This window comes from Pseudochelatococcus sp. B33 (assembly GCF_053570585.1).
In genome coordinates, this window is sequence record NZ_JBSEFH010000012.1 from 113420 (window position 1) to 169777 (window position 56358).

Below are 56358 nucleotides of genomic sequence, written 5' to 3' on the forward strand. Positions count from 1 at the left end.
GCGCCCATTCGTGATCGGCGACATGGGGGATCGTGTTCTGGCGGGCGCTCCGGGAGACAGTACGGTGCTGTTGTCCGCCGTGCTCGATCGTTACCCGGGATTGAGAGGCGCGCTGACGGTCACCGATCCGCTCGCGGCGGCTCAGGCCATCAGCGCGGGTGCAGGTGCGACTGTCACCCTTGCCGTCGGCGCCGACTTCACACCCGGTTTTGAGCCCCGGCTGATTTCGGGTCGCGTGGCGCATGCGAGCGACGGGAATTTCGTGCTGGATGGCCCTTTCCACGGTGGCGAGCAGAGCGCCATGGGTCAAACTGCCGTTCTTCACGTAGAAGATCGCCTGCACGTGTTGCTGACGAGCAAGCCGGCCTACAGTCACGATCCGGCAGTATTCACGAGCCAGGGCGTTTCTCTGGCTGACGTCGATTTCGTCATCGCAAAGTCTGGCTACCATTTCACCTTGAATTTTGCTGGTCGTGCCACGCCTGTTCTCGTGAACACACCCGGCGTCGGATATTACGGCAAGGGACAGTTCCGGTATGAGAAATCCCGTTTCTGGCCGGAGCACGATATCGGAACGCCTCACATCACCGCACGGATCCATCAAGTAGAGGCCGATGACTTCTCAGCAAGGCAGGGGACGATATGACACACTCTGAGCCATTGCTCTGCGACTTACTTATCCATAGCGCGGTCGTCCTGACGGTCGACGATAAGGACACGGTCCTGAGCGACGGTGCGATCGCCGTCAAAGACGGTCGCATCATCGCGGTGGGGGCAACAGCGGAGCTGCAAGCCACCCTGAGAGCCGGGGACATGCTCGATACCAAGGGCGGCGTGGTGCATCCGGGTTTCATCGATGCCCACATCCACGTGTCGCAATACACGGCCCGGAGCGTCCTGCCACGCATGTCCGGGACGACGCTGACCATGGGCGACTGGAAAGCCGCGCTCACGCCGGAAGACGAGCACGCCAGCGCGACGCTCGCGGCCATCGATTATCTGCGCAGCGGCTACACCGGCTTCGTCGATCCGGGCACCATCTTTGAGCCCGACGCCGTCGCCGCAGTCGCTGATGAGGTCGGCATCCGCATCTGGTTGACCGATCCTTACGTTGCCGATCAGGTGCAGGTTCTTGCCCGTGACGAGCCGGATCTCGTCAGCCCCGGCTTCACGCGGCGCTGGCCGAAGGATACCGATGAAGCATTGCGTCGCCTGGGGAGCCAGCTCGCGAGGAACCGCGTATCCGAGGGGCTGGTGAAGGCATTCGTAGGGCTCTATGGTGCCGGTACCGCCTCGCCTGAACTATACAATGCAGCGCTGCGAATGGCGCGTGATCATGGTGTCCAGTTCCAGGAGCACCGGGGTTATAATCCGCGCGCCTATCTGGAAGAAGAGGCCCGACATGGCGGCTCTACCGTGGCCCGCTTGTCGGATGCCGGCATTCTCGGACCGGGGACGACATTCACCCATATGAACGTCATCCATGCGGATGATGTTGACCGGCTCGCTGCATCCTCGACACGCATCATCTGGTGTCCTTTCGCTCAACTGCGTGCGCTCGGTTCAGGTCCGGCGGAACCGCGGATGCTCGAACTCCATCATCATGGCGTCAAGGTAGCGCTTGCTTCCGACATTCCGCGAACCGTGAACTTCGACGCCCTCGGGTCCATGGCGGCGGCTGGACTGGCTGCCACGGGGTGCACAGCCACCGGCCGGGATGTCTTGCGCATGCGCACGATCGGCGCCGCCGCTTCTGTCGGGGCCGAGCGGGAGGTGGGCAGTCTGGAGGTCGGCAAGCGGGCGGACATCGTGGTGCGGCCGCCCCATGCTGGCGAGATGCTCGGTGTCGATCCGATGTGGGAGGTTGCGGTGCTGGGGCTCGCAGTGCCTCCCGCACTGGTGCTGACGAACGGTGTTCCGGTGTTTCGAGACGGCTCGCCGATACGGCTCGATTCCGCGGACGTGCATCTTGATGCCCGGCGCTCCGTCACTGGTCTGCTGGCGCGCATCGGACTTCAATGACGATGGATCCAACAAGAGGGGGAACACGATGATCGATCGACGGCAGTTTCTGATGTATGGGACCTTGGCCGCTGCAGCGGGCTTCCTGCCGGGCAATCCGCAAGAGGCTCGTGCGGCAGCGGACGACTTGGCCCAGCGGGCCATCGCCGCGGGACAGACCGAGGTGGTTGTCGCTGGCGGCACGGGTGCATACGCCGAGCGGGTGAAAAAATTCTTCTATGAACCGTTCACGGAGACCACGGGCATCCGCGTCATCAGCACCGGCGGGACGTACGGAGAAAAGCTCGCGCGGATCAAGGCCATGACGCAGGTTGGGAGAATGGAGTGGGATGTCGTCACACTATCGGTCGATTCCCTGATCGCGGAAACCCGGGATCTTTTCAGAGATCTCGGCCAAAAGTGTGAGGAGACGCCGAACGTGGTCGGGGCTGGCGTGGACGGTGCCTGCGTCCGGTATGGCGTCATTTTCGATGTCGGGGGTGGTGTACTGACCTACGACAAGGGAGCATTTCCCGATGCCGCGCGAGAACCCTCGAACTGGGCAGACTTTTGGGATGTCGACAAATTCCCGGGACCGCGCGCCTTGCCGAATGTCGGAACCCCCTGGTGGCCGCTCTCGGCGGCGCTGCTGGCGGACGGCGTGCTGGCGGACAAGCTGTTCCCGCTCGATCTCGACCGCGCCTTCAATAAGCTCGACGAGATCCGGCCGTATGTGACGGTGTGGTGGCGCAGCGGCGATCAAAGCCTGCAAATCTTCCGCACACGGGAAGTCATCATGGCGATGATGTTCGCCAACCGCGCCCGCACTCTGCAGGTGGAGGGACTGCCTGTCGGCATCTCCTGGAATGGCGCGCCGCTTGATGCCTCGGCCTGGAGCGTTCTTGCCCAGGCTCCGCGCCCGCTGGCCGGACTCGCGTTGTTGAACTTCGTCTATTCGCGTCCGGAGGCGCATGCGGCTTACATGGTGGAGACGCGCGGAGCGACCGCCGTCAAGGCCGCAACCGCACTTCTTCCCCCTGCGGATGCGGAACAGATCCCGACCAATGCGACGATTTGGCCGCAGATCGTCCCGATGGATCGCGACTGGCTGAGCGAAAACCAGAACGCGGTGATCCAGCGTTGGACCAAGTGGATAGCCCAGTAACGTGGGTGGCCTGGTAACGGGGGAGAATGCCCCGTGAGACAACCACGGACCTCCTTGGCGTTACACGAATGGCATCTTGTGACTATAAGTAGAGCAGTGATTGGCCATCAACGAGCTGATCGCGGAAATCATTCCCGTCCACTCACCCTCTGAAGATGTGCTCGCGGTGGTATCGCAGGAGCTGGGAATGCGGCCTGTGCTCGGTTTGTATGGGGACAAGCAGGCGGCGTTCGGGTTGATGAGCCGCGAGAGCATGTCCGGAACGGAGTTTATGGCGACGAGCAAGCTGTAATCGCCATCGACGGAAATCAGCCCCCGGTCGAACATCCAGTGTATCTGCCCAACACCGGGGGACGGGCGATCACCGACGCGGACATGGACCTGCTCTGCGAGACCATCTCCCGCAGCTTTCCCTCCGCCACCGTGCAGCACGCTGACTCGATCTTCGACGGGCGTTTCGTCGGCATCGAGGCGAGCGGGCGCTACATCCGCGTCTACGCCGGCTGACCGCACGCGGTCTCCGCACCGGGCCGCGCCAACTATTGCATCAAACCAAGAAATGGGTACCGTTTTTGGGATAAATTTGATGCACAAACAAAGAGATAGAGTAAAATAGCGATTCAGTTTTATTGCATTTTTCTCTAAGGACGATGCGAAATCCCCACCGAAGACGACAAGAAGTCACTGCGGTCGTCCGGACAACGGACGATACGCCCGGCTGCGCCAGCGCGACCGACGCTATGGCGCGGCAGACGTCCTGTCGGCCTCGGGCACATCGAAGCTCCATCGGCCGAGCAGGTCGATCAGATGGGTGCAGAACCCTTCGCTCATCGGAGGCAGGGACCGGCCCTGCAACGTCACGACCGAGACCTCGCGGATGAGACGCGGTTCCACAACGGGCACACTGACGAGGTCCGGGAACGCCAGCACTTCCCGCGCCGAGGTCGGTAATAGTGCTATGCCCAGGCCGGCGCTGACCATGCCGGCGACCGTCATCATGTAGGTCGCCTCGCAGGCGATGACCGGTGCGCGTGGCGCATCCTCCAGCCATTCGTCGACCACCGACCGCACGCTGGTCGACGGTTGGAGCGCGACCAGCGGGTACTGTACCAGATCGGCACGGGTGACCGAGCCCCGGCCTGCCAATGGATGGTTGCGCGGGAAGACGACGTTGAACGCCTCCGCGGTCCTGAAGGCCAGGACGAGATCGGCGCCGGTAAGATCGCCGCCGGTTATCCCAAGGTCCACCGTTCCGTCGCGAACGAGTTCCACCACCCGGCTGGCCACGACGTCGCGCACGACGAACGACGCTCCCGGATGGTGGCTGCGGAACGTGTCGATCGCCTGCGGAAGGATCGCGGCCGCGACGGACGGCAGGGCGGCGATGCGGACGACCCCGCGTGTCATCGCCGTGACTTCTTTCGTTTCGTCGATCGCGGCATCGAGGTCGCCGACCATGCGCTCGAACACCGGAAGGAGATTCGCGCCGACGCGCGTCAGAGCCACGCTTCGCGTCGTGCGGTCGAACAGACGGACATCGAGGGCCTCCTCCAGCCGGCGGATTTGTACCGTCAGAGTAGGCTGGGTGAGATTCAGCACCGTAGCCGCGCGCGTGAAACTGCCAAGGCGGGATACGGAGACGAAGGCACGAATCTGACGCAAGGTAATATCCATAGCTTTTTTCTATTAATTCAATACAAAAATTTCAATTGTTTAAATTGTCTGGGACTGCAATCTCTCTTCCAGGAAAGAGATGGAGACTGCTGTGGGAGGAATCGGGTCAAGGCCCGTGCCAAGCCGTGGAGACCGGGAGGTTTCGGCAATCAGGCGGGTGCGGATCGGCGCCGGCGCCGGCTATTCCGGAGACCGTATCGAGCCCGCGGTCGAACTCGCCGAACGTGGCCAGCTCGATTACCTCGTGTTCGAGTGCCTGGCCGAACGCACGATCGCCAATGCCCAACTGCAGCGCTCGACAACGCCGGACGGCGGGTATGATCCGTTTCTCGATGCGCGAATCCGCGCGGTGCTTACCCCTTGCCGCCGGAACGGCACGCGGATCATCTCCAATATGGGGGCCGCCAATCCGCTTGCGGCGGCGCGGCGCGTCCGGGAGATCGCTGCCGAACTCGGCCATCCGGATATCAAGGTTGCCGCCGTCACCGGCGACGACGTCCTCACTGCGTGTCGCGCGCAGAACGTCGCGCTCGACAACGGGCTGACGGTCGGCGCACTCAGCGACCGGATGATTTCCGCAAACGCCTATCTCGGCGCGGGTCCGATCGCCAAAGGCCTGGCGGCGGGAGCGGACGTTATCATCACCGGCCGGGTCGGAGACCCTTCGCTGTTCCTTGGGCCCCTCGTCCACGAGTTCGGCTGGAGCCTCGAAGACTGGGACAGCCTCGGCAAGGGCACGCTCGTCGGCCATCTCCTGGAATGCGCCGGCCAGCTCTGCGGCGGCTATTTCGCGGACCCGGGATACAAGGATGTTCCGCGCATGGCGCATCTTGGCTTCCCCTTCGCCGAGGTGGCCTTCGATGGAACGGCCGAGATCGGCAAGCTCGACGGCACCGGCGGGCGGATCGACTCGGCGACTGTCAAGGAGCAGATCCTTTATGAGGTCCACGATCCGGCGCGGTATTTCCAGCCCGATGTCGTGGCCGATTTCAGCCGGGTATCCGTCGATGAAACCGGGCTCGACCGGGTCCGGGTCTCGGGCGCTGGAGGATCGCCGCGAAGCGGGACGCTGAAGGTCTCTGTCAGCTATCACGACGGCTATGTCGGCGAGGGGCAGATTTCCTATGCCGGGCCGGGTGCGGTGGCGCGCGGACGACTCGCGCTGGAGATCGTACGGGAGCGGCTTGCCGGCGTGACGGCCCTCAAAGACGCGCGATACGAACTGATCGGCGTCGATTCCCTCCATGGCGCGAAGTTCGGCCAGGACCGGGATCCATACGAGGTGCGCGCCCGCGTCGTGGCGCGCGCAGCAGCCCGCGCCGACGCCGAACGCATCGGCAACGAAGTGGAAGCACTCTACACCAACGGCCCGGCTGGCGGCGGCGGCGCGTTCAAGTCCGTGCGCCAGGCTGTCGCTCTGGCCTCGGCTCTCATCGACGAAAGCCTGGCGACGCCGACCGTCACCCTCCTGCAGCGGGAGTTCCCATGATCCTTCGCGAGATCGCGCATAGCCGCAGCGGCGACAAGGGCAACACCGCCAACATCTCGGTCATCGCCTACCGCGCGGAAGATTATCCGCTGCTTGTCCGGGCGGTTACCGCCGAGCGGGTCGCCGAGCATTTCCGCGGTATCGCGCTCGGGGCGGTCGTCCGCTACGAGATCCCGTCTCTCGCGGCGCTGAACTTCGTCCTCTCGGACGCGCTGGCGGGAGGGGTCGTCGGTTCGCTCGGTCTCGACGCACACGGAAAGTCCCTTGGCTCCGCCATCCTGTCGATGGAAGTGGACGAGCCCCAGGAAATACCAGGAGATCACTCATGAACACATCGGCGCACGACACTGCGTTAGCGGACCATGGCTGTCTGATCGACGGCTCGTGGCGGCCGGCGGAAGGCGGCGAATGGATCGAGATGAGCGATCCCGCCGACGGGTCCACGCTCGCGCGCATTGCGCGCGGCGGAGCGGCTGACATCGACGCCGCGGTGGCGGCGGCGCGCCGGGCACAGCCGGCCTTCGCCACGCGGCCGCCTGTCGAGCGGGTCCGTATCCTCAACGCCATTGCCCGGCGCATCACCGCCGATGCCGAACGGCTGGCCCAGATCGAGAGCCGCGACACGGGCAAGCCGATCACCCAGGCACGCAACGACGCTGTCGCGGCGGCCCGCTTCTTCGAATTCTATGCCGGCCTGGCGGACAAGGTGCTCGGCACGTCGATACCGATGGGCGGCGATTTCGTGGATTTCACGGTGCGCGAGCCGCTGGGCGTTACGGCCCAGATCGTGCCATGGAACTACCCCCTGCAGATCGCGTGTCGGGGCATAGCGCCGGCGCTCGCCACAGGCAACGCGATCGTGGTGAAGCCGGCCGAACTCGCCTGCCTCAGCGTTCTGGAGATCGCACGGATCTGCGAGGCTGAAGGTCTCCCCAAGGGCGTGCTCAACGTGGTTCCCGGCTACGGGGCCGAGGCCGGCGCCGCGCTTGCCGCGCATCCCGGTGTCGACCTCGTGGTCTTCACCGGCTCCGTCGCCACCGGCAGCCAGGTGATGCAGGCCGCCGCAAAGAATATCGTTCCGGTGCTCCTGGAGCTCGGCGGCAAGTCGCCGAACATCCTGCTGGCGGATACCGAACTCGATAAAGCGATCCCGGTCATCCTCAAGGCAGCCTTTCCGCATTCGGGCCAGACCTGCTCCGCCGGGACCAGGCTGCTCGTCGAGCGGCCGATCCTCGGGGAGGTGATGGACCGGCTCGCCGCGCGATTGCCGAAGCTGACGCTCGGCCGCGGGCTGGACGATCCCGATCTTGGCCCGCTGGTCAGCGCCGAACAGCGGCGCAAGGTGGAAGGCTACATTTCCCTCGGCGTACAGGAGGGTGCGGAGACGGTTTCCGGCGGCAGCTTCATCGGCGATTCCCATGAGGGCGCCGGTCACTTCGTCCGCCCAACCGTGCTCTCGCTTGCCGCCTCGGATGTCCGGGTCGCCCGCGAGGAGATTTTCGGCCCGGTGCTCACGGTACTGCCGTTCGACACGATCGACGAAGCCGAGACGATCGCCAATGCCACCGAATACGGCCTCGTCGCCGGTGTATGGGGTCGCGATATCGGCCGGCTGCATCGGCTCGCCCAGAGGGTCCGCTCGGGACAGGTCTTCATCAACTGCTACGGCGCCGGGGGCGGGGTAGAGATTCCCTTCGGCGGCACGCGCAAGTCTGGCTTCGGTCGCGAGAAGGGCGTCGAGGCGATTGCATCCTACACGCAGGTCAAGAATGTCTGCCTGCGCGTTGACCTGCCGGCGGAGGGCTGATCCCATGACTGGCATCCCTGATTCTGGCATCGCCGAGTTCGGCATCCCCACGCGTATCCATTTCGGCATCGGCGCCCGCAATCGCATTGCCGGCATCGTTGCCGCGCGCGGCTTCCGCCGGGTGCTGTTCATTTGTGATCCGGCGCTGCTCGACGGCGCGATGTACGAAGCCGTCATCGGGAACCTGGAGGGCGTCAAGACCGCCCTGTTCTCGGGCATAGACCCCGAGCCGAAGGACAAGAACGTCGTGGCCGGGTTCGATGTCTGCCGATCCCATGACGCTGACGCCATCGTCGTGCTTGGCGGCGGCAGCGCCATCGACGTCGCGAAGTCGGTCGCCATCCTCGCCACCAATGGCGGCGTCATCTCCGACTACGAAGGCGACCAGAGATTCTCGACGCCGCCGCTGCCGATCATCGCGATACCGTCGACGGCCGGGACCGGCTCGGAGGTGTCGGGCGCTGCCGTGATCTCCGACACCGTGCGCAACGTGAAGATGGCGGTCCGCCATCCCCTCTACGGGCCGACCGCCTATGCCGTGCTCGACCCGCTCGCGATCCGCACCACGCCGCGCAAGGTCGGCGTCTATTCGGGCATCGACGCGTTCGTCCACGCGCTCGAATCTTACGTGTCGAAACTCGCGAATCCGCTGACCGATGCGATCAACCTGCATGCGATGCGCCTGATCGCCGGCAACATCCGCGCCTATATCGCCGATCCGGCGAACGAGGGCGCGGCGCTGAACATGCTGTGCGGGTCGGCGATGGGCGCGATGTCCTTCGGCACCACCGGCACGGGCAATGTCCACTGCATGGCCATGTCGCTCGGCGGTTTTCACGCGGTGCCGCACGGGTTGGCGATCTCGCTGATCCTTCCGCACGTGGCCGCCTTTAACCTCGCCGCCGTTCCGGACCGGTTCGCCAATGTCGCGCGCGCCATGGGCGAGAATGTCGACGGCCTTGCCGACGAAGACGCCGGTGCGAAGGCGCTCGACGCGATCAACCGGATGTGTCGCGATCTCGGCATCCCGTCCGGCCTGCGCGAGGTCGGAGTGGTGCCGGAGACGCTGCCCCGCGCAGCCGATCGCTGCTTCGAGATCAACTACAACCGCTGGAATCCCCGCTTTACCACGCGTGACGAGTATTTTGACCTGTTCGAGCGCGCCATGTGAGGCGCACGCCATGTGAGACGCACGCAAGATTTCACAAAGGACAATAGGGAGGAAACGTCCATGAAGATCAGATACGCGCTTGCCACCGGGCTGGCCGCGGCACTGCTTGCCACAACTGCGCGGGCGGAAACGCTCGACGTCGCGTCGACCTATCCGAAGAATATGCCGTTCCTCGGCGAAAGCGCCGAGGTGCTGGCGAAGAATATCGAGACCGTCACCGGCGGGGCATTGAAGCTCACGATCCATGGCGCCGGCGATCTGGTGCCGCCGCTCGACGTGCTGCCGCAGGTGAGTTCCGGCGCCATTCCCGCGGGCTGGGATTGGATCGGCTACTGGGGCGGCACGCTCCCCGTGACCAGCCTCGCCGGCGCGATGCCGTTCGGCCTCGGCCCCGCCGACTTCGTCGGCTGGATGTGGGAAGGCGGCGGCATGGAAATCGTCCAGAAGGCGTACGATCCGCTGAACGTGAAGTTCTTGCCGTGCTCGGTCACCGCTCCCGAACCCGGCGGCTGGTTCAACAAGGAGATCAACAGCGTCGAGGACCTGCAGGGACTGCGCATGCGCATTTCCGGACTCGGCGGCCAGGCGCTCAACAAGCTCGGAGCGTCGACCCAGATGATCCCGGCCGGGGAGCTCTATGTGGCGCTGGAACGTGGGAGGATCGACGCCACCGAGTTCTCGCTGCCTTCGATCGACAAGTCCCTCGGCTTCGCCCAGATCGCGAAATACTACTACTTCCCCGGCTGGCACCAGCCGGCGAGCTGGAACAGCCTCATCATCAACATGGACGTGTGGAACGGCTTCGACGAAACGACCCGCAACGCGGTCACCGTCGCCTGTCAGGCCACCGTCGCATGGTCGCTGGCAGCGGGGCCACTGCCGCAGCCCGACGTCATCGAGGAGTTCAAGGCAAAAGGCGTGGAGGTGCGTCGCTTCCCCGACAGCGTGCTCTCGGCGCTGCGCGAAGCCTCGACCGCCGTCCTCGAGGAAGAAGCAGCCAAGGACGCCGTGTTCAAGGAAGCTTATGAATCGATGATGGCATATGCCGAGAAGTCCAGGACGTGGACCGATCTGCAAATCCTGCCGGTTTCCGAGTGAGCGCCATCCATTCCATCGGCCTTGGGCTCGTCCGCACCGGACAGGCCCTCGCCGCGGCCGGCGCCTGGCCCGGGCGATTTGTGGGCTGGCTGCTCGTTCCGCTGACGCTGCTCGTTATCGCCAGCGTCGTCGGATCGCTCCTGCGGCTCAGCGACATCGTTCGCTGGGGCGTCCACCTACCCGTGCTCGGGACGGGCCTCAACCTGAACGGCCTCAACGAACTGCAGTGGCACCTTCTGGCGGTCATCACGATGCTGGCGCTGCCCTATGCGCTAGTCCAGAACCGCCACATCCGCGTCGACATCGTCTATGACACGCTATCGCCGAGGTGGAGGGCGGCGATCGATCTGATCGGCGACCTCATACTGCTCCTGCCCTTCTGCATCGTGATCGGCTATCTCAGCATCAATTTCGCCGCCTTCGCCTACAAAACCGGCGAGCAATCCACCTATGGCGGCCTTGTCGACCGGTGGGTGGTCAAATCGTTCCTGCCGCTCGGGCTCGGACTTCTCGCCCTGACGACGGTCGGCCGGATCATCGCCGGGATCGGTTCCCTCTTGGCTTCTCGACCCGAGGCACCCCATGACTGAGATTCTTCTGCCGCTCGGCATGGTCTTCGCCCTGATCGCGGGTATCTTCAGCGGCTATCCGGTCGCCTTCATCCTCGCCGGCACCGGCATCCTGTTCGCCTTTCTGGGTGGAATCCCGCTAGCCTTCCTGAACACGGCCTCCGCGCGCATCTTCACTGGCACGCTGACAAACTGGATCATGCTCGCCGTTCCCCTCTTCGTCTTCATGGGGCTGATGCTCGAGAAATCGGAGATCGCGAAGAACCTGCTGCTCAGCCTTGAGCGGCTCTTTGCCGGGCGACCCGGAGGCCTGGCGCTGTCCGTCACCCTGGTCGGGATCATCATGGCGGCGGCGACCGGCATCGTCGGCGCCTCGATTGTCATGCTAGGCCTCATGGCTCTGCCGGTCATGCTGAAGAACAACTATTCGATGTCGCTCGCCGCAGGAACTATCTGCTCGGCGGGAACGCTGGGAATCCTGCTTCCCCCTTCCATCATGCTGGTACTCGTGGGAGACATCCTATCCATCTCGATCGGGGATCTGTTCATGGGAGCGGTGTTCCCCGGCCTGCTGCTGGGCGTGCTCTACCTGATCTACATCTTCGTCGTGACGACCATCTGGCCGGAAATGGCGCCGCCGGTCGTCCGGGAAGATCAATCGCCGCCGAGCCGTTCGGAGATGATGGTAGACCTTCTGCGCAATCTCGCCGCGCCGGTCGCCCTGATCTTCGGCGTTCTCGGATCGATCATCGCGGGTGTCGCAACGCCGACCGAAGCGGCCGCCATCGGAGCCGTGGGTGCAACGCTGCTGGCCCTTGCGACCCGACGGCTCAACTTCGCCACCTTCGCCCAGTGCATCCGTGACACGACGCTGACAACGGCAATGATTCTCGCCGTGGCGATCGGCGCGACGGTATTCAGCGCCGTGTTCAAGCGCCTGGGCGGTGACAAGATGATCGCCGATGCAGTATTCTCCGTGGCCTCGGGACCCTACGAGACGCTGTTCCTCGTGATGGCGCTGGTCTTCGTGCTCGGCTTTTTCCTCGAATGGATCGAGATCAGCTATGTCGTCCTGCCGCTGTTCGCGCCGATCATTGCCGGTTTCGACTACGGCATCGGTGGAACGGCGACGGTACTGACCTGGTTCGCCGTGCTGGTAGCGGTCAATCTCCAGACCTCCTTCCTGACGCCGCCCTTTGGCTTTGCGCTCTTCTATCTACGAGGGATCGCGCCGCCGGAGATGGGCATCGGCCAAATCTATCGCGGGATCGTCCCTTTCGTGCTGATCCAGCTTTTCGCACTGCTCCTGTGTGTCCTCATGCCGGGGATCATCCTGTGGCTGCCGGGCTTGCAATGAGGCACCGGCTGCCCCCGGGCCATCAGGGGAGCCGGATTGATCGCCGACATCGAGCCGATATGCGCCGCGTCCGGGTGAGCGTCCACATGCACCAAAGCTGGAAGCAACGCTGCCAGCGCTGGACCTGATGCCCCCCGACGCCGTCATCGGCGGTGCGAGGGCCGGATAATACTGCATGGAGTCAGGACGCGCCGTTCAGGCTCTTGAGCGCCTCCACCCAAGCAGCGCGGCTGGTGCGAATATGCTTGCGCATCAGCATCTCCGCAACATCGCCGTCGCGCGATCTGATGGCCTCAGCGATACGCTCATGCTGCAGTGCGCCGAGCGCTCGTTTTTCCAGCGCGTCGACCCAGCGTCGGTGGTTGGCACGCAGATACAGCCATATCTCGCCGTTAAGGATGCGCTCCAGCTCTTGATTGCCGGAAATCTCCGCGATGCGCATGTGGATGTCGCGGATATGCGGCAAGTCGCCGGGCGATGAGTTGGCGATTCGCTCGGAACCCTCTCGGGCCATGCGCGTCAGTTCCTCGATCTGTGCATCCGAGGCCGTCTCGGCAGCGCGGCGCGCCGCCAGCCCTTCCAGCACCTCGCGTATGTCATAGAGCTCCGACAGCATGCGGTTGGATGGCTGGAACACGCGTGTTCCGGAGAAGGGCACCCGTTCGATGAGGCGACGCTCCTCGAGCCTCAGCAGCGCCTCGCGGAGGGGCGCGCGATTAACGCCGTAACGCTGCGCCAGCTCGCGCTCGGTGATCTTGGCACCCGGACGTAGCTCCCCCGACACAATCCGTGTGCGGATTTCCTCCACCAGTCGTTCAGAGGACGATGCGTGATCCGATTTGTCGACCAGCTCTTCATTCATTATCCGACACCGGATCTCCACCATCTTCGGCTCATGGCCGTTTCTTTCCCTCTAGACCGTTTCGACAATAGGAGCGAGAGGGGGGTATTGATATCCCCAAAATTGTCGACCATCTGTGTCGCCGTTTCAACGACTGGGCGTATAGCTATAACTCGGCGCCGAAATAGGCTCCGGGTAGCGTTCCCAATACGCCTGTCATTGCCGGGCGGATCAGCGTTGGCGGCCCGATAGACAGACGATAAATGGCAATCACGGCATTGGCAGTCATGGCGCCTGTCATCCATGGCAGCGGCATTCTTGCGATGAAGAACAGATAGCTGGCTGTAGCGCCGAACCCGAGGGCCAGCATCACTCGGGCTACCGCATCCCGTGGAGTTTCAGTCAGCTAGGGCGGTTCTATGATTTGCCGGCTGGATAGAGCGACAACGCTTCAGGCGGCATCACCAACTCGACTCGATCGTGCAGTACGGAGCTATTGGTCTCAACCCTCACTTGCTGGCTACCGATCTCTGCGACGAGCAGGTTACGGGATCCGAGGTAGGAATTCGCAACCACCTGCGCAGCCACCCGATTGAGCTGTGCGCCACCCGGCTTCACGACCTCGATCCGTTCTGGCCGGATCGCGAGCGTGACCGATCCCTGCGGCGGCGCCTTATCCTCGGTAATGTCGAGCAACGGACCGCCCTCCAGTCGGACCTTCGGCACTCCTCCCACAAGTTCGAACTGTGCCCGGAGCAGATTGCTCGCGCCAACGAAATCGGCGACAAAAGCGTTCGCCGGATGTTCGTAGATTTCGTGAGGTGTACCAATTTGTGCAATCTTCCCGGCTTCCATAACGATGATCCTGTCGCTCATCGCCAATGCTTCCGCCTGATCGTGGGTGACGTAGATTGTCGTGACGCCGGTGCGCCGCTGCAACTCACCCAGCCAAATACGTGCCCGCTCACGGAGTTTCGCATCGAGGTTGGACAGGGGCTCATCGAGAAGCAGGATTTCCGGCCGATACACCAATGTGCGCGCTAGCGCGACCCGCTGTTGCTGCCCGCCCGAGAGTTCACCAGGGTAGCGTTCGGCATAGGTCTCCATATCGACAAGCGCGAGTGCTTCACGGATTCGCTCCTTGGCCGTCTGACCGCGGATCCGCCGCAGTTCCAGGGTGAAGTCGAGATTTTTGTAGACTGTCATGTGCGGCCAAAGCGCATAGGACTGGAACATCAAGCCCAGATTGCGAAACTGGGCGTCGATGAAGATGTCTTTGTCGGTGTCGAAGACGACACGCGACCCGATGGAAATTCTGCCTGCTGACGGTCGGTCAAGCCCCGCCAGGGCGGTAAGCGTCGTCGATTTTCCGCAGCCCGAAGGTCCAAGGAGGGTAAGGAACTGACCGTCCTCGACGCGGAAGGAAATATCCTTCAGGGCGACAAATGCCCCGAAGTTCCTGGTCAGATTTTCGACAATGACTTCAGCCATGGAGCTTTACCCCGAGTATCCGTGTGGCGGCCACAATGAGCAGCGTGGTTAATGCGATTTGCAGAACAGCGAGCGCCGCCACAGGCCCGGTCTGCCCCTGCATCCAGAGGCTCAACATGGTCGTCCCGATGACCTCGCTGCCCGGCTTCATCAGGAACACCGCCGAAGCGTACTCCTTAATGATCAGGATCATCAGAAGGATGAAGCAGGACATCAGAGCGTGGCGGGTGAGCGGCAGGATGATACGCCGCATGGTGGTGGTCCAACCGGCTCCGACAGAGCGCGCGGCACGGTCGAAGTCGGTAGTGATCTGCAGCAGTGCCGGCGAGACTATCCCATAGCCGGAACTAAGGAAGCGAATGAGATAGGCGATCAGAAGAGCCCAGATTGAGCCGAAGAGAATGTTGAGACCGGGGACGAAGACCAGCGCATAAAAGACGCCGAGGCCGACAATGATGCCTGGCACTACGCGCGGTACCTGGGCCAGCGCGTCGACGGGCCGGCTGAGCTTCGACTGCGAGCGCTGGGCCACGAGTGCTACGGCGGCGATAAGCGCTGTACCCAGCGTGGCGCCGATCAATGCCAGCATCAGCGTATTGCGGATAGAGCGCATATAGACGTCGACGGAGAAGATGTCCCGGAAGTTGGCCCAGGTGAGCACCTCCAGTGGTGAAATGAAGGGGGAAAACACCATTGTCACCGCCCGCACTCCGACGGCGCCGAGGATCACCAACGTGCCGAACACGATGTAGGCCACCACAAAGGAAAATGCCGGCCATCGCCAGCGCCCGAGCGCCAAAGGCGTCAATTGCCCGGTGCGCGAGCCAATCGACACGAAGCGGTACGCCCTTCTGAGGACCAGACGCTGGACGATGAAGAGAAGTGCGACGATCGCCAGAAGCAGGATCGCCAGCGCAGCGACGAGGCCGTAGTCGGGCGTGCCCCGCTCGAAGCTCTTGTCGTAGATCAGCGTGGTGAGAAACTTGATGCCCACCGGGCTGCCCAGGATCAGCGGGATCGCCAATGTCTCAAGCGCGTGGATGATGTTCATGATCAGTGCGAAGATCAGCGCAGGCCGCATCAGGGGCAGGTTGATCCGAGTCAGGATCCTGGAAGGGCCGGCGCCCGCGACGCGACCCGCCGCGGAATGGCTGGGATCCTGCTGGCGGGCAGCGGCCAGGCAGTAGAGGATGGTGAGCGGCGTGGAAGCGACGCCGCTCACCAGGGCGATGCCGGTCACTGTATAGAGCTCCCACGGCGAGGTGCCGACGAGTTTGGACGCAAAAACCGTCATGAAGCCAGTTGGCCCATAGGACAGGATTGCCCCGAAGCCGATGACCTGGGGCGAGATGAACAGCGGCCAAAGAAGCATAGACAAGAGTATCCCGCGCATCGGCATGTCGGTCCGGCCGACCAGGATCGCGAACACAGTGCCGAAAACCATCGAGAAGACGACAACGATCGCGCAAAAAAGTGCTGTCGTGGCGAGCGTCCTACGGATTTCAGCATCGGTGATGAAGCGGGTGAAGTTGGTCAGTGTGAAGGTGGCATCAGGATAGTAGACTGGTTTGTCGAGGAATGCCTGCACGATCATCGGCGCGAGCGGCACGGCGATCAGCACGAATAGAATGCAGGCGATGACAGTCTGCGGCAGGATTCCCCGGCCTTGGCTGACAGGCAGAATGCCTGACGTGTCGCGACTGACACTTGTAGCGATGTTCAACGATTTTCCTCCGACATTTTGAAACCACGTCGTCCAACCCGCCGGTGTGCAAGTCGCTACACCAGTTGTCCCGTGGTTCCACTCTTCCCCATGCGCGACCCTTCTTCGGGGTAACACGCCGCCAAAAACTTTGAGGCCGCCTAAAAAAACCTATAATTGTCGACCAATTTTTTCCTAAAGAACCCAATCAGCCAAAAAAGTCAAATAAAAAGGATTGCATAGTGGATTTTTTTATGAGATGGTCGACCATTAGCCGATACGATTTGGATGTAGTCAAAAGAGCCACTCAAAAACAAGGGTCATGGGAGGAAATCGTTATGAAGAAGTTCGCAATGGGCGCCTTGTCTGCCATGTCGCTGTTCGTCATGTCGCTGTTCGTCATGGCGCCTGCCGGCGCGATAGCCCAGAGCGTTCCGGCCGGCTATCCGGCCGAGTATCAGCAGATCATCGACGCGGCCAAGACCGAAAACGGTCTGCTCGTCTACAGCACCACTGTTGCTTCGGATTTCGATCCGTTCATCAAGCTGGTCCGAGAGCGTTATCCGTTCATGAAGGTCGAGACGACCGACGACAGTCAACTGTGGGAGAAGTACTACGCCGAGAGCGCCGCCGGTGTCCGCACGGCCGACATCATCCAGGCATCGCACCCCGACCAGTGGATCGCCTTCGTCGAGAGGGGGCAGGTCGACCCTTACAACTCGCCGGAAAGCGACGAACTGCCCGACTGGACGAAGCCGGCGCCGGGTGTCTACTCCGCTTCGGCCGATCCGATGATCAGGGCATACAGCCGCGTCTACTTCGAAGGTAAAGAGCCGCCGATGTCGGTGGCCGAGATTGTTGAAGCGCTGAAGAGCAACCCGAACCTCCAGAACAAGATCACCGCGCTCGACCCCGCCGGCAACTTGATGGGTCTGGCGGTGTGGAACGCCTGGAGCAAGAAGGTGCCGGACGGCTGGTCGTTAATCGAGCAACTCGGCACCAACATCCGCCCCGAGCGCGGCTCGGGCACGATGCGCGAAAAAATCCTGACCGGCGAGTATGCCGTCGCCATCCTTATCTCCGGCGCCACCATTCCGCGCTTCGAGCAACCGGCGCATAAGGCGCTGAGTGGCTGGGGCTACCCCAAAGACGGGACGCCGATCATCACACGCAACGTGGCGATCACCAAGGCGGCGAAGAGCCCGAACTCGGCCCGCCTGTTCCTCGACCTCATGCTCACGCGGGAAGGTCAGATCGCGCTCTCGCAGGGCGGTATGATGCCTTATCGCGACGACATTGCTGAAAGCGACGTCAAATATGGCACGTACAAGAGTGTTGTCGATGCGGTCGGCGCGGACAAGGTGATCTTCATCTCGCCAGTCAGGGAAGTTCTCGTCGGCCTCGATGAATCACTTGCCAGCTGGAACAAGGCAATCGGACGCTAGGACCCATCCCGACGGCCACCCCGCGGTCGCGGGTCGGCCCCTTCAACCACCGGACAATGGATCAGCCATGCTCGATCAAGTCAACAAACCGTCCTCTTCTGACAAGGACACAACGTGGAAAAACCGCGACTTATCGGAAATCCGTTTCCTTTGCGGATCGGGCGGCCTCGGTAGCGGTAAGGTTCTGCAGAGCGCAGTCGACGAGGCGATGACATTCGATCCGCACTTCATCGCCGCCGATGCGGGAACATCGGATTCGGGTCCCTATGCCCTTGGTAGCGGCAAGCCGGATTATCCTCGCGAGACGATCAAACATGACATGACAATCCTGCTGGTGGCAGCCCGCCGTGCCGGCATACCGCTGATCATCGGCTCCTCCGGCACTGCCGGACTCGACTCGCAGGTCGATCTGTTCGTCGAGATCGCCAATGAGGTTGCCATCGAGAATGGGTTCAAGGTCCGTACGGCAGCCATCTATTCCGAGCAATCCAAGGAATATCTCCTGGGCCTGATGAAGGAGGGCCGGATACGCGCGCTCGACCCGGCGCCGCACCTAGACGAAGATGTCATCCGCAGCAGCGCGCATGTCGTCGGCATGATGGGCGTCGAGCCGCTACAGCGCGCCATCTCCGAGGGCGCCGAACTGGTGATCGGCGGTCGCTGCTCCGACTCGGCCCTGTTCGCCGCCATCCCGATTATGGAAGGCTTTCCGGAAGGTCTCGCCTGGCATGCCGGCAAGGTGATGGAATGCGGGACGCAGGTCTGCGTCAAGGTCGGACGCGGCACCGTCGCAGCGGCCATGTCTAAGGACAGCTTCACGATGCGCGTCTACGGCAAGGGCCTCGCGATAACGCCGCAGAGCGTCGCGGCACACTCCTTTTATGAGAACGGTGATCCCTACATTCACTACGAGGCATCGGGGGCGATGGACCTTAGCGAGTGCCGATACGAGGCGGCCGAGAACGGCAGGGTGAAGGTGAGTGGCAGCGCCTTCAGGCATGGCGATGACTACACCATCAAGCTTGAGGGCGCGGTCAAGGTGGGGTACCAAGCGGTCGTGATCGGCGGCATGCGCGACCCCTACTTCATCCGCAATCTGGACACTTGGCTGCCGACCGTCGAGGGCGTTATCGAGAACGCGGTCCGGGACATACTCGGTCTCGAGCGCGACAAGGACTACCGGCTGGTCTTCCACCAATACGGCCGCAACGCCGTGATGGGTGCACTGGAGCCCGAGACGGACTTTCCGCGCGAGGTCTGCCTGATTCTGGAGGTGACGGCCGGTTCGCAGCAGATCGCCACCAAGATCGCCGAGCTATCCAGACAGCCGCTGCTGCACCAGCCTATTCCCGAATGGAATGGCTCGATTACCTCGATCGCCTATCTGCACAATCCTGTGCCGCTTGAGCGCGGCGCCGTCTACCGCTTCGCGTACAACCATGTGGCCTTGCCGCGCGACAAGGAAGAGATGTTCCGCATGAAAATTGTAGAGATAGGGTGAACCGATGACGCAGCTGGCAGAACTCGCGAGCCTGGTCCGCAGCAAAAATGCGGGACCATTCGTTCTTACTTTCGATGTCCTATTCGACGATCCAGACAAGTATCAGCGTGTCAAGCGCTCTGGTGTGCTGAATGCTGAAAGATTTGCTGCACTTTATCACTGCTCGCCCAATAGAGTCCGCTTCTTCGAGTGCGACAATGCGCTGGGCTTTAAGTTCAGCATCCCGAGACCGATATTCCAAGCCGATCTCGGCGACGCAGACCAGCACGGCGGCCAGCAGAACGCGCCACTGATGGCGATCGAGGTCCCGGCAGTCGAGCCAGTCTGAACCTGCCACGAAAAGGCAACATGAAGACCGTCGCGATTGCGCTCCTTGCGCTGGCCGGCTCCGTCGAGCCGGCCGCCCCGCAGGAAGTTCTTTGCTAGACATGACCTCGACATCTCAGTGCGCGCGCAGATTCTCGACCTGATCGCGGATCTGGAGAACCGCCACGGATTTGCCTGCCTGTGCATCAATCGCGACCAAGGCGTGGTCGAGCAGATTGCTGACCGGGTGATCGTGATGCATGACGGCATGATCGTCGAGCAGGGCACGAAGAACCTCGTCTTCGACAGGCCGCAATCGGCCTACGCCAAGAATGTGGTGTCTTCGACTCCCATGCTGGCGGAAAATGCGACCAGTTGCATCGAATTGAGCCGGTGTTATTACGGCCAACAGGGATTTTCGTCCACCTATAACCATCGGTCGGAAACCACAACAGGATCACAAACATGGGTATTTTGCCAGGAATCCAGGCAGCCGAAGCCGAGATTACTGAATGGCGCCGCTATCTGCACAGTATTCCCGAACTGGGCTTCGAGGAACATCGGACGAGCGCGTTCGTGCGCGAACAGCTTTCGGAATGGGGCATTCCATTCGAGGTCATGGCCGGCACTGGCGTAGTTGCCACGCTGAAGAAGGGCAACTCGGATCGATCGATTGGCATACGCGCCGACATGGACGCCCTGCCGATGCAAGAGGAGACAGGGCTAGCCTGGCAGTCGACAACACCCGGGCGTATGCATGCCTGCGGGCATGACGGCCACACTACAATGCTCCTTGCGGCAGCACGCCACCTGGCTCGATCGGGCCGCTTCAATGGATCCGTGCATTTTATCTTCCAGCCGGCGGAGGAAGGGCTTACCGGGGCCAAAACGATGATTGGGCAGGGCTTGTTCGAGCGCTTTCCCTGCAAACGCATCTTCGGCGCGCACAACGATCCGTTGATGCCGCTTGGCAGGATAAGCGCGGTGAAGGGCGCCATTATGGCGGCGGCGGATCGGATCAGGATCCATGTGTCCGGCCACAGCGGTCATGCCGCCCGGCCGCACCATACAATCGATCCAATCATCGTTGCCGCGCACCTAGCCGTCGGCCTGCAAACTCTGGTCTCGCGCCGGATTGACGCGCTCGACAGCGCTGTAATCTCGCTTACACAGTTCCATTCCGGCAGTGCCGATAATGTCATACCCGATCGGGCAGTGATGAGCGGGACGGTGCGTACGCTGAGACCGGCGACGCGAGAACGGGTCAAGCAGCTCCTGACAGCTCTCATTGAGGCGACCGCAACCGCGCATGGAACCAGCGCGACGCTGGAGTTAATCAAAGGGTCTCCCGCGGTAGTTAACGAGACTGCCTCGACGGATGTCGCGACGGTAGTGGCAATCGAGACTGTTGGGGAGGGGAACGTGCTCATAGATTGTCCTCCATCCATGGGGGCCGAGGACTTCGCGTTCATGGGCCAGAAGGTTCCATCATGTTTCCTGCGTGTCGGAACTGCGGAGAATAAGCGTGACCCTTTCCCGCTGCACAGTAGCAAGTTCGATTTCAACGATGCAGCCTTGCCGGTCGGTGCCAGTCTGTGGGTCAATCTTGTTGAGGCTTGTCTGTAGACAGCTTTGCTGGAAGGCTCAAGATAACAGATACTTGACCTATCTTCGGCGGGCACATCCCATTTGAAGGGGCGGTTGATGTGTTGGAAGCCGATGAAATCACGCGTGTCATTGCTTGATTGTACCCGACGAACACGCACGAGGGCGGGGATGGAAGCCGGCCCAGGAGAAGATGGCAAATCGTCTTCAGTCGCTCGTGCAGCGCCGCATCCGACGTTCACTCCGGCCGTGCGGAGTGAGTTTCAAAGTTGAATCTTATAATATAGCTTTTCTATGCCGCAACAAAACGATAGAGCGGTGGCACGATTCCGTTTGAATGTCCGCCGCTCTATTGTTTACTTCGCGATGCTTATGACGTGTGTCTGACCGAACTCGGCGAGACCCATTTGGGAGAATTCCACCCCGTAGCCGGATTGCTTGGCGCCACCAAATGGAATGTGCGGACCGAAATGCAGGTGATGGTTGATCCAAACCGTTCCGCTCTCGATCCGCTGCGCAATCTCGTAGGCACGCTGGACGTCGGCAGACCATACCGAGCCACCCAGCCCGTGGGGCGAAGCATTGGCGCGGTGCACGACGTCGTCGATGTCTTGGAAGCGGACGAGTGGCAAAATCGGAGCGAACTGCTCCTCGTCCACCAGTTCGCTGCCATCGGTGATGTCGCGGACGATCGTTGGCCGAACGAAGTAACCGCTGTTCCGCACCTCGATTCCGCCCGCGACGATCTTCCCGTCCTTCTCGGCGACCCCAAGGAAGTATTGTGCCTTGGCATGTTGTGCCGCGTTTTGAAGTGGCCCCATGGAGGTCGCGGTCTCCAGCCCGTTGCCGAGGACGGCCGCGTCGGCTTGTGCCGTCAGTGCGCCGCAGAGCTGGTCATAGACGGAGTCGTGCACATAGAGCCGCTTGATGGCTATGCAGACCTGCCCGGCATTGAGGAACGCGCCGGCAAAGATCTTTGGAGCCACAGCAGCCACGTCCACGTCATCGAGGACGATAGCCGCGTCGTTGCCGCCGAGTTCGAGGGTGATCCGCTTCAGTGTCGACGCGGCGCTCGCCATCACTTTGCGCCCCGTGGGCGTCGAGCCGGTGAAGGATATCTTCGCCACGTCCGGATGGGAGGTCAGCACGGTGCCGAGGTCGTTGGCGTCGGTGACCACATTGACGACACCAGGCGGGAAGATATCCCGTGCCAGCGCCCCGAGCATGAGCGAGGTGACCGGCGTGGTCGGTGCCGGCTTGAGAATGAAACTGTTCCCCAGCAGCAACGCCGGGCCCAGCTTGTAGCAGGCGATGAGCACCGGAAAATTCCACGGCGTGATTCCCACCACCACCCCGAGGGGACGATGATGAACTTCCACCCGAAGCGATTCGTCGTCCTGGACGACCTCTACTGGCAGCTCAGCAGCGGCGAAGTGGCGCAGAAAGAATCCGGCATAGCCTGTTTCCGTCCGTGCCTGGTCGAGCGGTTTACCCTGCTCCATCACCAGCGCGCGGGCGAATTCATCAGCATGCTGTTCCAGGGCATCGGCAAGGCGCGTCAGCCGATCGCGACGCTCCGCCAGGGCCGTCGCGCTCCAGCCGGGCTGAGCGGCCTTGGCCGCCGCAATCGCCGCCTCGACCTGGGCCGGCGACGCACGCGGGACTTCGACGAACGCCTCGCCTGTCGAGGGGTCGACGACATTCAGCAGCCCGGAGCCGTCCAGGAGTTCTCCATTTATAAGAAGCTTGGTGGGAAGTACCATCGGTGACCTTTCTCTGAAGAAGGGCTGGCGAACAGGAGCGGAAGGCTATCGGGCAGGCGTTTCAACCATCAGGAGGCGAAGAAGCAATCGGCGTCCGGAGGCATAGGGCGTGGGGACGGAATGTCGTCGGCAATGCGCCTCAAGGTCTGTTGGGGCGAGCCTCAGGTGGGACGCTTGGCGAATTCCTCACCGGCGATGCGGACTGCCTGCTGCACGACCGGATAGCCGAAATAGGGAACGAGGTTGAGCAGCGCCTCGATGATTTCCTCGCGTGTCGCCCCGACCGTGAGCGCTGCATTGATGTGGACGCGCAACGGCGTCTCCATTGTCTTGCTGCCCACGGCGGCCAATGCAGCACAGGCCGTCAGTTCGCGCGTCTTCGAGGAAATCTGGGGACGGGAAAAGACATCGCCGTAGGAATTCTCGACAATCATCGTCCCGATGTCTGGTGCGATATCATTGAAGCTTCGGATCACAGCCTCTCCAGCCGCGGCAGAGGTTCTGGACAGCGCCTCCAGGCCGCGCTTGCGCCGGGCATCGCGCGTTTCGGACTCGGGCGCCGGAACGGTGGACGTTGGACCCGTGGCCGCCGCGTCGTTCCATTCCTTGAACGCTGTGTTCGCGATGCTGAACGCATTGAGCGCGGCGGGGAATCCGACATAGACACTGAGCTGCGTTATTGCCTCGATCAGTTGTTCCTTGCTGACGCCATGGTGCAGCGCTCCGTCGATATGGAAGCGCAGGGCATCCGCCCGGTTGCCGGCAGCGGTCAGCATCGACACAATCGCAAGATCTCGCATCTGATGGCTGAGGCCGTCCCTGGACAGGAGTTCGCCGTAGGCAACCTCCACGACCCATTGCGCAAGTTCCGGCGACACCTGCGCGAGCGGCCCGGTCACCGCATGCGGATCTTTCGGTGATAACGCCATCAGCGTGGCGAGACCCCGCGCATACCGGCGCGAGCCATCATCGGTGACCGGCGAGATGGCCTCGAACGTGATATCGCGTTCCTTGAGAATCTCGCGTAGCAGACCGACGCCGTTGATGGCTGCGGTATAGCCGCTGATGGCAATCGCCACGAACAACAGCTCGGCCAGTTCACGCGGCTTGCCGCCAACGTTCAGGAAGCCGTTCATATGGTACTTGAGCTGCGGCTGGGCGCTCCCGCTGGCGATCAGGGCCGAAACCGTGCAGATCTGGCGGCTCGGAAGATCGAGGCCAGGGCGAGACAGGATATCGCCATAGGGATATTCGACCGTGAACCGCGCAAGATCCGGTGCCACCTCCGCGAGGCGCTTCACCGGAATATCGTAGCCGTCGCCGCCAATCTGCTTGAGTATCTGCATGCCGCGTTCGTAGCGGACATCAGCGGTGTCGTTCGCCGTCGCGGCACGGACGGGGCCGGCCCTCATGACGCCGACGCTACCGATTGCGCAGGCCGCACTCGCAAGCAGGGCTCGACGGGAGGAGATGGGCGATATTGCGGCAATAGGCTCTCCAGACTGGTGAGGCTTGCTGCCATTTCTTACAGGCAGGTCGGCTTTAGACATGAATTCCCCCCTTGTTGGAATGCTGAACGATGCTCCCTGTTGATGACTAAGGCGCTGATATAAATTATTTTTTATAGAGCCTTTAGTTGCTGCCGGCCGAGCATTGGCACACGATCGGTCAAGGTAGCCGTAGGAAGCGCACGACATTTATAGTCGGACTATCGGTCTATAACATGCAGAATAAGGGCTGTCTAGAGGATGCTGTCTCGCGCCCGGCAGGCTGCGTCCACCATCGGAACACGATAATATGTTGATTTATATATATATAATAATCCATGTCCTCGTGGCATCGAATTAGAGTTGGCGCCTCGGGACGATTTCACTATGGTGCCCAACGGACCGGTAGCCCGACTGTCAGCAATATCGGAAGCGGAAATCAATATGATGGACCAGACCCTGAACGAGACGATCTCCCTCGATCGAATCCAGCCTCAGCCGACCTATCAGCTGGTCGCATCATCCATTGAGAAGCGGATTCTCGAAGGCACTTTCACGCCTGGGCAGCAGCTGCCCTCGGAACTGCAGCTGGCGAAGCAGCTCGGCGTCAATCGGTCGACGGTTCGCGAGGCCATCCGCGTCCTCGAGCAAAGCGGTCTTGTCTTCCGCAAAAGCGCCCGTCGCCTCGTGATCAGCGTGCCCCGAGAGAAGGACCTGGCTCAGAAGATGACCCGCGCGATGATCCTGCACGAGATCACGTTTCTCGAACTGTGGGAAGTCATGCTGCCGCTGGAGGTTCGGGCCGCCGAGCTTGCCGCCGAGCGTGCCAGCGCGGAGGAGACCGCCCGGCTCGAAACAAATCTGGCGGCGACAGGCCGATGCCTTGAGCACGAAGCCGAACTCGTTGCTTTGGACATCGAGTTTCACTACATCATCGCGAAGGCATCACGAAACCGGGCCCTGCTGTTGGCGCGAGAACCGATCGGGCAACTCTTCTATCCGGCCTTCTACCGGGTCATGTCCCGCCTCAACGCGAAGGATCGTATGCTTGCCGCGCATGCGGAGATATTTCATGGCATCCAGCGGCGCGATCCGAAGCACGCGGCGCTGTGGATGGAAAAGCACATCATGGACTTCCGCCGCGGTTATGAGCTAGCGAACTTCGACATCAACCAACCCGTCGACAGTGGTCACGCGCATCAGTCGGACTGATAGCGTTAAGAGCGAATTTCCCCGGTCCGCCTCCACCTTGGTGCGACAGTGCGAAAAACTCACCAGCATCTGCGACCGGGAGGTGGTCAAGACATCCGGCGATACGGATTGCCCGGCCGTTCCGGTCACCGCCGTTTCCCGTCGCCCATCCGCAATGCGCCATCGAGCCTGTGAACCGACCCGTTCAGGAGCGGGTTGCTGATGATGGCCAAGGCAAGCTGCGCAAACTCCTCCGGTTTGCCGAAGCGGTGGGGGAAGGGGATCGTGTCGATGACCGTCCGGCGGACCTCTTCAGTCATCGCCTCCACCATGGCCGTGCCCATCAGCCCCGGCGCGATGGCCGCGACGCGGATGCCGAAGGTCGCTAGTTCTCGGGCGGCGGGCAATGTCAGCGAAGCTACACCTCCCTTGGAGGAGCCGTAGGCGCTCTGGCCGATCTGGGCTTCATAGGCGGCGACGGAGGCAGTGTTGATGATGACGCCGCGCTCGCCATCGTCGCTGGGAGCATTGCCCGTCATCGCGTAGGCCGCAAGTCGCAGCCAATTGAAGCTGCCGATCAGGTTGACGCGGATGACCTTCTCGAAGTCCTCGAGTGGCATCGGCCCGTCGCGGCCGACGATGCGTTTTCCGGGTGCGATGCCTGCGCAGTTGACGAGAACATGCGGCGGGCCGAGTGCCGCGACAATGCGCTTCATGGCAGCTTCGGCGCCTGCGGCATCGGCGACATCGCAGGCTACGCCGATCGCGTCCGCGCCAATCGCCTGGGCGGCAGCTGCAGTCGGGGCCTCGTTCAGATCGACGACCGCGACCTGTGCGCCGGCATTGACGAGAGCAGCCGCGGTCGCGCGACCGAGTCCGGATGCGCCACCTGTGACGATGGCGATCTTGTTCGTGACGTCCATGGTTCCTCCACAATCATTCCAGCGTCTCGACAAAGCGCGCGAAGTTCTGCACGGGTTCTCGGGGGGTCTCGAAGAGGTTTTCCGATGCATCCGGCCGCGCCCGCCCCAAGGCCATGCCGACAATGAGCTGCCGCTCGGGCGGAATGGCGAGGCGCGCGCCAATCCGGGCGTGGTAGTCGGCGAAGGCGGCCTGCGGGCAGGTATCGAGGCCGATCCCGCGCGCTGCGATCATGAGATTCTGCAGGAACATGCCGAGGTCAAGCCAGCTCCCGGCTTCCATGTCGCGGTCCATGGTGAAGAAGAGGCCAGCCGGGGCGTCGAAGAAGGCGAAATTGCGCGCGTGCTGTCGGGCCATTTTCTCGTGCTCGCCGCGCTCGATGCCGAGACTGCGGTAGAGCGCCCAGCCCACTTGCCGACGTCGCGCGAGATAGGGCTCGCGCCAGTGCCTCGGATAGTAGTGATACGTCCGTTGCCCCGGTTCGCCGGCCAGGGCCGCTGCAACCAGTTCGGCGCCGAGTTCCCGCAGTGCGGCACCTGTCACGACGATGACCTGCCAGGGCTGGATGTTGGAGCCTGACGGTGCACGTGCTGCAACGGCGAGCAGTTCCTCGATCACCGGGATGGGGACGGGGTCCGGCAGGAACGCGCGGATCGAGCGACGCGAACGGATTGCCTCCAGTACGATATTGTCGACAAACGGGCTCATCATGTTCCTGCCCTGGGCAGGCTGGCTGGTGCCCCTATATCGAGATTGGCGAGTTCGTAACCGCGGCGGAAATCGAGAATATGCTTTTCCATCCAGTCTCTCGCGCTGGTTTCGTCCTGCTTGCCGATGGCTTCGGCAATGCGCTCGTGCGCGAAGAGCAGCCGCTCTGCAGCATTGAGACGCGACATGACCATCAGGAACGGCGGATAAAACAGCTCGCTGATCGGCAGACGGGCGGCCTGAATGGCGCGGTTGCCGGTGGCAAGCGCGACGATGTGGTGGAACTCGATATCGAGTTCCGTCAATGCCGCGGAATCGGCATGCGCCGCGCGCGTCTTCTCCAGATTGGCCGCCAGCGCTTCGAGATCGCTGTCGGTCCGCCGCTTCGCGGCGGACTGGGCCGTTGCGGGTTCCAGCACGAACATGGCTTCCCAGAGTTCCTCGAACGTGACCTGATCCAGTACCATTGCGGTCTTCAACCGCCGCGAAATATCGTCAGACTGCGGGAGGCTCGCGAAAAGCTTCTTCCGTCCGGCCTCGCGGCGCACAAACCCGTTCTGTTCGAGTGCGCGTATGGCCTCGCGCAACGTGGAGCGATTGACGCCGAGGCTTTCCGCCAGCTTCGCCTCGGAAGGCAGCGTATCGCCAGGCTTCATCTCGCCACCGACGATCTTCCTTTCAATCGCCTTGGCGACGAGACGGAACGCAGGCTCTTGCTGGATCGGATCGAATAGGGTTTGCATCTGTGGATTGCCTCTCTGGCGCATCATCCCGGACAGTGGTGGCTGCTCGTTGAAAAAACTATCTGTAAACAGATAGATAGACTGGCCTAGAGTATTTTTTCGATTTCACGAAATCGGAAAAATGCTCTGCAACACTTTGATTTTGAGCGCGTTCTGATCGGAAAGCGCTCTAGCGCTGATTTGAAGAACCGAGCACTATTTGGGTTTCACGTCCTTTTTCAAGGTCTCGCAGGGCTTTGCGCTGAATTTTTCCGGTCAGCGTCTTCGGCAGTTCGGATACGAACTCGATCTCGCGTGGGTATTTGTAGGGGGCCGTAATCCCTTTCACATGGTTCTGAATGTCCCTTATCAACGTCTCGGGGTCGGTCGCGGGCTCGCGCAGGACGACGAAAGCCTTGACGATTTCGCCACGCTCCCGGTCGGGTTTTCCTACGACCGCGCATTCCAGGACGTCGGGGTGGTCGAGCAGCGCATTCTCGACTTCGGTCGGGCCGATCCGATAGCCCGCGGAGTTGATAACATCGTCGCGCCGCCCGCAGTAGTAGAAGTAGCCGTCCCGGTCACGGAAGCCGCGATCGCCGGTCACGAACCAGCGTCCGTCCGTGCCTTCGACGAAGCATTCGGCGGTGCGCTCGGGCTCCCTGAGATAGCCGAGCATGATCTGCGGAACGGGCATCAGCAGGGCGATGTCGCCTTCGGTGCCGGCGGGCAGCCGCTCTCCGGCGGCATCGATCACATCGAGGTCGAGGCCGGGCAGCGGCAGCCCCATGGAGCCGTCGCGGACGTCGGCGCACGGGTAGTTGAGCAGCGTCATCAGGGTTTCGGTCTGGCCATAGGCTTCGAGTATCGGGATGCCCGTGCGTTTGCGCCATTTCTCCGCCACGACCGTGTTCAACGTCTCCCCCGAGGAGACCGTGTGACGCAGCTGGCCGAGGTCTCGGGCGCTGATGTCCTCGTCCACGACGCGGAACAGTTCCGTCCCCGGGGCGCAATAGACCGTGATCCGGTGCTTCTCGAGCAATCGGACCCGTTCGGCCGGGTCGAAGGGGCCATCGTAGAAGAAACTGCACGCACCCATGCTCCACGGGCCGAAGAGGATTGACGTGCCGGCCTTCGACCAGCCCACGTCGGCCGTGCACCAGATGATGTCGCCGGGACCGAGGTCGAGCCAGAACTCGGCCGAGCCGCGCCAGGCGTAAAGGCCGCGTGCGGCATGCAGCACGCCCTTGGGCATGCCGGTGGAGCCGGAGGTGTAATAGAGGATGGCCGGATCGTCCGCCGCGACCTGCGCCGCAGGATGCGCCGGGCTGCCCGCGGCAAGCGCTGCCTCCCAGTCGTCGAACCCCGGAGCGCCGCCGATGGCGAGCCGCGCCGTGACCCCCTCGAGGAGCCCGTCGAACTTGCCGGCCTGCGAGCCGCGGCAGACCACGCCCTTCACCCCGGCGTGACGGATGCGGTAGGCGAGGTCCTTGTGGGTCAGCATCTCGATGCAGGGGATGGGGACGGCGCCGATGCGCAGGCAGGCGACGATGGCGATCTGCCATTCGGGAATGCGCGGCGTCATCACCAGCACCGTGTCGCCCTTGCCGATGCCGCGCGCGGCGAGCGCGGATGCGCAGCGCGTCGAGGCGGCGGCAATATCGGAGAAGCGGAGCGTGCGCCCCTCTCCGGCCGCGTTCTCCCAGATCAGTGCCGGGCCGTCGCCCTCGCGGGCAAAGCGATCGACCACGTCGGTGGCGAAATTGAACCGTTCGGGCACCGACCAGCGAAATGCGGCACGGGTGACCGCGTAGTTCTGCATATTGCGTGGCATGGTGTTTTTCTCCCTCCCTTCTTTTCGCTTCTGCCGTCAGATCGCCCCTGCCGCGCGCAGGTTCGCGATTCGATCCGCATCGTAACCGAGTTCCGTCAGAACGGCCTCGGTATGCTCGCCGAGCAGGGGCGGCGCCAAGCGTATGGTGCAGGGCGTGTCCGACATCTTGATGGGAAAGCCCAGCTGCGGCACGCGCCCCTCGACCGGATGGTCGACGTGTTCCAGCATGCCGCGGGCGCGCGCGTGATCGCTCTCCAACGCCTCGACGATGCCGAGCACCGGGCCGAAGGGAATGTCCGCCGCCTCCAGCGTCGCCACCCATTCATCCCGCGTCCGGGTCAGGAACCGGTCCTGCAGGAGGGCCTTCTGCCGGCGGGCTTCCTCGCCCTCGGGCCATTGCCGGCTGCGAAGCTCGGGCGTGCCGAAGGCATCGCAGAAACGGTGCCAGAAATGTTCCTCGATGGCGCCCAGCGCGACATGGCGGCCGTCCGCGCATTCATAGACGTTGTAGCAGGGCGCCTGCCCGATGAACGGGCGCTCGCCTCCCTTGGGCTCGATGCCGGCAAAGAGCGCATCGGCGGCGTGCAGGGAAAGCCACGAGATGGCGCCGTCGTGCATCGATATGTCGATGAACTGGCCCCGTCCCGTCCGCCCGCGGGCGACGAGCGCGGCGAGGATGCCGGTCGTTGCGGTCAGCGAGCCGCCGCCGACGTCGGCGATCGACAGGCCGGGGACGATCGGACCCTCGCCCGCCTTGCCGAACAGCTGCAACGCGCCTGCCTCGGCCAGGTAGTTCATGTCATGGCCGGGCCGCAGCCGCCATGGTCCCGTCTGGCCGTAGCCCGAGATGGCGCAATAGACGAGGGCGGGATTGTCGGCCGAGAGGCTCTCGTAGGACAGGCCAAGACGCTCCATCACCCCGGGACGGAAGCCTTCGATGAGCACATCGGCCTCGCGCGCCAGCGCGCGCAGCACCTCCTTGCCCTCGGCGGTCTTGAGGTTCAGCGTGATGCTGCGCTTGTTGCGGTTCAGCAGCAGGAACGAGCCGGACTCGGCCTTGGCGATCGGCGGGAAGGCGCGGTTGTAGTCGCCGCCGTCGGGCTGTTCGATCTTGAGCACGTCCGCGCCCATGTCGGCGAGGATCTGGGTGGCGAAGGCGCCGGGCAGCAGGCGGGTGAGGTCGAGGACGCGGATGCCGTCCAGGGCGGGTTGAGTCAGCATGCGGTCCAGCCTCCATCGACCATGAGTGAATGCCCCGTGACGTAGCTTGCCGCGTCCGAAGCCAGGAAAAGACAGGCCCCAACCAGTTCCTCGGGGGCGCCGAAGCGGCGAAGCGGTGTGCGCGCGATCACATGTCCCGCGAGCCGTTCGTTCTGGCGCAGGCCCTCGGTCAGGTCGGTGGCGAAGTAACCCGGGCCGACGGCGTTGACGCGCACGTCCCGATCCGCCCATTCGACAGCCAGCTGGCGGGTCAACAGTTCGACGCCCGCCTTGGCGGCGCAGTAGGCGGTGGTGCGGTCGAGCCCGACCCTGGCGGCGACCGATGTGATGTTGACGATCGAACCCGATCGCTGCTCCAGCATGACCCGCCCGGCATGCTTGCAGGTGAGGAAGACCCCCGTCAGGTTGACGTCGATGATCTGTTGCCACTGGGCCAGTGTCGTGTCTTCGGCCCGCTTGTAGAACGGGTTGATGCCGGCGTTGTTCACCAGAACGTCGACACGGCCGAACCTGTCGCGCGCGGTCGCGAACACGGCCTCGACGTCCGTTTCATTCGCCACGTTGGCGGGGCAGGGCAGGACATTGCTGCCCATGGCCGCAGCGGCCTCCTCCAGGGTGCCGCGGTCGCGTCCCACGATCAGCACGTTGCAGTTTTCGGCGGCGAAGCCCTGGGCAACGGCCCGGCCGAGCCCGCGCCCGCCGCCGGTGACGATGACGGTGCGGCCTGCGAGATTGTCGAGTCCGCGGCGAAGCGGTGAAACGTTCATGCCTGTTTCCTTGCAAGTCGGCGTGCGATGCTCCAGCGATGCACTTCGGACGGGCCGTCGTAGATGCGGAAGGCCCGGATATCGCGAAAAATGCGCTCGACTTCGGTATCGCGGGTGATGCCCAGGCCCCCGAGGATCTGCACCGCGCGGTCGGCGATGCGGAACGTCGCCTCGGAGGCCAGCACCTTCATCATGCTGCTCTCGGCAGAGGCACGCTCGCCCTGGTCGAGCAGCCAGGCGCAATGCCGGATGCCGAGCCGTGTGACGTGAAGGTCGATCTCGTTGTCGGCCAGCATGAACCCCACGCCCTCATGCTGCACCAGCGGTTGGCCGAACGCCTCGCGGCGGCGGGCGTAGTCGGTGGCGATGTCGTGGGCGCGCCGGGCGGCGCCAAGCCAGCGCATGCAGTGGGTGAGGCGGGCGGGCACGAGCCGCACCTGGGCATACTGAAATCCCTTGCCCACGGCTCCCAGCACGTCCGTTTCGGGAACCTCCAGCCCTTCGAGATCGACCACCGCGTGACCGCCGGCGAAACTGGAATCCATGGAATCGAGCGTGCGCGCTATCGTGAAGCCCCGGGCCGGCAGGTCGGCCAGGAACATGGTCGCGCCGACATCCTCGCCATTCACTAGCGTCCGGGCCATGACGATGGCGAAGGCCGCTCCTTCCGCACCGGTGATGAGCCATTTGCGGCCATGGATGACGAAACGATCGCCGCGTTTCTCCGCCACGGTCAGCAGGGCGCCGGGGTCGGATCCCGCGCCGGGATGGGGTTCGGTCATGCAGAAGCAGGAGCGTGTGCGGCCTTCCGTCATCGGACGCAGCCAGCGCTCCTTCTGTTCCGGCGTCGCGACCGCTTCCAGTAAATGCATGTTGCCTTCATCGGGGGCTGCGCAGTTCATGGCAACGGGGCCGAGCATGGAATAGCCTGCGGCCTCCAGCACCACGGCCTTGCCCACATGGCTGAGGCCGAGGCCGCCGAACTCGGCGGACACCTGCGGGTTGAGCAATCCGGCTTCGCGGGCAAGCGCCACCAGTTCGTCGCGCAGGGACGGTTCCGGACCGTGCGGTCCGCGCCGCGGGTCCGCCTCACGCGGGATGATCCGATCGGCCACGAAGGCGCGGGTGCGGGCTTCGAGCGCGATCAGTTCGGGTGGAAGCGAGAAATCCATCGGTGATCCTTCAGAACAGTCGGCCCCGCGCGACGTCGAGCGCGAAGGCAAAGAGGTCCCGCCCCAGATCGCCGAAAGCGGCGTAGCGCGGATCGGTGGTTTCGCCGCTCCTGAAGCGGCGGTGCAGCTGCAGGAAGACGACAGCCAGCTTGAGGATCGTCAGCACCCTGTAGGGCGCAATTCCACCGACGGTCCTGCCGGTCGCGCGGGCATAGGCTTCTGCCGCCGCCTCCCGGGTCAGAAATCCCGGTCCGGCCGTCGGCATCTGCGCCAGACGATGCATGCACGCCGGGTCGTCCGGCTCCGTCCAGTAGGACAGCAGGGTCGCGAGGTCGAAGAGTGCCGGCCCGCGCGTGCCCATATCCCAATCCACCACCGTACCCGGTCCGAGCGTTTCGGGGTCGAGGAGGACGTTGTCGAGCTTGAAATCGCAATGCAGCAGGACCGGGACGTCCTGTTCCGGCGACGGGCAGGCGGCGAGCCAGCCGACGACCTCCCGCGCGGCCGGCGGCAGCTCGCCCTCGCAGGCGTCTTCCGCCCGGCCGATCCAGCCGGCGACCTGCCGGGCAAAGAACCCCTCGGGTCGGCCGAGCGCGTCGAGGCCCACGGCTGTCAAATCGACGGCGTGAATACGCGCCAGCGCCCCGACCAGCATGGCAGACAGCGCGGCACCGGTTTCCGGGGTGCCGGACAGAGGGGCAACGCTGTCTCCGCGGATGGCGATGCCCGGGCGAAATTCGAGAATCTGGAACGGGACCCCGATGACGTCGGTATCCGTACACAGGTGCAGGCTGCGCGGAGCGAGGGGGAGTTCGCGCCAGAGGGTCGACAGGATGCGATGTTCCCGCACCATGTCGTTCGCACCCGGAGGCAGCGGGCCTCCGGGCGGTCGGCGTAGGACAACCCAACTGCCCTCCTCAAGACGAAGCAGATAGTTGATGTTCGCAAGCCCGCCGGCGAACTGGCGGGGGAGGAAGGCCGTATCCAGCGCGAGCCCCTGCTTTTCCAGTTCTGCTGCCAGCTGCACATGGTCGAGCGGGGTCGATGTCTCGAGCGGGCGCAGATAGGCGTTCGTCGGCAGGGCTATTGGGGGGGCTGCCAGAAGGGCGCCCTGGAAAGTTGCTTGGGTCGATGTCGTCGGCATGGTCCTGTTCCATCAATCGTCAAAACTGTCGGACAAAAATTTAAAAACGTCAACTGATCAAACAATTATATAATCCGAGTTCAAGAGAATATTTTATAAATACATGATATTTAACAATAATTTTATGAACCCTGTTTCTGAGGGGGTCTTGACATGAAAATTGGGAGCATTTTATAGTCCGACAATAACACAGAAAACGGGCTGATATCCCGTGCATGAGGGAGGACAAGATGCGATTTCTGCAATCCGGCGCGCTGGCGCTGGCCATTTTCGCCGCCGCGTCACCCGCGCCGGCCCGGCAGGCCGAACAGTTCATTCCGGTCTCCATCTACCGCACCGGGCCCTATGCGGCCGGCGGTGTCGGCATCTACGGCGCCTATGCCGACTACCTCGAATTGCTCAACCAGCGCGATGGCGGCATCAACGGTGTCCGGCTTGTCTATCAGGAGTGCGAAACCGGCTATCAGCCCGACCGCATGATCGAATGCTACGAGCGCCAGAAGGGCATGGGGCCCACTGGCGCGGCCGCGTTCACGCCTTCCGGCACCGGCGGCGTCTACGCGCTGATCGACCGCATGACGGCGGACAAGATCCCGAGCGTTACCGTCGGATACGGGCGGACCGACAGCTCCGACGGGCGCGTCTTTCCGTACATTTTCCCGGCCGTCGCCAACTACTGGAGCGAGAATACAGCGACGATCCGGTGGATTGCCGAACGTGAGGGCGGGTTCGAGGCGTTGCGCGGCAAGAAGATCGCCAATGTCGTGATGGATTTTGCCGCCGGACGCGAGACGGAGGCCGTGCTGGCCGCCCAGGCCGAGAAATATGGCTTCGAGGTGCAGACGTTCCCGATCGCCCCGCCCGGGCTCGACCAGCGCGCCGTCTGGCTGCAGGTGCGCCAGGCGCGGCCCGACTGGGTGCTGTTTCGCGGCTGGGGCGCGGCGACGGCCGCCGGGCTGAAGGAGGCCCAGCGCGCTGGCATCCCGCGCGATCGGATCATCGGCTGGTGGTGGTCGGGCTCGGAGGAGGACGTCATTCCGGCCGGTAACGCGGCAGAAGGGTTCATTACGGCGAGCTTCCACGCCGTCGGCGCAGATTTCCCGGTATTCGACGACATTCGGACCCACGTGTACGACAAGGGCAAGGGGCATGTATCGCCGGACCGGATCGGTTCCGCCTACTTCGTGCGCGGCATCCTTCACGCCGTCATCGTGACCGAGGGCATCCGGGCCGCGATGGAAAAGTTCGGCAACAGGCCACTGACCGGCGAGGAGGTGCAGTGGGGCCTCGAACATCTCACGCTGACCACCGATCGCCTGCGCGAACTCGGCCTCGAGGGCCTGATGGCGGAGATCGCCATCACCTGCGAGGATCACGAGGGCGGTGGCAGGGCCCTCATGCAGCAGTGGGACGGCAAGCAATGGAACGCCATCTCGGACTGGCTCGATCCCGACCCCGCGATCGTGCGTCCCCTGATCGAGGCCTCGGCTGCGCAGTTCGCCGCGGAAAAGGGCATCGAGCGGCGCGATTGCTCCGCGGCGGAGTAGGGTCGATGGCACACGCATCACTCTCCCCCGCTGCCGCTGGCGCGGACGCCACGCCGCTGCTGTCGGTCAATGCGATCGAGGTCGTCTATGGCGGACAGGCGCACGTTCTGCACTCCCTGTCGCTTGCGGTACCCTCCCGCGGGATCGTTGCGCTGCTCGGGGCGAATGGTGCGGGCAAGACAACGACGATGAAAGCCGTCGCCGGCCTGCTGAAATCCGAACGCGGCCAGATCAGGAAGGGGTCGATCGATTACGACGGCGCACGGATCGATCGGCTCGACGCCTCGCAGCTCGCCTCGCGCGGGTTGTCGCTGGTGATGGAAGGGCGCCATGCCTTTGGCGCATTATCTGTCGAGGACAATCTGCGGGTTGGCGCCTTCTCGCGGCAAGATGGTGCGACGGCCGTGGCGCGCACGCTCGACATGGTGCTCACCTATTTCCCGCGCCTCAAGGAACGCCGCGGATCCCCGGCCGGTCTCCTGTCCGGCGGCGAGCAGCAGATGTGCGTGATCGGCCGCGCGTTGATGGCAAGACCCCGGATGATCCTCCTCGACGAGCCCTCCATGGGACTGGCGCCCCAGCTCGTCGAAGAGATCTTCGGCATCATCCGCCGGCTGAACGAGGAAGAGGGTGTGACCTTCCTGCTTGCCGAGCAGAACGCCGCGGTGGCGCTGCGCTATGCGAGCTACAGCTATCTGATCGAGAACGGGCGCGTCGCGCGCGAAGGGCCGGCCAAGGTGCTGGCGGCCGATCCGGAAATCAAGGCGAGCTATCTCGGCTTCGGCGAAGCCGAAGGAGCTCCCATCGGCGAAAGGCGGAGGTGGCTGATATGAACAGCGTGGCTGCAAGCGCCTCCGATCGGGTGGTCCGGTTCGAGAGCGGGCACGGCGAAAGTCTTGCCCTCTGGCTGCGGCGGCTTGTGGACGATGCCCCTGCGCAGGTGCTGATGCGTCACAAGCGGGCCGGGATATGGGAGGAATGGACCCGTGCGGCCTTCCTCGGCCTCGTCAGGTCACAGGCTGCGGGGCTTGCTGTGCGCGGGGTCGGGCCCGGCGGGTGCGTCATCATTCTGGGCGAGAACCGTCCGGAACTTTACGCCGCCATTGTCGCCGCTCACGCCATCGGCGCCGATGTCGTGCCGCTCGGCGGCGAGTTTCTGCGCCGGTTCGGGCCGCCGGATGTTCCGGCGAACCTCGTCGTCGCCGAGAATGCGGAAGCAGCGCGCGCCTGGGCCGGCGAGACGGTTCTGCTGTCCGATCTTCGCGCCGCGGATGAGCTGGCATTGCCTGAGATGACGCAGGCGTCGGTGGTATTGCACGATCCGGGCCTGACGGATCGGCCGGCCCCGATCCGGCTTGCTGCCGGGGCCTTGTCCGAGTGGGCCAGGGCCCGGCTGCCGGGGGTGGGAAGCGGCGATCGCCTGATCGCGTTCCTGCCGGTTTCCGCCATGGAGGACGCTGCGGTGTCGCTCGTCCTGCCGCTCGCCACGGGCGCGAGCGTGGCGTGCGTCGAGGGGCCGGCCACCTTTCCCATCGACCTGCACGAGGTCGTGCCGAACGCCGTGATCGCGCCCGCCCGCGCCTGGGAACTGCTCGACCGGGATATCCGCCGGCGATTGGGCCGCAGCGGCAACGCGGTACGCCCGGTGTCAGACCGCATTTTCACGCGGTCGCTGCTCGACGTCGTCGGACTGTCCCGATGCCGGCTGGCACGCGTTTCCGACGGGGCCATCTCGCCGGCGGCCCTGGCCCGGTTGCGCGGTTACGGCGTTCCGCTGGAGGTGTCGGGCAAAGCGGACGAGGCGGCGCGCCGCGAGGCCTTGCTGCGCGATCACCCCATTGTCGACCGGGCGCGCGTCACGGCCTCCGGGCGGGGATGGCGCGCCGACATCGCCGCCGATCCGGTGGTGCTCGCCCGCCTGCAGGATGATGGCGGTCCGGCTGCGGTCGAGGATGCGCTCGCCGCTGCGGCCCGGTCGGCGGGTGTCGACGGGTTCGAGCTGCGTCCCGCCGGCTTCGCGATGCATGAGCTGACCCTGGGCGGCCTCGTCCGCCGCGGGACCTTCCGCCGTCCCCAGCCGCCCGTGGCTGCCGCCACGTCCGCCCGCCGGCAGCACACAGGCAGCGAGGTGCTGATGGAGGTGCGCAATGTCAGCGTGTCCTTCGGCGGCATCAAGGCTCTCACCGACGTATCGATGCAGGTGCACAAGGGCGAGATCCTGTCGATCATCGGGCCGAACGGGGCTGGCAAGACATCGTTTCTCAACACGCTGAATGGCGTCTATACGCCAAGGAGCGGCCATATCGTTTTCGAAGGCCGCGCCCGGGCGCGCATGCGGCCGGCTCAGGCCGCGCGCAGCGGCATCGGGCGCACGTTCCAGCACGTCGCCCTGTTCCCGGGGCTCGATGTCATCGGGAACGTGGTGGCCGGGCGGTCGGCCCGTTTTGGGGCGTCGTTCCTGGCCAGGGCGCTGCGCCTTCGCGCGGCGATGCGGGAAGAGGCGGAGCAGCGCCGCACGGCCGAGGCGTTGCTGGAGTTTCTCGATCTCACGCATCTGCGCCACGCTGCGGTGAGCACGCTGCCGTACGGCCTGCAGAAGCGGGTCGAACTGGCGAGGGCGCTCGCCACCGGGCCGCGCCTGCTGCTGCTCGACGAGCCGATGGCCGGCATGACCCACGAGGAAAAGCAGGAGATGTGCCGGTTCATCCGGGCGGTGAACCGGGATCTCGGCACCACGGTGGTGCTCATCGAGCACGACATCGGCGTGGTCATGGGCCTGTCCGACCGGGTCGTGGTTCTGAACTACGGCCGCAAGATCGCCGACGGCAGTCCGGCCGAGGTGCGGGAGAACCCGGAGGTCATCCGTGCCTATCTCGGGACGGGTGCGGACGCCCAGGGTGACATCCAAGGGGATATCCAAGGGGACATCCAAACGGACGCCCAACTGGACGCCCAAGCGGATATCCAAGTGGCGGACACGCCGGTGACGAAAACGCCCATTGCGCGAGCCCACGCGGCGGGCGCGGCGAACGGGGGATGAGATGACGGGATTCTCGTTCTTTCTGGAGGTGCTGATCGGCGGGCTCCTGTCCGGCGTCACCTATACGCTGGTGGCGCTCGGTTTCGTGCTCATCTTCAAGGCTTCGGGCGTATTCAATTTCGCGCAAGGAGCGATGGTGCTCTTTGCGGCCCTGAGCTTCGTCGGCTTTTCGGAGTTCGGCCTGCCCTGGTGGGCGGCTTTCGGCGCCACGCTGGTGGTGATGGTGCTGCTGGCCGTGGCCATCGAGCGGGCCGTGCTGCGTCCGCTTCTCGGGCAGGATCACATGATCGTCTTCATGGCGACGATCGGCTTGTCGATCTTCATCGAGGGTTTCGCGCAGCTCGTGTGGGGATCGCAGGTGCGCGGGCTCGACCTCGGTCTGCCCGAAGACCCCGTGTTTCTCGGCGATATCCTGATTGCGAAGTCCGACCTCATGACGGCGGCTGTCGCCGGGGTGCTGGTGCTCGGCCTGTCGCTGTTCTTCACCTATACCCGTGTCGGGCGCGCATTGCGGGCGGTGGCGGACGATACGCAGGCCGCACAGGTCGCCGGTGTGCCGCTGGGCATGATCTGGGCGGTAGTGTGGAGCGCCGCGGGATTCATCGCGCTCGTTGCCGGGCTCGTGTGGGGCGCGCGCCTCGGGGTTCAGTTCGCGCTCACGCTGGTGGCGCTCAAGGCGCTGCCGGTAATGATCCTCGGCGGCTTCAACTCGATCCCCGGCGCCATTGCCGCCGGGCTCCTGATCGGCGCAAGCGAGAAACTGGCGGAAGTCTACATCGGGCCGCACGTCGGCGGCGGCATCGAAAACTGGTTTCCGTATGCGCTGGCGATTGCGGTGCTGATCTTCCGGCCAGCGGGCCTTTTCGGCAGCAACCGTGTGGCGAGGGTCTGAACGCGAGGGTCTGAACAATGGTCTTCCATGGCAATGCTGATCGGATGAAGACTTCCTATGCGCGGGAACTGGCGCTGTTCCCGATAGCGGGCGATCGCCTGGGGCTTGCCGCGCTGCTGGTGCTGGGCGGCGTCGTGCTGCCGCTGTTTGCGGGCGACTACTGGCTGGGCTCGATCCTGCTGCCCTTCCTGATCCTGTCGCTCGCGGCCGTGGGGACGAACATCCTCACCGGATACGCGGGGCAGATCTCGCTCGGTTCGGGCGGCTTCATGGCGGTGGGCGCCTATGCGGCGGCCAACCTCGTCATTCGGCTGCCCGGCCTGCCTTTCCCGGTGTCGTTTCTGCTGGCGGGATTGATCGCGGCGGCGGTCTGCGCGCTCTTCGGTCTGCTGAGCCTGCGCATCCGCGGACTTTACGTGGTGGTCGCCACGCTCGCCGCGCAGTTCATGATCGAATGGACCTGCACGCATGTCCCGTGGCTCTATCTGAACAGTGCGTCGGGCATCGTCAGCACGCCGGCGCTCAGCCTCTTCGGCTTCACGTTTTCGTCGATCGCCGCCCGATACACTCTGGCGTTCGTGAGCGTCATCGCGCTTGCCCTGATCGCGGCCAACCTTGTCCGTTCTCCGGAGGGGCGGGGTTGGCTCGCCGTCCGGGATCAGGAAACCGCGGCGGTTCTGACAGGCATCCCGACCCGGCGCGCGAAGCTCATGGCCTTTGCGGTCTGCGGCTTCTTCTGCGGCATTTCGGGCGCCATGTGGAGCTTTCTCTACCTGGGTAACGTCGATATCGAGGCCTTCACCCTGCATCGCTCGTTCCAGATCCTGTTCATGATCATCATCGGCGGCCTTGGCAGCATTCTGGGGGCGTTTCTCGGCGCGGCCTTCATCGTCCTGCTGCCGCTGGCCATCACCAATCTGGCCACGCTTTTCGGCGGCTCGATACGGCCCGACACCGTCGCCAATCTCGAGCATATGATCTTCGGCAGCCTGATCATCGGCTTCCTGATCCTCGAACCACGCGGCCTTGCCCGCCTGGTAGGACGCGTACGCGACAAGGTGCGCCTCTGGCCGCTGAAATACTGATGTCCCGGTTAAATCCCAGAGCCGGGCCCGATGTCCATCGGTGTTGATGGACCTGCATTTTCAATCAAAACATGCACATAAGGGAGGACAACGATGTTATTTCTTAGCAAGATCGCATTGGGCGCCGTATTGCTGGCCGTTCAAATGCTGCCCGCAGCGGCCCGGGATATACGGCTGGTCCATGACATCACATCAAACCATCCCCGCATCCCCTATATCGACGCTGTCGCGACATCCGTCGCACAACACGCTGGCGCCTCGGCCGTCATCATCAATCCCGATGACGTGGTCTATCCGGGCTTCGCATCGGTGGAGGCGCTGCAAAACGCGAAGGCAGAGGTTGCGCTGGTGAACGCCTCGAACCTTGAACGCATTGACCCAAGGTTGGGCTTCGTCAACCTGCCTTTCACGCTGAGCGATGCGCTGATGACTGAGACGGCGACCCGCGACGGTGTCGTCACGATGCTGGACGACGTCGCACGGCAGAGTGGCTGGCGTGTGCTGGGGCTGATGCGTGGCGCAGACCAGCTGTTCGTGTTCAGATCGAGCAAGCCCACAACTGTTTCTGATCTAAGGGGATTGACGATCCGCGTTGCGGGTTCGGGAATATACGAGACGATCATGCGGAATCTTGCTGTCGAGCCGGTTGTCATGCCGTTTCCCGAGCTTCGGAAAGCTTTCGAGCAGAAGCGCGTCGATGGTGTGTTCACGTCACCCGGTGGATGGATTTCGCAATTCGGCATGGAGGCGCCCAATGCGCTGCATGTGCCCGGTCTGATGATGATCACTTATGCAGTTATCATGCGCGCCGAGGTGCTCGATGCATTGGCTGAAGAAGACAGGAGCGCCCTTGCCGATGCAGTTTCCGTCGAGGTGACGGGCAAATGGTCCAACATGCTTGCTGATGACGACGCCATACTTGCCCAGATGGAGCAGGGTGGCGCCCATCTCGTCCGCGCAGAGGCTGACGACAGCTGGAGAGCACCGCTTCAGTCTGTCTCGGCCGATTATGCAGAACGCTACACCGAGGTCTGGCAGGAGTTCGGCCGCCTGCTTTCGAGTGGTCGGACGCGCTAGGTGGCCCTGTGGCCTTGCCCGTCCGGTGTTGCGTGTCAGCGACGACGCGTGCCTCCGGCCGTTGAGATACTGACAGCCACGTATTTGGACGACCGGGCGTGTCCTGTGCGAACACGACAGATCTTCCACTCGGGCCGGCCGGGCGACATCCTTGCAGAACGCATGAGGCAGACCATGACAGAAACGCTTCACGAATTCATCAAAAGCGCTGTTTCCGGCCGTGTCGGCACGATCACGTTGCAGCGTCCGCGGGCTTTGAACGCGCTCAACGGTCGCATGGTTGCGGAACTCTCCGAGGTGCTGGAGGCACTGGAGAGGAACCCCGACATCGGCTGCATCCTTCTGAAAGGGCAGGACGCTTTCTTCTGCGCTGGCGCCGATATCAAGGAGGCGACGGATGCTTCCTACCCGGACACGCTCATCGACGATTTCCTCGCCGGATGGGACAGGATCGCCCGCGTGCGCAAGCCATTAGTGGCGGCGGTCGCCGGGCCCGCGTTTGGCGGCGGTTGCGAGATCACGATGATGTGCGACGTGATTGTTGCTGCCGAGTCGGCCCGATTCAGTCTGCCCGAGATCCGCCTCGGGACGATGCCCGGCGCGGGCGGAACGCAACGCCTGGCGCTTGCGCTCGGCAAGGCAAAGGCGCTCGACCTGTGCCTGACGGGACGTCCGATGCTGGCAGAAGAGGCGGAGCGATCGGGCCTCGTCTCGCGTGTCGTGCCGGATGCCGACCTTGAAGCCGAGGCTATGGCGGTGGCCACGACCATTGCAGCTGCATCGCTGCCTGCGGCTCTCTCTATCAAGGAGGCCGTGCTAGCCGCATTCGATGGTCTGGGCCAGGGCCTGCGCCTTGAGAGGCGCTTGTTCCAGGCGCTCTTTGCCACGGAGGACCAAAGGGAAGGCATGCTTGCGTTCACCGAGAAGCGCGCCGCTCGCTTCCGCCATCGCTGAACCTCGAACGGGAGACCGATATGACATCCGACACGCTTAACGTTTCCATCGTGGCCTCCGGACATACGCCCTTCGGTCGACTGGATCAGAACCTCGAAGAACTGATCGTGGCGGCTGCGCGCGAGGCGCTGGCGGAGGCGGCGCTCCCGGCATCGGAGATCGATGCCGTTTTCGTCGGGCATTATAATTCGGGGCTGGTCCCGGATGGCTTCATCGCGTCGCTGGTTCATCAGGCCGATCCCACATTGCGATTCAAACCGGCGACGCGGCTGGAGAACGCATGCGCATCCGGATCGGCGGCGATTCATGCCGGGATCAACGCGATTCTGGCCGGGCGCGCCCGAACCGTTCTGGTGGTGGGGGTGGAGAAAATGACTTCCCGCACCACGGAGGAAGTGACGGCGGCGCTTGCCGGAGCCGGATATCAGAACGATACGGCAGAAGCCGCATTGAGCTTTCCGGCGGTCTTCGGCATCGCCGCCCGCGACTATACCGAGCGGTACGGAGATCCGATGGAGGCGATGGCCCGCATCGCGTCCAAGAACCACGCGAACGCCCTGCACAATCCCCTTGCCCAGATGCATCGCCCGCTGTCTTTCGAACAGTGCAACACGGTCAGCGACAAGAATCCGCTGATCGCGCCGCCGCTGCGGCTGACCGACTGCTCACTCGTGTCGGATGGGGCTGCCGCGGTGATCCTGACCACGCGCGATGCCGCGCGGGACCACGCGCATGCCGTCGATTTTCGCGCCGCCGTCCATGTCAGCGATTTCCTGCCGATGTCCGCGCGCGACTTCATCACCTTCGAGGGACCGCGGTGCGCCATGCATCGAGCGTATGAGATTGCCGGTATCAGCGTCGGGGATCTGGACTTCGCGGAAGTGCACGATTGTTTCACGATTGCCGAGCTTCTCATCTATGAAGCCATGGGGCTGGCGGCACAGGGCCGGGGAAGCGAGGCCCTCGACAGCGGCCGCGTGATGGCCGGCGGCGCGACGCCCGTCAACTTGTCCGGCGGCCTGAAGGCAAAGGGCCACCCTGTCGGCGCGACCGGTGTCTCGATGCATGCGCTGGCGTTCCGTCAGCTGACCGGGCAGGCGGGAGCGATGCAGCATACAGGAGCGGAACTTGGTCTCGTGTTCAATATGGGTGGTGCGGCGGTTGCCAACTATGCGTCAATTCTGGCCGCGGCACGCTAGGATGTGTCATTATTTCACGGAAACAATAACCTGCTGTAGGGCTTAGAGCAGGTCGTTTTTTCATGGAAACGACGACATGCTCTAACTTATTGATTTTGAGCGCGAAGCACGTGCCGAAGCCATTGATGACCCGGATCGGCATCATGCCGAGCGTGCCAGGGTTTGCACCACCCGGAACGGTGGAATGTCGATCGGCGACGGAAAGAGTCTGAGCGGAAGCCTCTCGGATTGCCCTTCATCGAGACCTGAAGGTGCCGCAGCGAAAGATAGCGGTCGAGACCAATCGTCCCGTCGAGGCCGGAATGATCGCCATGGCCGGCGCAGATGAAGTCTTCCTCATAGAGCAGCTCTTCCCGCATATGCGTCGGGGGCTCCGGGAAGTTCCCCGCGATCAGCTTGATCACACCGTCCTCCAGCATTGGAAGCCCGACGCTGCGGTTGGTGTTGCGGACATCAGGAACACGCCCGGCGCTTCGAACTGGAGCGGCGGCACGGTCGAGCGCGTGCAGGGCGATGGAAGTCGCAACGTCTTCCTCGACAACATCTCTTCGCCTGTGGGTATCGCGGTGGATGCGGCAGGCTCGGTGTTCGTCTCATCCTATTCCGGCGACACCATTGTTCGCGTCGCGCCGGACGGGAGCCGGGAGACGATCGCGGATGGACTTGCCACGCCGACCGGAATCGCATTCGCGCACGATGGGCGGCTGCTGATCGCCAACCGTTCGTCCGGTGAGACCGTCGCTCTCGACATGAAATCTGGCGGTCGCACCGTGGTCGCGCGCGGGCTGTCGCTGCCTGTAGGCGTCGTGGAAATCTCGGATGGAAGCATCCGTTTCGTCCCCGTATGGCGGGCGCGTCACCCGCATCCTGCCCGATGGCAAGGTTCAGGAACTCGGTCAAAGCTTCGATCGTCCGGGCGGCAGAATGGCTGGCTGGGGAACCTGGATTCGAACCAGGACTGACGGAGTCAGAGTCCGCAGTTCTACCGTTAAACTATTCCCCAGCAACGGGCATCGGTACAAGGCCTGACGGCTTTGAATATCGATGCCGCGGGCGGTGGTGTCGCGCCGCCTGTTGGTGCGTTAATTAGACGGGACACGGTGATCCGTCAAGCACCGCGTGAAAAATTTACGTGGGCGGAGGGCCGGCCGGCGGCTCCTGTGCATAACCGTTTCCCCTGTTTGCCGGCGCACATCAAAGACAGGTTGATCGCCGCGGAGAGATTCTCCGTCCCGCGACATGCTGATATAGAAACCGGCGCTGTGGACAATCGGGCCGGCCGGCCGCCTGCTTGCCTCTCAAGCTTCCGGTCGTCCGGCGCATGTGCCATGAAAGTGCTCGGACTGTCGCCGCTCGGGGTCCGCATCGTCTCCGGCGGCCAGGGACAAATCCTCTTGCCGGGTGAAAGGCCGGACGATGAAGGAGGTCACAACAGAATGAAATACGGGTTGAACACGCTCAAGGCCGGCAGTTCTGGGCGCACGGGACTATCGGGCCGGCGGGTCTGGAGGCGCATTCTCGCCGCCCTCGCCATCGTGCTGATGGCGGCGGCCGTCGCCGGATGCGCAGCGTCGCAGAAAAGAACCACGAGCCGGAACGTCGGCAGGCCCCCGCCGGAGCAGGCGCCCGTCGCCTACAGCAACCAGAACAGGACCGGACCGCTGATCACACCCGACAATGATCCTTTCGCGATCCGGTGAACCCCGATCCATGGCGGTCTGCGTTCAATCTGACGACCGCATCGAGCGCGAGTTGGGGGAAACGACCGAAATGAGAGCGGCGGGCATCGCAGGACAAACGCTGATGCGATCCCGATGCGAACCGCTCTATCCGCGGACGGCGCCCGTCACCAGGTGCCGATGTTGGGCAGGCTCTTCCACGGTTCCTGCGGCGGCAGGGCCTCGCCTTCCTGCAGGATCTCGATGGAAATGCCGTCGGGCGAGCGCACGAAGGCCATGTACCCGTCGCGCGGCGGGCGGTTGATGGTGACGCCCGCCTTCGCCAGCTTGTCGCAGAAGGCATAGATGTCGTCGACGCGATAGGCGAGGTGGCCGAAGTTGCGCCCGCCCGTGTATTCCTCGTCGTCCCAGTTCCATGTCAGCTCGAGCTCGGGGGCGCGCCGCTCCCGCACGCTCTCGACATCGCCCGGAGCGGCGAGGAAAACCAACGTATATCGGCCCGCCTCGTTCTCGGTGCGCCGCACCTCGACGAGGCCGAACTTGTCGACGTAGAAATCCAGTGCCGCATCGAGATCCCGCACCCGGACCATGGTGTGAACGTAACGCATCGGCCTTTGCTCCTGTTGTGTCATCCGTTGGCTTGACATTTCCTCCATAATGACGCGACCTCTGCGCGCCGGCGATGGATGCGCCGCTGCCGGAATAGATAAGGCCGTCGGGCCGGCCGGACAACATCGGATGTTCATGCCCGGGAGCCGAAGAATGCACAACGGGGACGATCTCATCGAACGGCGCAGGACCGAGAAGCGCAAGGAAAAGGTCGCGCTCATCTCGATCTTCGTTAGTGCGCTGCTGACGATCGCGAAGGCGATCGGCGGCTTCATGACCGGCTCGCTGGCGCTGCTCTCCGACGCCGCCAACAGCCTGCTCGACGTGGGCGCGACGACGATCACGTGGCTTGCGGTGCGCGAGGCGCACAAACCGGCCGACGATCAGCACCATTTCGGCCATGGCAAGTTCGAATCCATGTCGGCGCTGGCCGAGACGGCGTTCCTGTTCCTGCTGTCGGGCGTCGTCGCCTTCGAGGGCCTGCGGCGCCTCGCGACCGGCGCCGAGGTGGTTGAGCCGAGCTGGACGGCCGCGGGCATCCTCGTCGGTGCGATTCTGGTCGACGCCTGGCGCTGGTGGACGCTGAAGAAAGTGGCGCGCGAGACCGGCAGCGAGGCGCTGGAGGCCGATGCGCTGCACTTCTCGTCCGATCTCGTGAATTCGGTCTTCGTGCTGATCGCGCTGGGGCTCGCGGCGATCGGCTATCAGGCGGCGGACGCGCTGATCGCCATCGGCGTTTCCGTCTATATCGCCTTTGCCGGCTTCGGCCTCGCGCGCCGCACCATTGCCAATCTGCTCGACACCGCGCCCAAGGGCATGGCCGAGCGCGTGCGCGCCGTCACCGACAACGTCCCGGGCGTGGTCGAGGTGACGGGCGTGAAGGTCCGCCCGTCCGGCTCCGGCCTGCTGGGGGAGGTGGCGATCGACGTTTCCCGCACCCTGCCGCTCGAACGGGTGGGGGCCATCCGCGAGCAGGTGGCGCAGGCGCTGGCGCAGGAACTGCCCGGATCGGCGTTCACCGTCACTGCCCATCCGGTGCAGCTCGATTCGGAAACCGTACAGGAACGCATCGGCCTCATCGCCCACAAACAGCACATTCCGGTGCATCACGTGACGGTGCAGAGCATCAACGGCCGCCTGTCGATCAGCGTCGATCTGGAGATCGACGGCCGTGCGACTCTGGGAGACGCGCATGCCGCCGCCACCCGATTCGAGAGCGCGCTGCGCGACGAGTTCGGCACTGACGCGGAAGTCGAGACGCACATCGAGCCGCTGGAGATCGATCCGCTCGAAGGGCAGGACGCGCCCGAGGAAGAGGTGGCGAGGATCGCGGCAAGCCTGCGCCGGCGGGCGGCGGGCACGCGCTTCATTCACGACGTGCATCAGGTGCGCGTGCGCGAGACTCCCTGCGGCCTTGTCGTCAACTACCATTGCCGCGCGGAGCCGTCGCTCGACATCGCCAGCGTCCATGCCGAAGTGGACGCGGTGGAACGTCTCGTGCGTCAGGATCTTCCGGAAATCGCCCGTGTCGTCGGCCATGCGGAGCCAACGACGACAGGTGTAGAGCATCGGGCGGCCACGGGAACCACTTGACACCATACCTGAGAACGGATGGAATACTGATAAGAACAAGGTTCGTCCGATAAGATCGACTTCCGGCAAGAGGGCAGCGCATGCCGACAAATGGTGCGTCGTCGTTACCCTCCGAGGTTCCCCGGCAGCGGGTGGGAGCAGTGATCACCCGCGAACTGGCGGTGCGCCCACAGCGGACGCTCGATCCGCGCGAGGAAATCGACGCGCTGCAGGATCTGGCGTGGCAGATGCTGGAGCGGCCGGACTCGTTTCTGCCCTATCTGGTGCAGACCGCCCTGCGCATCGCCGACGCCCATTCCGCCGGAATCAGCCTGCACGAGCCGGATTCGAAGGATGGCGACGTTTTCCGCTGGCACTACCTGACCGGCGAGTGCGCGCCCTTCATCGGGCGGACGACGCCCCGCCGTTCCAGCCCCTGCGGCCTGTGTCTCGACGAGGGCGGGCCGGTGCTGATCGCCTTTCCCGAGGAGCTCTGCTCGGACTACGCCGTGCCGGGCCTCGTCAGCTATGAGGCGCTGCTGGTGCCCATCTACCTGGCCGGCGACCGGCCTCTCGGCGCGCTGTGGGTGATCTCGCACCAGGAGGAGCGGCGCTTCGATGGCGTCGATGCGCGGGTGCTCAGCGAACTGGCGACCTTCGCCGGCATCGCGCTCAAGATGATCCGCGACGCGCGGGCGCTCAAGGAGGCGCTGGAGGCGCAGGAGATCCTGGTCCGCGAGATGCGCCATCGCATCGGCAACGTGCTGACCGTCGCGAGCGGCCTCGTCAGCGCCTCGGCGCGCACCGCCGCGACGCCGCAGGAAATGGCCGACAAGGTGCGCGGGCGCCTGGAGGCGCTGGGAAGGGCGCAGGCGATCGTGCATCAGCCCGCCTCCGATCATCATATCGGCCGGGAGGCCGTTTCCCTCGCCGATCAGCTTCGGGCGCTCGTCGGCGTGCTCGCGGAGCCCTACAGCGAGGACGGACGGCGCATCGCGCTTGCGCCCGGGCTCCACCTGCCGCCCGACGCGCCGACGCTGGGGCAGGGCGGCCTGACGGCGCTGGGGCTCGTGCTGCACGAACTTGCCACCAATGCGGTCAAGTACGGCGCGCTGTCCGAGCCGGCGGGACACGTCACCATAGATTGGCACATCGGGAGCGGCGTCTGCACCCTCGTGTGGAAGGAGCACGACGGCCCGCGGGTAATCGCCCCGCCGGACTCGGTAGGCTTCGGTTCGACGCTGATCAACCGCACGATCAAGGGGCTGCTTGGCGGCGACGTCGATTTCAACTGGCTGCCCGACGGGCTGAACGTCGAAATACGCATGGACCCGCACGCGCTGGCGCGCTGAGGCCTGCGCAAGTCATTCCGCTCTGGTAGGCGTCTGGCCGCCCTTGCGGCCGGCTGCGGCCGCCAATGCCGGATCGCGCGAGAAGCTGCGCTTTTCATCCGGCACGCTGCGGCCGCCCTTGCGGCCGGCTTCGGCGGCGAGCTGCCGGTTGCGCGAAAAGCTGCGCTTCTCGTCGGGCACGCTCTGCCCGCCCTTGGAGGCGATGGCGCGCTGCTTGTCGCGGTCCATCGAAGCGAAGCCTCGCGTGGACGTGGATTTCTTGGCCGGGCTCTTCGCTGCAGACATCTTGGCAACGGACATCTTGTCGGCTTTCTTCGCGGTTTGCCGGGGAACGGCCTTGGCGCCGTTCGATTTCGCGGGCGTCGCCTTGCCGACGCGCGCCGGTGCATATCTGGGACTGTCTTCAACCCTTGTCATCGTCGGTTCCGTTCGTATCGGTTCGTGTGGCTGTTCGCCGTGCTCCCGTCGGATAACGCGCTCGACGGGCGCGGGTTCCATCGAACGGACGGTCCCGTTTCAGCGCTGGCAGATGCGGCAGAAGAATGTCGAGCGGCCGGACTGCACGACGCGGTCGATATGTCCGGCGCATCCCGGCGTCGGGCAGGGCGCGCCCTCGCGATCGTAGACGCGGAACGTGTGCTGGAAATAGCCCAGCGAGCCGTCGGCCTGCGCGTAGTCGCGCAGGGTCGAGCCGCCGGCGGCGATGGCCTCCGTCAGCACGTCGCGGATGGCGCGCACCAGGCGGCGCGCCGCCTCCGTCGGCCGGCCCGAGGCCGCGACGATGGTGCCGGCTGCCCGTTCCGGGGACAGGCCTGCCCGGTGCAGAGCCTCACAGACGTAGATGTTGCCGAGCCCGGCGATGAGCCGTTGGTCGAGGAGGGCTGCCTTCAGCGGCGCGCGCTTGCCCTTGAACAGGCGCGCCAGCGCCTCCGCGTTCAGCTCGTTGCCGAGCGGCTCGATCCCGACATGGCGGAACAGGGGATGGGTCAGGCGCTCGATTGCCGGGACGAGCAGCATGAAGCCGAATCGGCGCGTGTCGTTATAGGTGACGCGCGCGCCGTTCGAGAGGTGGAACACCACGTGGTCGTGCGTGCCGTTGCCGCCGGTCGCGGCATGGAAGCTGCCGGGGCGCAGCGCGCCGTCCGCGCCGCTCTCGACCAGAAAGCGCCCGCTCATGCCCAGATGCATGACGAGCAGATCGTCGCCGTCCATGTCCGCGACGAGGTATTTCGCCCGCCGCGACAGGGCGTGGACGGCGCGCCCGCGCAGGCGTTCGGTGAAGCGGTCGGGGAAGGGAAAGCGCAGGTCGGCGCGCCGCTGTTCCACCTCGAGGAAACGGGCGCCGGTCATTACGGGTTCGAGCCCGCGTCGGACGGTTTCGACTTCCGGCAATTCCGGCATGGGGGAGGGGACTCTTCAAAAAATGGGGGCACCGGCGGAATTTGTCGCCGGCGGCGTTCTCGGATAGTGACATGACCATAGCGAAGCTTTGGCGCATTCGCTATGGTCCGCGACGGTGCGCCGCCGCGATATCCCGCGACGCGGCGGGCGTGGCTTGACAGGTGGCTTGACAGGTGGCTTGGCGCGCGTGATTTGGCAGGATGGATGCGATGACGAGCGAGGGAACGACCCATTTCGGCTTCAAGGACGTGCCGCTGGCGCGCAAGCAGGGGCTCGTCGATGAGGTTTTCCACAAGGTCGCCGGCCGCTACGACCTGATGAACGACCTGATGTCGGCGGGCATGCACCGGCTGTGGAAGGACGCGCTCATCTCCATGCTGCGGCCGCCGCGCGAGCGCGCCTTCCACCACCTCGACGTCGCGGGCGGCACCGGCGACATCGCTTTCCGGGTGCTCGACGCCGGGGGGCCGCGGACGGACGTCACCATCCTCGACATCAACGGCGACATGCTGCGTGTCGGCCGGGAGCGGGCCGGCGAAAAATATGGCGACCGGCTCCGCTACGTGCAGGGCAACGCGGAAAAGCTGCCGCTGCCGGCATCGGCCTTCGACGCCTATACGATCGCCTTCGGCATCCGCAACGTGCCGGACATCCCGGCCGCGCTCGCGGAGGCCTACAGGGTGCTGCGGCGCGGCGGGCGCTTCCTGTGCCTCGAATTCAGCCGCGTCGACGTGCCGCTGCTCGACACCGTCTACGACGCCTATTCCTTCAACGTCATTCCGGGGATCGGGCGGCTGGTGACCGGTGACGGCGAACCCTACCGCTATCTGGTGGAATCGATCCGCCGGTTCCCGGTGCCCGACGTCTTCGCCGACATGATCGCGCAGGCGGGATTCGCGCGCGCGAGCTTCCGCCCGCTGAGCGGCGGCATCGTCGCCATCCATTCCGGCTGGAAGGTGTGAGCCCGGCATGATCAGCGCCCTCATTCACCTGACGCGTCTCTCGCGGGTGGGGTTCGTGCTTGCCCGGGAGGGGGCGCTGGGCCTCGTCGAGACGGATGCGCTGCCGCCAGCCGCGCGGCTCGTCATCCGCGCGGCGCGCGTCATCGAGCGGCGCGACGCCGGGGGCGGGGCCGAACGGCTGGCGGCGGCGCTGACGCGCCTTGGCCCCTCCTACGTGAAGTTCGGCCAGTTTCTCGCCACCCGCCCCGACGTGGTGGGCGCGCGCACCGCCCGCGATCTCGAAGCCCTGCAGGACAGGATGCCGCCTTTCGGCGAGAAGGCGGCGGAGAAGATCGTCGAGAACGCGCTCGGGCTTCCGGTCGCGTCCGTCTTCTCCGATTTCGGGCCGCCGATCGCCGCCGCCTCCATCGCGCAGGTGCACCGGGCGCGGCTGGTGTCGAGCGGCGAGGAGGTGGCCGTCAAGGTGCTGCGGCCGGGCGTGCGCGGCCGCTTCTCGCGCGATCTCGGGTCGATGCGCTTCGCGGCCCGCGTCATCCAGCGCCTGCAGCCCGACGCGCGCCGCCTGCGCCCGGTCGAGGTGGTGGAGACGCTGGCCCGCTCGGTGACCATGGAGATGGATCTGCGGCTGGAGGCGGCGGCGCTGTCCGAGATGGGCGAGAACACCCGCGACGATCCGGATTTCCGCGTGCCCGCCGTGGAATGGGACGCGACGGGCCGTGACGTGCTGACCAGCGGCTGGGTGCGGGGCATCCCGCTCTCCGATATCCCGGCCATCGAGGCGGCGGGGCACGACCGGGTCGCGCTGGCGCGGGTGGTGATCCAGTCCTTTCTCCGCCACGCCCTGCGCGACGGCTTCTTCCACGCCGACATGCACCCCGGCAACCTGTTCGTCGATCCCGAGGGCCGGCTCGTCGCCGTCGACTGCGGCATCATGGGCCGGCTGGGGCGGTCGGAGCGCCGGTTCCTGGCGGAAATCCTGCTCGGCTTCATCACCCGCGACTACCGGCGCACGGCGCAGGTGCATTTCGACGCGGGCTACGTGCCCTCCCATCATTCGGTGGAGGATTTCGCCCAGGCGATCCGCGCCATCGGCGAGCCGATCCACAACCGGCGCGCCGACGAGATCTCGATGGCGAAGCTGCTGACGCTGCTGTTCGAGGTGACGGCGCTGTTCGACATGTCGACGCGCACCGAGCTCGTCATGCTGCAAAAGACCATGGTCGTGGTGGAGGGGGTGGCGCGCAAGCTCGATCCCCACCTCGACATGTGGGGCACCGCCGAACCGGTGGTGCGGGAGTGGATCGAGCGCAATCTGGGACCCGTCGGGATCATCGCGGAGGCGGGACGCGGGGCGCGGGACGTTGGCGGGCTGCTCGCGCGCCTGCCGGCCCTGCTGTCGCGCGGCGAGCGGGTGTTCGCCCGACTGGAGCACGCGGTCGATCACGGGTTCCCGCTTTCGCGGGACAGTACGGAGGCGATCGGCGAGGCCGAGGCGCGGGGCAATCGCGGCGCGACCGTGGCGCTGTGGGCGATTGCGCTGCTGCTGCTGGTGTCGCTCTTCTGACGCTCCGGTGATGAATCATGGCCGGGATCGAGGCACGCAGCAGGGAGAAGCCGGGTATGTCCGATGACCATCTTTCCGATAGCGACGGGTATGGCGGCAAGCCGTTCGCGGGCCGGAGCCTGCTCATCATCATCGGTGGCGGCATCGCCGCCTACAAGGTGCTGGAGCTGCTCCGCCGCGCCAGGGACCGCGGTTTTGCCGTGCGCGCCATCATGACGAAGGCCGCGACCGAGTTCGTCACGCCGCTGTCGGTGGCGAGCCTGGCCGGCGAGAAGGCGTTCACCGACCTGTTCTCGCTCACCGACGAGGCCGACATCGGCCATATCGCGCTTTCGCGCTCGTGCGATCTCCTCGTGGTCGCGCCGGCGACGGCCGACCTGCTGGCCAAGGTCGCCAACGGCCACGCCGACGATCTCGCCTCGACCGCGCTGCTCGCGACCGACAAGCCCGTGCTCGTGGCGCCGGCGATGAACCCGCGCATGTGGGAGCATCCGGCGACGGTGCGCAATGTCGCGACCCTGCGTGCGGATGGCGTCCACTTCGTCGGCCCCAACAGCGGCGCGATGGCCGAGCGGGGCGAATCGGGGGTCGGGCGCATGGCCGAGCCTCCCGAGATCCTCGCCGCCATCGAGGCGCTGCTCGCGCCCGTGCCGCTGCTGTTGTCGCAGGCGACGGACGCAGGCCGCAAGCTCGCGCTGCTGCCGCTCGCCGGCAAGCGGGTTCTGGTGACGTCCGGGCCGACCCATGAGCCGATCGACCCCGTGCGCTACATCGCCAATCGCTCGTCGGGCAAGCAGGGGCACGCCATCGCGGCGGCCGCGGCGGCGGCGGGCGGGGAGGTGACGCTGGTCTCGGGGCCGGTCAACCTGCCCGATCCGCCGGGCGTGAAGGTGCGCCGCGTGACGAGCGCGCGCGACATGCTCGCCGCGGTGCTGGCGAGCCTGCCCGTCGATCTCGCCATCTTCGCCGCCGCCGTGGCGGACTGGCGGACGGCGGAGGAATCGGACAACAAGATCAAGAAGGGCGCGGGGCCGATGCCGCAGCTCTCCCTGATCGAGAACCCCGACATCCTCGCCACCGTCGCGAAGGGCTCGCCGCGCCCGCGCCTCGTCGTCGGGTTCGCGGCCGAGACCGATTCCGTGCTCGATCACGCCAGGGCGAAGCTCGCCCGCAAGGGCTGCGACTGGATCGTCGCCAACGACGTGAGCAGCGGGACCGGCGTGATGGGGGGCGGGCGCAACACCGTGCACCTCATCCGCAAGGACGGCATCGAAAGCTGGCCGACGCTGGACAAGTCCGAAGTCGCGCGCCGCCTGATCGCCAGAGCAGCCGATCATCTCGCCGCCGACCGTCCGAAAGAGGAAAACACAGAGGGAAATCCAACAGGGGGAAATCCAACAGGGGGAAATCCATGAGCCGGAGCCTGAAGATCCTGCAACTGCCCCACGCCGGGGGCCTGCCGCTGCCGGCCTATGCGAGTGAGGAGGCGGCGGGGCTCGACCTCGCGGCGGCTGTCGGCGAGGACACACCCGTCGTCGTCCCGCCGCGCGGGCGGGCGCTGGTGCCGACCGGCCTCGTCATCGCCCTGCCGGAGGGCACCGAAGGGCAGGTGCGGCCGCGCTCGGGCCTTGCCCTCAAGCACGGCGTGACGGTTCTCAACGCGCCCGGCACCATCGATTCCGATTATCGCGGCGAGGTCGCCGTCATCCTCTACAACACCGCCGACGAGCCCTTCACCGTGACGCGCGGGCTGCGCATTGCCCAGCTTGTCGTCGCGCCGGTCACGCGGGTTGCCGTCGAGCCCGCCGGCGATTTGGGCGAGACAGGGCGCGGCACGGGCGGATTCGGCTCGACCGGCGCCTGATTTTCCGTATCATGACCGTTCATTGCGCGTGTGGGCTCGCTTGACGAGGCATAGGAATTTCTTACAGGATATTTCCGGAAAAGACTTTTATTTCCTGACAACTCCGGTAAATTTGCTCGGGTGATCGTTACGTGACGCGCGCCGTGCCGGGCTTGCGCCCCGGGGGGTGCGCATGGAGAGCGTTGCAAGACACAAGGAAAGTCGATGTACCTGCTATCCCGGCGCAGTCTGCTCGCCATCGCGGCTGTGGTGGATGTGGCCATCCACGCGCGGCCGACGCCCGTGGCGGCCAAGTTTCTGGCCGCCCGCCATCACCTTCCCCCCCGGCATCTCGAAACGGTTCTGCAGCAGCTCGTCCGCGCGGGCATCCTCAAGGGGGTCCGCGGTCCGCGCGGCGGTTATGAGCTGGCGCGCGAGCGCCGCCGCATCAGCGCCGGCGACATCGTGCGCGCCGCGATGGCCGCCTCGGCCGACGACAGCCTGCCGCCGGTGCCCGATTCGGCGCTGGTCGAGCAGGTCATCGGCCCGGTGGTCCGCAGCGCCTCGGAGGCGTTCCTGGCCAAGCTCGACGCCGTGACCGTGGAGGATATCTGCCGCTATGCCGAAAAGGTGACGGAGTTGCCGACCCCCGCGCTGACGGGCGACTTCACCATCTAAAGCAATTCCAGCAAAAGCGGGAACCGGTTTTGCGTCCGGAATTGCATAAAAACAAAGAGATAGAGCATTTCTCGGTTTCAACGAAAAGGAGAAATGCTCTGAGGACGGGATCCGGGGTGCGCTCCGGCCGGCCATTTTAGAAAGACACGTACCATGATACCGGTTATCCGACACGGCCTGACCGATTCCCGAAGTCGATCGGGATGTCGCCGCGGCGCGGGCCGCGGCGCGGATGACCACGGGACGTTCGCCCCCGCGATCCGGATCCGTCAGGTCCGCAAGCGCGCCGTGCGACGGTTGAACAGTAACAGGAGAGGGCCGTATGGCGGCGACCGACAAGACCAGTGACCAGCACGAGCCCGGCAGGGGGCGCATCTACAACTCGATCACCGACACGATCGGCGACACCCCGCTGGTGCGCCTCGATCGGCTGGCGGCCGAGAAGGGCGTCAAGGCGAATTTGCTCGCCAAGCTCGAGTTCTTCAATCCCATCTCCAGCGTCAAGGACCGCATCGGCGTCGCCATGATCGACGCGCTGGAGCAGAAGGGCCTGCTCCAGCCGGGCGGCACGATCATCGAGCCGACGTCGGGCAACACCGGCATCGCGCTCGCTTTCGTCGCGGCGGCGCGCGGCTATCGCCTGATCATCGTCATGCCCGAGACCATGTCGGTCGAGCGGCGCAAGATGCTGTCCCTGCTCGGCGCGGAACTGGAGCTCACCCCCGGCGCGCAGGGCATGAAGGGCGCCATCG

The 56358-nt window shown here is 64.4% G+C and carries 54 protein-coding genes and 1 tRNA gene (2 of these 55 only partly in view); 35 read left to right on the top strand and 20 right to left on the bottom strand.

Annotation, left to right across the window (positions count from 1 at the left end):
• The 5 genes from ACUSIJ_RS14880 to ACUSIJ_RS14900 all read left to right on the top strand — a co-directional run.
• A protein-coding gene (locus ACUSIJ_RS14880; RefSeq protein ID WP_449309185.1) for a M81 family metallopeptidase crosses the window boundary here: on the top strand, positions 1 to 646 show its final stretch. It extends 878 nt beyond the left edge of the window; 646 of the gene's 1524 nt are visible here — the last part of the coding sequence; the start codon falls outside the window, past its left edge; its stop codon occupies positions 644 to 646.
• Positions 643 to 2022, top strand: a complete 1380-nt coding sequence (locus ACUSIJ_RS14885) for an amidohydrolase family protein (protein WP_449309186.1) — start codon at positions 643 to 645, stop codon at positions 2020 to 2022. The genes ACUSIJ_RS14880 and ACUSIJ_RS14885 overlap by 4 nt, the downstream gene beginning before the upstream one ends.
• A 28-nt stretch (positions 2023 to 2050) precedes the next feature.
• Positions 2051 to 3166 (top strand): extracellular solute-binding protein, encoded by a 1116-nt coding sequence (locus ACUSIJ_RS14890; RefSeq protein WP_449309187.1) that lies wholly within the window; start codon positions 2051 to 2053, stop codon positions 3164 to 3166.
• A 100-nt stretch (positions 3167 to 3266) separates the two neighbouring features.
• Entirely contained in the window at positions 3267 to 3458 is a 192-nt protein-coding gene (locus ACUSIJ_RS14895; protein ID WP_449309188.1) for a hypothetical protein, read from the top strand.
• Between the two features lie 38 nt (positions 3459 to 3496).
• Positions 3497 to 3673, top strand: a complete 177-nt coding sequence (locus ACUSIJ_RS14900; protein ID WP_449309189.1) for a hypothetical protein — start codon at positions 3497 to 3499, stop codon at positions 3671 to 3673.
• 231 nt (positions 3674 to 3904) lie between these two features.
• Here ACUSIJ_RS14900 and ACUSIJ_RS14905 read toward each other — a convergent pair whose 3' ends face one another.
• The gene (locus ACUSIJ_RS14905; RefSeq protein ID WP_449309190.1) at positions 3905 to 4828 is read right to left on the bottom strand and encodes a LysR family transcriptional regulator; all 924 of its coding nucleotides are present in this window, start codon (positions 4826 to 4828) and stop codon (positions 3905 to 3907) included.
• Positions 4829 to 4988: 160 nt separating this feature from the next.
• Between ACUSIJ_RS14905 and ACUSIJ_RS14910 the strand changes: the two genes are divergently transcribed.
• From ACUSIJ_RS14910 to ACUSIJ_RS14940, 7 genes are read left to right on the top strand one after another with little or no spacing between them, the layout of a single operon-like run.
• Positions 4989 to 6329: an acyclic terpene utilization AtuA family protein gene (locus tag ACUSIJ_RS14910; protein ID WP_449309268.1), complete on the top strand. Its 1341-nt coding sequence runs from the start codon at positions 4989 to 4991 to the stop codon at positions 6327 to 6329.
• A complete protein-coding gene (locus ACUSIJ_RS14915; RefSeq protein ID WP_449309191.1) occupies positions 6326 to 6658 on the top strand; it encodes an AtuA-related protein in 333 nt (110 codons plus the stop codon). The genes ACUSIJ_RS14910 and ACUSIJ_RS14915 overlap by 4 nt, the downstream gene beginning before the upstream one ends.
• Positions 6655 to 8136, top strand: a complete 1482-nt coding sequence (locus ACUSIJ_RS14920; RefSeq protein WP_449309192.1) for an aldehyde dehydrogenase family protein — start codon at positions 6655 to 6657, stop codon at positions 8134 to 8136. Before ACUSIJ_RS14915 ends, ACUSIJ_RS14920 begins: the two co-directional genes overlap by 4 nt.
• A gap of 4 nt (positions 8137 to 8140) precedes the next feature.
• Complete coding sequence (locus ACUSIJ_RS14925; protein ID WP_449309193.1) at positions 8141 to 9307, top strand: iron-containing alcohol dehydrogenase; 1167 nt, start codon at positions 8141 to 8143, stop codon at positions 9305 to 9307.
• A gap of 60 nt (positions 9308 to 9367) precedes the next feature.
• On the top strand, positions 9368 to 10405 hold the full coding sequence (locus ACUSIJ_RS14930) for a TRAP transporter substrate-binding protein (protein WP_449309194.1): 1038 nt from the start codon (positions 9368 to 9370) through the stop codon (positions 10403 to 10405).
• A complete protein-coding gene (locus ACUSIJ_RS14935; protein WP_449309195.1) occupies positions 10402 to 10995 on the top strand; it encodes a TRAP transporter small permease subunit in 594 nt (197 codons plus the stop codon). Before ACUSIJ_RS14930 ends, ACUSIJ_RS14935 begins: the two co-directional genes overlap by 4 nt.
• Complete coding sequence (locus tag ACUSIJ_RS14940) at positions 10988 to 12331, top strand: TRAP transporter large permease (RefSeq protein ID WP_449309196.1); 1344 nt, start codon at positions 10988 to 10990, stop codon at positions 12329 to 12331. The genes ACUSIJ_RS14935 and ACUSIJ_RS14940 overlap by 8 nt, the downstream gene beginning before the upstream one ends.
• A 181-nt stretch (positions 12332 to 12512) precedes the next feature.
• Here ACUSIJ_RS14940 and ACUSIJ_RS14945 read toward each other — a convergent pair whose 3' ends face one another.
• The 4 genes from ACUSIJ_RS14945 to ACUSIJ_RS14960 all read right to left on the bottom strand — a co-directional run bounded on the left by ACUSIJ_RS14945 (position 12513) and on the right by ACUSIJ_RS14960 (position 16386).
• Complete coding sequence (locus ACUSIJ_RS14945) at positions 12513 to 13193, bottom strand: GntR family transcriptional regulator (protein WP_449309197.1); 681 nt, start codon at positions 13191 to 13193, stop codon at positions 12513 to 12515.
• Positions 13194 to 13338: 145 nt separating this feature from the next.
• Positions 13339 to 13545, bottom strand: a complete 207-nt coding sequence (locus tag ACUSIJ_RS14950; protein ID WP_449309198.1) for a hypothetical protein — start codon at positions 13543 to 13545, stop codon at positions 13339 to 13341.
• Between the two features lie 44 nt (positions 13546 to 13589).
• Positions 13590 to 14663: an ABC transporter ATP-binding protein gene (locus ACUSIJ_RS14955; protein ID WP_449309199.1), complete on the bottom strand. Its 1074-nt coding sequence runs from the start codon at positions 14661 to 14663 to the stop codon at positions 13590 to 13592.
• On the bottom strand, positions 14656 to 16386 hold the full coding sequence (locus tag ACUSIJ_RS14960; RefSeq protein ID WP_449309200.1) for an ABC transporter permease: 1731 nt from the start codon (positions 16384 to 16386) through the stop codon (positions 14656 to 14658). The genes ACUSIJ_RS14955 and ACUSIJ_RS14960 overlap by 8 nt, the downstream gene beginning before the upstream one ends.
• Before the next feature lie 317 nt (positions 16387 to 16703).
• On the opposite strand from ACUSIJ_RS14960, the gene ACUSIJ_RS14965 reads away from it, so the two are divergent.
• From ACUSIJ_RS14965 to ACUSIJ_RS14975, 3 genes are all read left to right on the top strand, one after another.
• Complete coding sequence (locus tag ACUSIJ_RS14965; RefSeq protein ID WP_449309201.1) at positions 16704 to 17810, top strand: ABC transporter substrate-binding protein; 1107 nt, start codon at positions 16704 to 16706, stop codon at positions 17808 to 17810.
• 67 nt (positions 17811 to 17877) lie between these two features.
• Complete coding sequence (locus ACUSIJ_RS14970) at positions 17878 to 19311, top strand: acyclic terpene utilization AtuA family protein (protein WP_449309202.1); 1434 nt, start codon at positions 17878 to 17880, stop codon at positions 19309 to 19311.
• 4 nt (positions 19312 to 19315) lie between these two features.
• Entirely contained in the window at positions 19316 to 19639 is a 324-nt protein-coding gene (locus ACUSIJ_RS14975; protein WP_449309203.1) for a DUF4387 domain-containing protein, read from the top strand.
• A gap of 114 nt (positions 19640 to 19753) precedes the next feature.
• Here ACUSIJ_RS14975 and ACUSIJ_RS14980 read toward each other — a convergent pair whose 3' ends face one another.
• Entirely contained in the window at positions 19754 to 19933 is a 180-nt protein-coding gene (locus ACUSIJ_RS14980) for a hypothetical protein (RefSeq protein ID WP_449309204.1), read from the bottom strand.
• Between the two features lie 149 nt (positions 19934 to 20082).
• On the opposite strand from ACUSIJ_RS14980, the gene ACUSIJ_RS14985 reads away from it, so the two are divergent.
• The gene (locus tag ACUSIJ_RS14985) at positions 20083 to 21243 is read left to right on the top strand and encodes a M20 aminoacylase family protein (protein ID WP_449309205.1); all 1161 of its coding nucleotides are present in this window, start codon (positions 20083 to 20085) and stop codon (positions 21241 to 21243) included.
• 335 nt (positions 21244 to 21578) lie between these two features.
• Here ACUSIJ_RS14985 and ACUSIJ_RS14990 read toward each other — a convergent pair whose 3' ends face one another.
• Together ACUSIJ_RS14990 and ACUSIJ_RS14995 are read right to left on the bottom strand one after the other, a co-directional pair.
• On the bottom strand, positions 21579 to 22985 hold the full coding sequence (locus tag ACUSIJ_RS14990; protein ID WP_449309206.1) for an aldehyde dehydrogenase family protein: 1407 nt from the start codon (positions 22983 to 22985) through the stop codon (positions 21579 to 21581).
• A gap of 161 nt (positions 22986 to 23146) precedes the next feature.
• On the bottom strand, positions 23147 to 24682 hold the full coding sequence (locus tag ACUSIJ_RS14995; protein ID WP_449309207.1) for a carboxymuconolactone decarboxylase family protein: 1536 nt from the start codon (positions 24680 to 24682) through the stop codon (positions 23147 to 23149).
• A gap of 234 nt (positions 24683 to 24916) precedes the next feature.
• On the opposite strand from ACUSIJ_RS14995, the gene ACUSIJ_RS15000 reads away from it, so the two are divergent.
• Positions 24917 to 25684 carry a FadR/GntR family transcriptional regulator gene (locus tag ACUSIJ_RS15000; RefSeq protein WP_449309208.1) on the top strand — a complete coding sequence of 256 codons (768 nt, stop codon included), beginning with the start codon at positions 24917 to 24919 and terminating at the stop codon, positions 25682 to 25684.
• Between the two features lie 125 nt (positions 25685 to 25809).
• Here ACUSIJ_RS15000 and ACUSIJ_RS15005 read toward each other — a convergent pair whose 3' ends face one another.
• From ACUSIJ_RS15005 to ACUSIJ_RS15040, 8 genes are all read right to left on the bottom strand, one after another.
• Positions 25810 to 26586 carry an SDR family NAD(P)-dependent oxidoreductase gene (locus ACUSIJ_RS15005; RefSeq protein ID WP_449309209.1) on the bottom strand — a complete coding sequence of 259 codons (777 nt, stop codon included), beginning with the start codon at positions 26584 to 26586 and terminating at the stop codon, positions 25810 to 25812.
• Positions 26587 to 26599: 13 nt separating this feature from the next.
• Positions 26600 to 27295: a nitroreductase gene (locus ACUSIJ_RS15010; protein WP_449309210.1), complete on the bottom strand. Its 696-nt coding sequence runs from the start codon at positions 27293 to 27295 to the stop codon at positions 26600 to 26602.
• Positions 27292 to 28035 carry a FadR/GntR family transcriptional regulator gene (locus ACUSIJ_RS15015; protein ID WP_449309211.1) on the bottom strand — a complete coding sequence of 248 codons (744 nt, stop codon included), beginning with the start codon at positions 28033 to 28035 and terminating at the stop codon, positions 27292 to 27294. The genes ACUSIJ_RS15010 and ACUSIJ_RS15015 overlap by 4 nt, the downstream gene beginning before the upstream one ends.
• Positions 28036 to 28204: 169 nt before the next feature.
• Positions 28205 to 29848, bottom strand: coding sequence for an acyl-CoA synthetase (locus ACUSIJ_RS15020; protein WP_449309212.1), 1644 nt, complete (start codon positions 29846 to 29848; stop codon positions 28205 to 28207).
• Positions 29849 to 29884: 36 nt separating this feature from the next.
• The gene (locus ACUSIJ_RS15025) at positions 29885 to 31069 is read right to left on the bottom strand and encodes a CaiB/BaiF CoA transferase family protein (RefSeq protein WP_449309213.1); all 1185 of its coding nucleotides are present in this window, start codon (positions 31067 to 31069) and stop codon (positions 29885 to 29887) included.
• The gene (locus ACUSIJ_RS15030) at positions 31063 to 31836 is read right to left on the bottom strand and encodes an SDR family NAD(P)-dependent oxidoreductase (RefSeq protein ID WP_449309214.1); all 774 of its coding nucleotides are present in this window, start codon (positions 31834 to 31836) and stop codon (positions 31063 to 31065) included. The genes ACUSIJ_RS15025 and ACUSIJ_RS15030 overlap by 7 nt, the downstream gene beginning before the upstream one ends.
• Positions 31833 to 33008 (bottom strand): acyl-CoA dehydrogenase family protein, encoded by a 1176-nt coding sequence (locus ACUSIJ_RS15035; protein WP_449309215.1) that lies wholly within the window; start codon positions 33006 to 33008, stop codon positions 31833 to 31835. Before ACUSIJ_RS15035 ends, ACUSIJ_RS15030 begins: the two co-directional genes overlap by 4 nt.
• Before the next feature lie 10 nt (positions 33009 to 33018).
• Complete coding sequence (locus ACUSIJ_RS15040) at positions 33019 to 34152, bottom strand: phosphotransferase family protein (protein WP_449309216.1); 1134 nt, start codon at positions 34150 to 34152, stop codon at positions 33019 to 33021.
• Positions 34153 to 34382: 230 nt separating this feature from the next.
• On the opposite strand from ACUSIJ_RS15040, the gene ACUSIJ_RS15045 reads away from it, so the two are divergent.
• From ACUSIJ_RS15045 to ACUSIJ_RS15085, 9 genes are all read left to right on the top strand, one after another.
• On the top strand, positions 34383 to 35699 hold the full coding sequence (locus ACUSIJ_RS15045; RefSeq protein WP_449309217.1) for an ABC transporter substrate-binding protein: 1317 nt from the start codon (positions 34383 to 34385) through the stop codon (positions 35697 to 35699).
• A 5-nt stretch (positions 35700 to 35704) separates the two neighbouring features.
• On the top strand, positions 35705 to 36532 hold the full coding sequence (locus tag ACUSIJ_RS15050) for an ABC transporter ATP-binding protein (RefSeq protein WP_449309218.1): 828 nt from the start codon (positions 35705 to 35707) through the stop codon (positions 36530 to 36532).
• Positions 36529 to 38739, top strand: coding sequence for an ATP-binding cassette domain-containing protein (locus ACUSIJ_RS15055; RefSeq protein WP_449309219.1), 2211 nt, complete (start codon positions 36529 to 36531; stop codon positions 38737 to 38739). The genes ACUSIJ_RS15050 and ACUSIJ_RS15055 overlap by 4 nt, the downstream gene beginning before the upstream one ends.
• Before the next feature lies 1 nt (position 38740).
• Positions 38741 to 39631, top strand: a complete 891-nt coding sequence (locus tag ACUSIJ_RS15060; protein WP_449309220.1) for a branched-chain amino acid ABC transporter permease — start codon at positions 38741 to 38743, stop codon at positions 39629 to 39631.
• A gap of 44 nt (positions 39632 to 39675) precedes the next feature.
• Positions 39676 to 40716: a branched-chain amino acid ABC transporter permease gene (locus ACUSIJ_RS15065; protein WP_449309221.1), complete on the top strand. Its 1041-nt coding sequence runs from the start codon at positions 39676 to 39678 to the stop codon at positions 40714 to 40716.
• Positions 40717 to 40809: 93 nt separating this feature from the next.
• Positions 40810 to 41793 (top strand): TRAP transporter substrate-binding protein, encoded by a 984-nt coding sequence (locus ACUSIJ_RS15070; RefSeq protein WP_449309222.1) that lies wholly within the window; start codon positions 40810 to 40812, stop codon positions 41791 to 41793.
• A 162-nt stretch (positions 41794 to 41955) separates the two neighbouring features.
• The gene (locus ACUSIJ_RS15075) at positions 41956 to 42747 is read left to right on the top strand and encodes an enoyl-CoA hydratase-related protein (RefSeq protein WP_449309223.1); all 792 of its coding nucleotides are present in this window, start codon (positions 41956 to 41958) and stop codon (positions 42745 to 42747) included.
• 20 nt (positions 42748 to 42767) lie between these two features.
• Positions 42768 to 43946, top strand: coding sequence for a thiolase domain-containing protein (locus ACUSIJ_RS15080; RefSeq protein WP_449309224.1), 1179 nt, complete (start codon positions 42768 to 42770; stop codon positions 43944 to 43946).
• A 251-nt stretch (positions 43947 to 44197) separates the two neighbouring features.
• Complete coding sequence (locus ACUSIJ_RS15085; protein WP_449309225.1) at positions 44198 to 44908, top strand: hypothetical protein; 711 nt, start codon at positions 44198 to 44200, stop codon at positions 44906 to 44908.
• Here ACUSIJ_RS15085 and ACUSIJ_RS15090 read toward each other — a convergent pair.
• Positions 44876 to 44949: transfer RNA gene (locus ACUSIJ_RS15090), tRNA-Gln, on the bottom strand. The two genes, ACUSIJ_RS15085 and ACUSIJ_RS15090, sit on opposite strands and share 33 nt — an antisense overlap.
• A 433-nt stretch (positions 44950 to 45382) precedes the next feature.
• On the opposite strand from ACUSIJ_RS15090, the gene ACUSIJ_RS15095 reads away from it, so the two are divergent.
• Positions 45383 to 45646 carry a hypothetical protein gene (locus ACUSIJ_RS15095; protein ID WP_449309226.1) on the top strand — a complete coding sequence of 88 codons (264 nt, stop codon included), beginning with the start codon at positions 45383 to 45385 and terminating at the stop codon, positions 45644 to 45646.
• Between the two features lie 146 nt (positions 45647 to 45792).
• On the opposite strand, the gene ACUSIJ_RS15100 is transcribed toward ACUSIJ_RS15095, so the two are convergent.
• A complete protein-coding gene (locus tag ACUSIJ_RS15100; RefSeq protein WP_449309227.1) occupies positions 45793 to 46233 on the bottom strand; it encodes a VOC family protein in 441 nt (146 codons plus the stop codon).
• Positions 46234 to 46387: 154 nt separating this feature from the next.
• On the opposite strand from ACUSIJ_RS15100, the gene ACUSIJ_RS15105 reads away from it, so the two are divergent.
• The gene (locus ACUSIJ_RS15105; RefSeq protein ID WP_449309228.1) at positions 46388 to 47827 is read left to right on the top strand and encodes a cation diffusion facilitator family transporter; all 1440 of its coding nucleotides are present in this window, start codon (positions 46388 to 46390) and stop codon (positions 47825 to 47827) included.
• Positions 47828 to 47907: 80 nt separating this feature from the next.
• The gene (locus ACUSIJ_RS15110; protein ID WP_449309229.1) at positions 47908 to 49158 is read left to right on the top strand and encodes a sensor histidine kinase; all 1251 of its coding nucleotides are present in this window, start codon (positions 47908 to 47910) and stop codon (positions 49156 to 49158) included.
• 12 nt (positions 49159 to 49170) lie between these two features.
• Here the strand turns inward: ACUSIJ_RS15110 and ACUSIJ_RS15115 are convergent, their stop codons facing one another.
• Entirely contained in the window at positions 49171 to 49443 is a 273-nt protein-coding gene (locus tag ACUSIJ_RS15115; protein WP_449309269.1) for a KGG domain-containing protein, read from the bottom strand.
• Positions 49444 to 49674: 231 nt separating this feature from the next.
• Positions 49675 to 50559: a bifunctional DNA-formamidopyrimidine glycosylase/DNA-(apurinic or apyrimidinic site) lyase gene (mutM, locus tag ACUSIJ_RS15120; RefSeq protein WP_449309230.1), complete on the bottom strand. Its 885-nt coding sequence runs from the start codon at positions 50557 to 50559 to the stop codon at positions 49675 to 49677.
• Positions 50560 to 50768: 209 nt separating this feature from the next.
• Here mutM and ubiE point away from each other — a divergent pair, with 209 nt between their 5' ends.
• The 6 genes from ubiE to cysK form a co-directional block, all read left to right on the top strand.
• The gene (gene ubiE / locus ACUSIJ_RS15125; RefSeq protein WP_449309231.1) at positions 50769 to 51521 is read left to right on the top strand and encodes a bifunctional demethylmenaquinone methyltransferase/2-methoxy-6-polyprenyl-1,4-benzoquinol methylase UbiE; all 753 of its coding nucleotides are present in this window, start codon (positions 50769 to 50771) and stop codon (positions 51519 to 51521) included.
• Positions 51522 to 51528: 7 nt separating this feature from the next.
• On the top strand, positions 51529 to 53085 hold the full coding sequence (gene ubiB / locus ACUSIJ_RS15130; RefSeq protein WP_449309232.1) for a 2-polyprenylphenol 6-hydroxylase: 1557 nt from the start codon (positions 51529 to 51531) through the stop codon (positions 53083 to 53085).
• A 56-nt stretch (positions 53086 to 53141) separates the two neighbouring features.
• Positions 53142 to 54500, top strand: coding sequence for a bifunctional phosphopantothenoylcysteine decarboxylase/phosphopantothenate--cysteine ligase CoaBC (coaBC, locus tag ACUSIJ_RS15135; RefSeq protein WP_449309233.1), 1359 nt, complete (start codon positions 53142 to 53144; stop codon positions 54498 to 54500).
• Positions 54497 to 54949 carry a dUTP diphosphatase gene (dut, locus tag ACUSIJ_RS15140; protein ID WP_449309234.1) on the top strand — a complete coding sequence of 151 codons (453 nt, stop codon included), beginning with the start codon at positions 54497 to 54499 and terminating at the stop codon, positions 54947 to 54949. The genes coaBC and dut overlap by 4 nt, the downstream gene beginning before the upstream one ends.
• Before the next feature lie 204 nt (positions 54950 to 55153).
• Complete coding sequence (locus ACUSIJ_RS15145; protein WP_449309235.1) at positions 55154 to 55606, top strand: RrF2 family transcriptional regulator; 453 nt, start codon at positions 55154 to 55156, stop codon at positions 55604 to 55606.
• A 322-nt stretch (positions 55607 to 55928) separates the two neighbouring features.
• Positions 55929 to 56358 carry the 5' portion of a cysteine synthase A gene (gene cysK / locus ACUSIJ_RS15150; RefSeq protein ID WP_449309236.1) on the top strand. The gene runs 548 nt beyond the window's last position, so only the first 430 of its 978 coding nucleotides appear in the window; it begins with the start codon at positions 55929 to 55931; its stop codon lies beyond the right edge, outside the window.

Excerpts from the sequence above, each read along its gene's own strand:
- ACUSIJ_RS14885 (WP_449309186.1), top strand. The coding sequence starts at position 643 with ATGACACACTCTGAGCCATTGCTCTGCGACTTACTTATCCATAGCGCG.
- ACUSIJ_RS14890 (WP_449309187.1), top strand. The coding sequence starts at position 2,051 with ATGATCGATCGACGGCAGTTTCTGATGTATGGGACCTTGGCCGCTGCA.
- ACUSIJ_RS14915 (WP_449309191.1), top strand. The coding sequence starts at position 6,326 with ATGATCCTTCGCGAGATCGCGCATAGCCGCAGCGGCGACAAGGGCAAC.
- ACUSIJ_RS14920 (WP_449309192.1), top strand. The coding sequence starts at position 6,655 with ATGAACACATCGGCGCACGACACTGCGTTAGCGGACCATGGCTGTCTG.
- ACUSIJ_RS14925 (WP_449309193.1), top strand. The coding sequence starts at position 8,141 with ATGACTGGCATCCCTGATTCTGGCATCGCCGAGTTCGGCATCCCCACG.
- ACUSIJ_RS14930 (WP_449309194.1), top strand. The coding sequence starts at position 9,368 with ATGAAGATCAGATACGCGCTTGCCACCGGGCTGGCCGCGGCACTGCTT.
- ACUSIJ_RS14940 (WP_449309196.1), top strand. The coding sequence starts at position 10,988 with ATGACTGAGATTCTTCTGCCGCTCGGCATGGTCTTCGCCCTGATCGCG.
- ACUSIJ_RS14945 (WP_449309197.1), bottom strand. The coding sequence starts at position 13,193 with ATGAATGAAGAGCTGGTCGACAAATCGGATCACGCATCGTCCTCTGAA.
- ACUSIJ_RS14955 (WP_449309199.1), bottom strand. The coding sequence starts at position 14,663 with ATGGCTGAAGTCATTGTCGAAAATCTGACCAGGAACTTCGGGGCATTT.
- ACUSIJ_RS14965 (WP_449309201.1), top strand. The coding sequence starts at position 16,704 with ATGAAGAAGTTCGCAATGGGCGCCTTGTCTGCCATGTCGCTGTTCGTC.
- ACUSIJ_RS14970 (WP_449309202.1), top strand. The coding sequence starts at position 17,878 with ATGCTCGATCAAGTCAACAAACCGTCCTCTTCTGACAAGGACACAACG.
- ACUSIJ_RS14975 (WP_449309203.1), top strand. The coding sequence starts at position 19,316 with ATGACGCAGCTGGCAGAACTCGCGAGCCTGGTCCGCAGCAAAAATGCG.
- ACUSIJ_RS14985 (WP_449309205.1), top strand. The coding sequence starts at position 20,083 with ATGGGTATTTTGCCAGGAATCCAGGCAGCCGAAGCCGAGATTACTGAA.
- ACUSIJ_RS14990 (WP_449309206.1), bottom strand. The coding sequence starts at position 22,985 with ATGGTACTTCCCACCAAGCTTCTTATAAATGGAGAACTCCTGGACGGC.
- ACUSIJ_RS14995 (WP_449309207.1), bottom strand. The coding sequence starts at position 24,682 with ATGTCGTGCGCTTCCTACGGCTACCTTGACCGATCGTGTGCCAATGCT.
- ACUSIJ_RS15000 (WP_449309208.1), top strand. The coding sequence starts at position 24,917 with ATGATGGACCAGACCCTGAACGAGACGATCTCCCTCGATCGAATCCAG.
- ACUSIJ_RS15005 (WP_449309209.1), bottom strand. The coding sequence starts at position 26,586 with ATGGACGTCACGAACAAGATCGCCATCGTCACAGGTGGCGCATCCGGA.
- ACUSIJ_RS15010 (WP_449309210.1), bottom strand. The coding sequence starts at position 27,295 with ATGATGAGCCCGTTTGTCGACAATATCGTACTGGAGGCAATCCGTTCG.
- ACUSIJ_RS15015 (WP_449309211.1), bottom strand. The coding sequence starts at position 28,035 with ATGCAAACCCTATTCGATCCGATCCAGCAAGAGCCTGCGTTCCGTCTC.
- ACUSIJ_RS15020 (WP_449309212.1), bottom strand. The coding sequence starts at position 29,848 with ATGCCACGCAATATGCAGAACTACGCGGTCACCCGTGCCGCATTTCGC.
- ACUSIJ_RS15025 (WP_449309213.1), bottom strand. The coding sequence starts at position 31,069 with ATGCTGACTCAACCCGCCCTGGACGGCATCCGCGTCCTCGACCTCACC.
- ACUSIJ_RS15030 (WP_449309214.1), bottom strand. The coding sequence starts at position 31,836 with ATGAACGTTTCACCGCTTCGCCGCGGACTCGACAATCTCGCAGGCCGC.
- ACUSIJ_RS15035 (WP_449309215.1), bottom strand. The coding sequence starts at position 33,008 with ATGGATTTCTCGCTTCCACCCGAACTGATCGCGCTCGAAGCCCGCACC.
- ACUSIJ_RS15040 (WP_449309216.1), bottom strand. The coding sequence starts at position 34,152 with ATGCCGACGACATCGACCCAAGCAACTTTCCAGGGCGCCCTTCTGGCA.
- ACUSIJ_RS15045 (WP_449309217.1), top strand. The coding sequence starts at position 34,383 with ATGCGATTTCTGCAATCCGGCGCGCTGGCGCTGGCCATTTTCGCCGCC.
- ACUSIJ_RS15050 (WP_449309218.1), top strand. The coding sequence starts at position 35,705 with ATGGCACACGCATCACTCTCCCCCGCTGCCGCTGGCGCGGACGCCACG.
- ACUSIJ_RS15055 (WP_449309219.1), top strand. The coding sequence starts at position 36,529 with ATGAACAGCGTGGCTGCAAGCGCCTCCGATCGGGTGGTCCGGTTCGAG.
- ACUSIJ_RS15060 (WP_449309220.1), top strand. The coding sequence starts at position 38,741 with ATGACGGGATTCTCGTTCTTTCTGGAGGTGCTGATCGGCGGGCTCCTG.
- ACUSIJ_RS15065 (WP_449309221.1), top strand. The coding sequence starts at position 39,676 with ATGAAGACTTCCTATGCGCGGGAACTGGCGCTGTTCCCGATAGCGGGC.
- ACUSIJ_RS15070 (WP_449309222.1), top strand. The coding sequence starts at position 40,810 with ATGTTATTTCTTAGCAAGATCGCATTGGGCGCCGTATTGCTGGCCGTT.
- ACUSIJ_RS15075 (WP_449309223.1), top strand. The coding sequence starts at position 41,956 with ATGAGGCAGACCATGACAGAAACGCTTCACGAATTCATCAAAAGCGCT.
- ACUSIJ_RS15080 (WP_449309224.1), top strand. The coding sequence starts at position 42,768 with ATGACATCCGACACGCTTAACGTTTCCATCGTGGCCTCCGGACATACG.
- ACUSIJ_RS15095 (WP_449309226.1), top strand. The coding sequence starts at position 45,383 with ATGAAATACGGGTTGAACACGCTCAAGGCCGGCAGTTCTGGGCGCACG.
- ACUSIJ_RS15100 (WP_449309227.1), bottom strand. The coding sequence starts at position 46,233 with ATGCGTTACGTTCACACCATGGTCCGGGTGCGGGATCTCGATGCGGCA.
- ACUSIJ_RS15105 (WP_449309228.1), top strand. The coding sequence starts at position 46,388 with ATGCACAACGGGGACGATCTCATCGAACGGCGCAGGACCGAGAAGCGC.
- ACUSIJ_RS15110 (WP_449309229.1), top strand. The coding sequence starts at position 47,908 with ATGCCGACAAATGGTGCGTCGTCGTTACCCTCCGAGGTTCCCCGGCAG.
- ACUSIJ_RS15115 (WP_449309269.1), bottom strand. The coding sequence starts at position 49,443 with ATGTCTGCAGCGAAGAGCCCGGCCAAGAAATCCACGTCCACGCGAGGC.
- mutM (WP_449309230.1), bottom strand. The coding sequence starts at position 50,559 with ATGCCGGAATTGCCGGAAGTCGAAACCGTCCGACGCGGGCTCGAACCC.
- ubiE (WP_449309231.1), top strand. The coding sequence starts at position 50,769 with ATGACGAGCGAGGGAACGACCCATTTCGGCTTCAAGGACGTGCCGCTG.
- ubiB (WP_449309232.1), top strand. The coding sequence starts at position 51,529 with ATGATCAGCGCCCTCATTCACCTGACGCGTCTCTCGCGGGTGGGGTTC.
- coaBC (WP_449309233.1), top strand. The coding sequence starts at position 53,142 with ATGTCCGATGACCATCTTTCCGATAGCGACGGGTATGGCGGCAAGCCG.
- dut (WP_449309234.1), top strand. The coding sequence starts at position 54,497 with ATGAGCCGGAGCCTGAAGATCCTGCAACTGCCCCACGCCGGGGGCCTG.
- ACUSIJ_RS15145 (WP_449309235.1), top strand. The coding sequence starts at position 55,154 with ATGTACCTGCTATCCCGGCGCAGTCTGCTCGCCATCGCGGCTGTGGTG.